Here is a 41329-nt window from a genome sequence, read left to right as displayed (position 1 = left end):
ATTTGAAGACAGAATTTCACAAGTTGATTTATTGAGTTAGGGGGCTAGCCCCCTAACTCAATAAATCAAATGACACAGTTTAATGAACACTCCCATCAAACAATCAAAATTCATTCTTAAAATCTTTGTGCTTTTTTATTAAACGTTACTGTGTCTAACTGCATTGCTACTATTAGCTCCTGCGCTTAAGGTACGAGCAACTGCATTGCTACTATTAACTCCTGCACTGACGGGATAAGCAACTGCATTGATACTATTGCCTCCTGCACTGATGGGATAAGCAACTGCATTTATAATATTAGCTCCTGCACTGATGGGATAAGCAACTGCATTTATAATATTAGCTCCTGCACTGACGGGATAAGCAACTGCATTTATACTATTGCCTCCTGCACTGACGGGATGAGCAACTGCATTGATACTATTAGCTCCTGCACTGGCGGGATAAGCAACTGCATTGATACTATTAGCTCCTGCACTGACGGGATAAGCCATCGCACGGACGGGATAAGCCATCGCACGGACGGAATAAGCTATCGCACGGACGGAATAGGCCATCGCACGGACGGGACAAGCCATCGCACGGACGGAATAAGCAATCGCAAGAACGGGATAAGCTATCGCATTGTTGAGATAGCTTATCGCATTGGTAATTTTGTGCTTTGTTTAGAAACTATATTTAAGGCGGAGGGAGATATTTCTGCCTAAATCGTCTGTAAAGTATCTAAATCTGTTAAGATATTCTCGGTAGGCTACATTAAAGATGTTGCTAACGCTGAGTCCGACGTTTACTTTTTTAATGCTGATACCTGCATCTGCTTTCCAAAGACTATATGCGGGCGGAGGTGCTAGGAAATCGCTATTTGCCTCTACACGAGTTTGTTTTGCCACTAATGAATTGCTGATACTGATAAATGCACCATGCTTTTTGAAGTCGTATTTTAAAGTACTTTCTAGTCGGTCGCTAGGAATGTTCACCATGTATTGATTATTCAGCACATCTTTCGCCCTAACCATCGAGTATTTCTCAGTAATCGCTATTTTTTCGGTAATTTGATAGCTTGCAGAGAGGTCAAGCCCAGCAAATCGGGCATTAACCTGAGTATAATCAAAAGCAGGGAATGCTCCACGTACAGTAAGCACGGTTTGCAAAACACCATTCTCTGAACGAGGTTTCAGATAGATAAAATCATCAATAAAATTCAGATAAGGACTTACTTCAAGATTGAATTTATCGCTAGTATAGTTTGCCGTAAAGTTTAGATTATGGGCTACTTCTGGTTGTAGGTTGATATTTCCTTTCTCATAAGCTGCCGCTCCGTGGTGAATCCCATCTGAAAACAATTCATTCATATTGGGCGCACGCCAAGCCAAAGCTGCATTGAATTTAAAGTCGAAATGTTCGTTTAAAGTATAAGTCGTTCCCGCAGTAGCCGAGAAATTATTGAAGTCAAACGAATTGTTATAAGCTTGATTATTAAAAGTAAGTCCGTAAGCCTGTGCATTTCTGAAATCATAGCGTAATCCCGTTTCAAATTCCCAACGGTTTTTCAAATAACGCTCAATGATAAACAAACCACCCGTACTTACTTGGTAATTAGGAATCAGTACGGTGTTGACTAAAGGCTTTTTGAGTTCGTAAGAGGAGGAAAGGTTTTCTTGATACATCCCACTGATACCAATAGAGCCTGCAATTTTGTTGAAAAGCGGTTTATGTTCCAACATTAACTCGCCTGTATAAGTAGTTAACTTAAAATTAAGGGTATTAAGGTTACGATTTCCTCTAGGAACGTCATACTCTAAACGCCAATCATATTGACGAGCCAGCGTAAGTGTAAATTTCCCCAAGTTATCCACAATTGCAAAACTTTTAAGCTTTAATAAATGGTGGGCAAGGTCTTGATTAGGGCGATTAATAGTATAACTAAGTTCGGCAGGCGTATAAGCTTCGTTAGGTTGGGGGTTATTGATAGCGTTTTGTAAGTCTGTTGTGTTACCAATATGCGAACCAGCGAAAATACCCAGTTGTGTATCGAAATAACTAAAGAACATTTCTGTACCATAATGTATTTTATTGTAACCAAGCGCTACCGAAAAGTTTCTTTCTTGTACGCCAGTGTTCGCCATGTAATAATTAGCGGTCTTTAAGTCTCCACCACGCTTATAAGTACCTTGTACTCGCCAAGAAAAACCTTTGATGGCAGACAAACCACCTTCTGCAATACCAGAAACCACGCCCATTCTTCCATTAAGGAATCCAGCAGTATTGATTTCTCCATGAATATTCACAGAATCGGGGAGAGGAGCGGGCTCAACCATGATTACTCCTGCAATAGCATCAGAACCATAACGTACACCTGCTGCACCTTTGATAACAGTCAGCTTTTTAGCCACAAATGGGTCAATCTCAGGAGCGTGTTCGCTTCCCCATTGTTGTCCTTCCTGACGAATACCATTATTAAGAATCAAAACACGGTTAGAGTGCATTCCATGAATGATAGGTTTTGAAATAGAACTTCCCGTTTGCAAAGTTGTTACGCCCGTAATGCCTTTTAAGGATTCGCCAAGATTTTGTCCACGAGTTTGGTCGAGTGCTTCACCTTCTAAAGTCCCTTTTGCTTGGGTAACATTCTCCATTTTCTTGCCACTAACCACTACTTCTTGCAAATGTTCGTCTTTGTCTTCCAAAGAAAAATCTTCTTCATGTTCATTACTCAGGTTCACAGGGATTTCAACCTTTTGGAAACCAACAGCTTGACAAATCAATATGTATTTTCCTTGACAAAGGTTTTTGAAAGCGTATTTCCCTTTGGCATCTGCAAAGGTTGAAATGTTTGTGCCTTTAATATAAATAACTGCACCTGGCACTACTTGATGAATATCCTTTTCGTGAACAACACCTTTAAGAGAACAATTGCAATTTGAAGATTGTGCATTGGCTGAAAACCAAGTAAATACCAATAACGTAAATATGTGATAAATGCTTTTCATGAATGATGATGAAGATTGAGGACGCAATTTACTGATAATTTGTAAATGGATTTCAATAATTGCAACATTATTGCATTAAAAATGAAGAGTGTTTTTAATAATAGGAAAATGAATGTTAAATAACATCTTGTTAAACATTCAACAAAAGGCTTATTTTGTTTATATTATTTTATAATAAGTTAAACAAAATATTTGAGTTGCTAAAAACCTCTTTAAATAGCCTATAAAGCAATTTTTAATATTATTTAAACCTTTTTGTTAATGTTTTTATCAATAAATATTGAAAATAAATAAATTTAATTGATAAAACATTTGCTTTTTTGTTTAACTATATAATATATTTGTTAAACAAAATCAACAAATAGAAACTATGACAGCCCTCGAATTCACATATCATATCGGAAAAGTATCTAAATCGTTAAAGCCATTTGCCATGAAGCTCACTAGAGACTATGAAGAAGCGAATGATTTACTCCAAGATACTTTGTTGAAAGCATTTACAAACAGAGATAAATATACAGAAGGTACTAACCTGAAAGCATGGTTATATACTATCATGAAAAATACTTTCATCACCAATTATCAGAGAATGGTGAGAAAAAATACTTTCATTGATACTTCAGATAACTTGCATTATATCAATTCAATGGAAAGTAGCACGGATAATTTAGCCATCAGTGCATTTGCCATGAATGATATTAACCGTGCAGTTTCGGCTTTAGAAGATGCTTACAAAACACCTTTTATGATGTACTTCAGAGGGTTTAAATATCATGAAATTGCAGATAAACTAGATATTCCAATTGGTACTGTGAAGAATAGAATTCACATTGCTCGTAAAGAGTTGAAAGACAAATTACACATGTATGCGAATTAGTTTTTAGTTGATTGCTTGAGTTACGCTTCATCATTGCAAAAAAGAACTCTAATCAACTAAATCAATATTGTGTTTTCGATAGATTATGAAGACGCAATTGATTAGTTTTTTGGTTAACAGAAGAATGTCACAAAAGGTCGAGCAATTGTTCGACTTTTTTGTTAGGCTCATTTCCTTTTAAAAAAAGCACAAATCAAAACCAATCAAACAAATCAGGATTATCTTTGTTAGAGTTAGAAGTTAAGATAGTATTTGAGTTTTTATAATACTTAATAATATTGTGGCGTAAGCATTTAATGAAATTCCACTGTTTGAGCGGAGCGAGTTTGGAATTTCTTGATTTTCTTTTGCGGTCCGCCGCTGCGGTTACTTTTCTTTCATCAAGGAAAGAAAAGTAAGGTCTAAGACAAGGAGAAGTAGCCTTTCTGTATAATTGTTTTAACATGTTCTAAATAAGGAAACGTATAAATATCCTTCGGGGAAATTTTTCAATGAAAGTAATAGTAATAGGTTCAGGCTTTTCGGGATTATCAGTAGCAACAAGCTTAGCAGACAAAGGATACGAAGTAACTATTTTAGAGAAAAATAGTGTAGCAGGAGGTAGAGCAAGGGTTTTTCAAGCAGAGGGATTTACTTTTGATATGGGACCAAGTTGGTACTGGATGCCAGATGTTTTTGATAATTACTTTGCCAAGTTTAATAAAAAGACTTCCGATTATTATGATTTAGTGCGCCTTGATCCTTCATATTCAGTCATCCTTGAAGGCAACGAAACCATTAATTTACCAGCAAGTATTGATAAATTAGGAGATTTATTTGAAAGTATGGAAGCTGGAAGTAAGGCAAAGTTTCAGGAATTCTTGCGTCAGGCTGAATACAAATATGATGTTGGAATTAATCAATTTGTTTGGAAGCCATCAACGAGTATTACAGAATTTTTAAGTTTGAAATTGCTTTATGATGTGGTTCGTTTAGATGTTTTTCAATCCTTTGCTTCACATATCAGGAAGTTTTTCAAAGATGAAAAAATCCTAAAAATGATGGAGTTCCCGATTTTGTTTTTAGGAGCTACGCCAGAGAATACTCCAGCCATGTATAGTTTAATGAATTATGCAGAAATGAAGTTAGGTACTTGGTATCCGATGGGTGGCATGTTTAAAATTGTGGAAGGCATGGTGAAATTGGCGGAGGAAAAAGGCGTAAAAATACTCTTGAATCAAAATGTACAAAAGATAGAAGTAATAGATGGTTCAGCAAAAAAAGTAATTACGAATCAAGGTGAATTTATGGCTGATGTAATTGTAGCAAGTGCAGATTATCATCATGTTGAAGATAAATTATTGGGAGAAGAGTACCGCAATTATGATGAAGAGTATTGGAAGAAAAGAGTAATGGCGCCTTCTTCCTTGTTATTCTATTTAGGAATCAATAAACGAATTCCTAAATTATTACATCATAATTTGTTCTTTGATGAAGATTTCAAAGTACATGCGCATGAAATTTATACAGCCCCACAATGGCCTTCAAAACCATTGTTTTATGCTTCAGCACCCACAAAAACGGATGAAAGCATTGCGCCAGAAGGTTGTGAGAATGTGTTTTTACTAATTCCAGTCGCTCCAGATTTGGAGGATTCGGAAGAAACTCGTGAGAAATATTATCATATCATCATGGAACGTTTAGAAAAATACTGTGGCGTTTCTATTCGTGATGCAGTAGTTTTTAAAAGAAGTTATGCTCACAGTGATTTCAAAGCTGACTATAATGCTTTCAGAGGAAATGCTTATGGTTTAGCCAATACCTTGATGCAAACCGCTCTTTTGAAACCAAGTTTGAAAAGTAAAAAAGTGAAAAACCTATTTTATACAGGTCAATTAACAGTTCCTGGTCCTGGCGTACCGCCATCATTAATTTCAGGATTGGTCGTTGCCGAAGAAGTAAACAAAGCCTTTAGTATTTAAACCGCAATTATAATTGATAGTAATGAACCACATGGATTTATTTACAAAGACAACACTAGAATGCAGTAAGCTGATTACTGAAAATTATAGTACGTCTTTTACTTTAGGGATTAAAACGCTAGATAAACGTTTTCATCTGCCGATTTATGCCATTTATGGTTTTGTTCGTTACGCTGATGAAATTGTAGATACCTTTCATGGCTTTGATAAAAAGACCTTATTAAGTCGTTTTAAGGCAGAAACTTATTTAGCCATTGAAGAAGGAATTAGTTTAAATCCAGTTTTGCATGCCTTTCAATTAATGGTGAATCAATATAAAATTGATCATGAATTGATTGAAGCCTTCTTGCATTCGATGGAAATGGATTTATATTTTGCAGATTATAATCAAGACGGTTACGAACAATACATTTACGGTTCGGCAGAAGTAGTAGGATTAATGTGCCTAAGAATTTTCTGCGAAGGCGATGCTGAAATGTACGATAGATTGAAAGACGATGCACGACGTTTAGGTTCTGCCTTTCAGAAAGTAAATTTCTTGAGAGATATTAAATCTGATTTTCAAGAAAGAGGTCGTACTTATTTCCCCAATGTTGATTTTCAAAACTTTACTTTAGAAGATAAAAAGAGTATTGAAGATGACATTCAGGCAGATTTTGATGCTGCCCTTCGTGGAATCATCGCCTTGCCGCAAGGTGCTAAAGCAGGAGTATATTTGGCTTATAGATATTATTTGAGACTTTTCGATAAAATAAAAATTTGTCCAGCTTCCAAAATTCAGAACGAAAGAATCAGGGTACCCGATTTCCAGAAGATATTATTATTAGCCAGTACTTATTTCCAAGTAAGGCTCAACACGCTTTAACTAGTAGATATTACTAATAACTACGCCACTTGTTCGTTAAGGATGAGTGGCTTTTTTGTAACATTAATTTTTGTTTGTTAATCTTATAATATTTGTAAATTTGAAATCATTAATAGTAAAAGCTATTCTGTAGTTTATCTATTAGCACTCTTATGAAAAAAATAAAAGGTTTTTGTTTAGTCTTCTTATTGACAAATCTAATTTTCCTTGAAGCGTTTGCACAACGCCAAGTAATTTTTGATATGCCCAATAAAGCCTTGGCGATTGGAAGAGAAATAGAAATCTTTGAGGATAAAACTGCTTCATTAACGTTTGATGAAGTAAGTAAACGTCCTGATATTGGTGCATATTTTAGAAGAAGTTTACAGATAAACCCTAATTTTGGTGTTACTTCTTCGGTGATTTGGGCAAGAATAACCTTGCAAAATAGAACCTCTCAGAATTTATACCTTGAAATTGCCGAGGCTACCATTGATAGTATTGCTTTTTATAAAATTGATGCAGAAAAAAAAGTATCTTATTTGAAGTCAGGAACTTATGTGCCAATTCGACAAAGAGATGTTGAAACAAATTTTTATTTATTAGACCTCAATTTAGCACCTCAAGAAGCCAGTACTTATTATATTCGTTTTCAAAGCTCATTGCCTTTGTTGTTTCCACTCAGAGTTGCTCCTTTAAAAGTATATTTTGAAGATAATCATCCTAAAGACATTATGCAGGGTATTTATATCGGTATTATGCTTGTGATGGCGATTTTTAATTTCTTTATTTTTTTTACTGTCCGCACAAAAGTGTACTTATATTATGTGATTTACGTATTGTCGTTCGCTAGTTTTTTTGCTTACAATAAAGGTTTTATCAATGAGTTTATTTGGCCAAATGCTGTTTGGTTTAATCGGTTTGGTCCTATTTCTATTTCGCTGGGTATATCTTTTGGTTTATTGTTTGCCAATAGTTTTTTGAATGTAGAAAGGTATCTACCTATTTCTGACAAAATTGCGAAGGTATTAATCATATTGGTATTCATTTTAGTGACGACATATTGGTTTGGTTTGGGTAGAACAAGTATTATTTTACTGAATGCTGTTGCTTTTGTCATTGTGGTTTATGTATTGGTCATTGCTACTTATATCTGGATGAAAGGTTCTGAAGAAGCTTTATTCTTTTTAGGTGCTTGGTCGATTATGTTAGTCAGTGCCTTGATTTTTATCATGCAACTTTCTAATATTTTACCGAGTGATTATTTCACCAGAAATGCACTACAAGTTGGTTCAGCTTTGGAAGTTGTTATGCTCTCTTTTGCTTTGGCACATAGAATTAATAAAGACAGAAAAGAAAAAGAAAAATATCAAGCAGAAGTAATTCATCAATTGCAAGCCAATGACCAAATGCGTAATCGTATTGCTCGTGATTTACATGATGATATTGGTTCAACATTAAGTAGTATTGGTATTTTGAGTCAAGTTGTTGAAACACAGATTGATAAAAAAGATTCTTCTTTGAAAAAACTTGTAGGGAGAATCAGTGAAAGTTCACAAAATGTACAACGCTCATTAAGTGATATAGTTTGGACGACCAAACAGACTGAAGAAAGCTTGGATAGTGTAATTGTCAAAATGAAAGAGTTCACTGCCGAAATGCTAGAACCTAAAAATATTGATTATACTTTCAGTGTTTCAGACATAAGTTGTATCCAATTTTCACCTTTGAAACAGTATAATATCTATCTCATTTTCAAAGAAGCAGTGAATAATAGTGTTAAATATGCGCAAGCAAGTAATGTTGAAATTGCTATTTTTTTCACCGAAGAATACTTTACAATTATCGTGAAAGATAATGGAATTGGGTTTGATGAGGGCAATGTTAAGCAAGGAAATGGCTTAAATAATATGCAAGAAAGAGCATTGGCTATGAATGGGAAGATCCAAATTCTGACAAAACCACAGAAAGGGACTTTGATTGAACTAAAAGTGCCGCTCAATTCAAAATAGGATTTAATGAGCGTTTCTTTTTTGATAAATTGTATTATTGCTATTTTTTCTTTTTAATATCATATTAATTGCTTCGTTTTTATCTTTCTAAATATACTTCTATTCATTGATTTACAATCATTTATCTTTTTTATGGCTAATCTAGCCCTTCAATTTATTTCTTTGTTATTTTTTCATGTGAATAGCATTTTTCTAAGATAATATCCTTACCTTTGCACCCTAAAATGTAAATTTGAAAATCAGATAGTTTGAAGATTATAATTCTTACAATTTCGTTTTCAAATTAATTCATCGCACGGGCGAGCCCGTTTCAAATTTTCAAATTGAAATCATGCAAAGTATTCGTAACATTGCCATCATTGCTCACGTTGACCACGGTAAAACTACCCTCGTTGATAAAATTATCCATGCTTCAAAGTTATTTCGTGATAACCAAGAGTTCGGAGAATTAATTCTTGACAACAACGACTTGGAGCGTGAACGTGGTATCACTATCGTTTCTAAAAACGTATCTGTTCGCTATAAAGGCGTAAAAATTAATATCATTGATACTCCTGGTCACTCTGACTTTGGAGGTGAAGTAGAAAGAGTATTGAAATTGGCTGATGGTGTTTGCCTTTTGGTGGATGCTTTTGAAGGTCCAATGCCTCAAACTCGTTTCGTATTGTCAAAAGCGATTCAATTAGGATTGAAACCAATCGTAATTATTAATAAAGTTGATAAAGAAAACTGTCGTCCTGACGAAGTACACGAACAAGTTTTCGATTTAATGTTCAACTTAGAAGCTACTGAAGACCAATTAGACTTCCCTACATTATACGGTTCGTCTAAACAAGGTTGGATGAGTACTGACTGGAAACGTAAAACTGAAGATATTACAGAATTACTAGATGTAATCATCAATACTATTCCTCCAGCACCAGAAAACGAAGGTATTCCTCAAATGCAGATTACATCTTTAGATTATTCTTCATTCGTTGGTCGTATCGCTATCGGTCGTGTTCACCGTGGAACTTTCAAAGAAGGTATGCAAGTAGCTTTAATGAAAGCAGATGGTTCTGTAAAAAGAATGAAAATCAAAGAACTTCAAGTATTTGAAGGACTTGGAAGAGTAAAAGTATCGGAAGTAAGTGCTGGTGAAATTTGTGCAATGATGGGTATCGAAGATTTTGAAATTGGTGATACTGTTACTGACTACGAAACACCAGAAGCATTACCAAGAATCTCGATTGATGAACCAACAATGAACATGTTGTTTACCATCAATAACTCACCATTCTTTGGTAAAGAAGGTAAATTTGTAACGTCTCGTCACTTACGTGATCGTCTTTTCAAAGAAACTGAGAAAAACTTAGCCTTGAAAGTTGTTACTACTGATTCTGAAGATAAATTCTTAGTATTTGGTCGTGGTATTCTTCACTTATCTGTATTAATCGAAACGATGCGTCGTGAAGGTTATGAATTACAAGTAGGTCAGCCACAAGTAATTTTCAAAGAAGGTGAAAACGGCGAACGTTTAGAACCAGTTGAAACTTTAGTAGTTGACGTTCCAGACGAATCAGCAGGTAAAGTAATTGAATTAGCAACGCAAGGTAAAGGTGAGTTGTTGATTATGGAACCTAAAGGTGACTTACAACACTTAGAATTCAACATTCCTTCACGTGGATTGATTGGTATGCGTTCTAAAGTATTGACAGCTACTTATGGTGAAGCTATCATGGCACACCGTTTCAAAGCTTATGAGCCTTATAAAGGAACTATCCCTGGTCGTATCAACGGTTCATTGATTTCTATGAACTCAGGTGTTGTTACTCCTTATGCAGTAGATAAATTACAAGACAGAGGTGTTTTCTTTATCGACCCAACTGAAGAAGTTTATGCAGGTATGGTAGTTGGAGAGCACAACCGTCAAAATGATATTGAAGTGAACCTTCAAAATGCGAAACAATTGACTAACATGCGTGCTTCTGGTACAGACACAAACGTTAAAATTGCTCCGAAAATCCAATTCTCTTTAGAAGAATCTATGGAATACATCCAAAAAGATGAATACCTAGAGGTTACTCCAAAGTCGATTCGTATGCGTAAAATTTACTTGGATCCAAGTATGCGTAAACGTATGGAACAAAAAGCTGACTAGTACAAAAAACAAAACCCCTCTGATTCAAGTCGGAGGGGTTGTTTATGTTACCACTAATTGCTTTATTATTTGTACTTATATAGACATGGTACTTTTAATAAAGGTTGTTTGGTAAATGAAAAAAACTTTTATTTTTCTTAAAATAGCATCTGCAACACTACTGAGTCTTCATTTCTTTATTTCATTTTGTTATATATTCTCCCATTCACTTCTTGTTATTAAGCTTTTCTGGTATTGATTTCAATTGTGGAATAGAATTAGCTATTCTAATAAGATACTATTCTTTTATCACTAGACAGTGAAGAAAGAGCTATTCCTTTATTTTGAAATAAATAAACAAGTGTAGTAGTTAATATTAATAATAGGTCAATAAAAAACGGCAGCTGAATTTAATTCAGACTGCCGTTTTTGTTTTATCGAACCCAACCGATATTATTTTTTCTTCGGTTTGTCAGGAAGAATACGGATATCATCAGGGTTTTTAGGATCAATATAGAATCTATATTTAGCTACTGGTCCTACAGGCTTACAATCTCCAGGATTCAAGCGTTGAACTTCGTATTCATAGATTGATGGATTCTTCGGTAATGGAAGATCATCTGGCCATTTCACTTTAGGATTCTCTGTTACGTTTTCGTAGTTAACATAGTTGCTTGCAGGCTTAGTAGATTTCTTACGAGGTACCAATTTCTTAGGTACAGTAGCTACAGCAGGTTTTACTACTTTACGACGAGGTTTTGCTTTCATTGTGTTTGGTGCAGTTGTTCCACCAAATACTTTAAACATATACTGGTCAGTAGTAGGTTTACTAGAAGCTATCATTGCCACTGGTTTAGCTTTGTAACCAAAACTAGCTGCATCAGCTTCTGAGAAAACTTTATTTTGAACTACCGACTGTACTGAATAGTAATAGAAATTACACTCATCTCCGTTTACTAATGCAACATTATCAGGTAATGTTAAGCTAGTATTTTTAGTAGTTTGCTGATAGATTGGAGTATCAGAGCCATCAGCTTTGTAAAGTTTGAATAAGTATTCTTCTTGGTCTGGATTCGGAGAATTACTTTTCCATTTGAATACAGGTTTTTCTGAAGATTTATAGTCGTACATTTTACCATTTTCACCCAATAAGGTTGGTGCATAAGCAACAATTGGAGCTGGAGGAGGAGGTAATAAAGTATAAACAGTTTTGCCATTGTCTTCTCCGAAAGTATGAGATAAAGCAAGCCCAAAGTTATAACCACCATGAGTACTTACATCTTCCTTCGTTAAAGTTTTGGTAGATCCTTGAGAAACGTCTTCACCTACAGTAGTAAATGGTGTTTCTGTAATGAAGCCTTGTGCATTAAGACCTAACGCCCAAGTTTTGGCAATTTTGTAGGTTACATCAAGAGCAATACTTGCTCCAAGCTTATTTTTTGAAGCAGAAGAGTTCATTCTGAAAATTAATGATTGTGCACCAAAATTTCCATCTTGTAAATAAGCGCCAAAACGTGGAGCCGAAGTATTGAATAAACCACCACGAGCATCAACGTTGACATTGAATTTTTTACCGATAGGAATATCTAAAGATGGACCAATCAATAAATAAAAGTCTTCAAGGCTTGATACTTTGTCATATAATACCGCAGATGCTGGCAAGTTGTCAGGAAGTTTACCTGATAATTTTAATGCTTCAATATTTTTGTAAATTCTTCCATCAGGTCCACTATAGTCATCACCTACCTGAAAGAATTGATAACCTCCAGTGATACCGATACCAATTATACCCCATTGACGAGTAACAGAAAGCGAGTTAAACGCACCCGGTTTCAAGAACATCGTTATATCTTTTCCATTTACAGTATTCCCTACAGGAATCGTAATACCTACTCTATCTGTAATTTTCCAATAGCGCTTACCTTGTACTGCTTTTAAAACATTGCTGTTTTTGTAAAAAGCAGAATCAAGATAATATCCATCTGCAACCGTTTTTACAACTTGACCATTTGAATAAGTCGTTGTTGTAATTCCATTGTCTGTGATTGTACTTACAATCGTTGGTTTAGTACTTGAGGTTTTAGAGTCTTGAGCAAATGATGGACTGCTCAATGCTAGACAAGTAAGTAAACCCAAACCGATTTGAGTTGACTTGTTTTGCAAAAGACTTCTCTTTGAAAAAATCTGTTTCATAACTTGTTTGATTTAAGTATAAATGATGGGGTACTGAAATAGATTTATTAGAAATAATCAATATAAAATTTATAAGTAAAAGTACCTCTTTTTAAGCAAATAATTAGTGATATTCTCTGAAAAAAGCACTTATTTTGAAAAAAAGCATACCGAATTTTATTTTAACTGTTTTAGATACTAATAAATCTTAAATTTGTACATTATTTAAATTTACTCGGGTTATACGTCATCACTATTTTCTCTCTAAAGCTAAAAAATCACATTATTTTTTTTGTAATTAAATGAGTTTTAAAAGTGTGGAAATGGTGTTTGTTTATATCCTTTTGTAACTAAAAAAAAAGCTTAAAAAACCATGCCAGTAAATAACGAAATCAAAAGAATTACTACACATATCTTACAAGAAATGAAAAATAGGGGTGAAAAAATCTCTTGCTTAACTGCTTACGACTATTCGATGGCTCGTATTGTAGATGCTGCAGGGGTTGATTTAATCCTCGTGGGTGATTCGGCTTCTAATGTAATGGCTGGTCATGAAACTACTTTGCCTATTACACTCGACCAAATGATTTATCATGCTAATTCGGTAGTGAAAGCAGTGAAAAGAGCCCTCGTTGTAGTTGATATTCCTTTTGGTTCTTATCAAGGGAATTCTACAGAAGCACTTCGATCTGCCATCAGAATTATGAAAGAATCGGGTGGTCATGCTGTGAAAATGGAAGGTGGTTCTGAAATTAAAGAGTCAATAATCAGAGTGTTAAGTGCAGGAATTCCAGTGATGGGTCATTTAGGCTTAACTCCCCAATCAATATATAAATTTGGCACTTATAGTGTAAGAGCAAAAGAAGATGTTGAAGCAAATAAATTAATTGAAGATGCACAAATGTTGGATGAAATTGGTGCTTTTGGTGTTGTACTTGAAAAAATACCTTCTAGTCTGACTAAAAAAGTATCTGAAAGTATTTCGATTCCAACGGTTGGGATTGGTGCCGGGCCTGATGCTGATGGACAAATTTTGGTTATTCATGATATGCTAGGTATTAATAAGGAGTTTAAACCGAGATTTTTGAGAAGATATGCTGATTTAGACGGTATTATGAATGAGGCAATTTCTCAATATATTCAAGATGTGAAATCACTTGATTTCCCGAATGAAAAAGAAAGTTATTAATTAATAAAAATCGAGTTGTAACAGTATTGGCTCGTAAAATAAACATAAAAATGAAAGACTTTCACGTAGTTTATGAAGACAATCATATTATAATTGTCAATAAAAGGGCTGGAATTTTAGTGCAGGGGGATTCTACTGGTGATAGAACATTAACAGATGCGGTTAAAGAATATATCAAAAAAGAATACAACAAACCGGGAGATGTATTTTTACATCCAGTTCATCGTCTTGACAGACCTGTAAGTGGTTTAGTAATTTTTGCTAGAACCTCTAAAGGCTTGGAGAGAATGATGGAATTGTTCAGAAAAAGGGATATTCAAAAAACCTATTGGGCAATTGTAAGACGCAAACCTAAAGATGCTAAAGGAAAATTAGTGCATTGGATTGTGAAAGATGAGGCTAAAAACGTAGTAACAGCTCATGAAGTAGAAGTAAAGGGCTCGCAAAAGGCGGAACTTAACTATAAAGTTTTAGGGGAAATCAATAAACATTTTTTGATTGAAGTTGAACCCATTACTGGCAGACCTCACCAGATTCGAGTTCAACTTGCTTCAATGGGTTGTCCAATTCGTGGAGACTTAAAATATGGTTTTGACCGCCCTAATGCTGATGCAAGTATTAATTTACATGCAAGAAGAGTCTATTTTATTCATCCAATTAAGAAAGAGCCTATTATTTGTAAGGCTGCAGTTCCAGCAAATGCTTTCTGGGAAGAGTTCTTAGAACTTGATCCAGATGATTTCAAACAAAAGAATCTGGATTTTCTTCATGAATAAGTGGATGATGAGAAACATCATTTGAAATTTGTTCGAAGAGGTCGCTCATTGAATGCTTAACACCTTGAAGTATCCCCGATACAATGCTAAGAGGAAGAATTAATGGCAAAAATATAAGCCATTGTAAAATCATGAATTGATTAAATTTTTTCATTGTATTATTTATATTATTGATAGTGGTTGGTTATTGCTAATTGTGTTGTAAAAATATTAATTATTCTTAATATATCAACATTTTTTACTTTGAAAATATTACAATAAAATAATATTTTTTCTGTCAATATATCAAAAAGGCTCATGATTATTCAAAATCATGAGCCTTTTGTCTTTAAACTTTTGAAAAGTAAGTTGTTAACTTTATCAATAAAAATAGCCCTAGCTAAAACTAGGGCTATTTTTATTTCACTAAATCCATCAATGTGTTGGCTTCTAAAACGGCTAGATTGGCATCTCTCCATTTTTCCATAACATTTCTTAATGAACAACTTTCCTCATCTCCACAGTCATCACATTTTCCGTAGAAATGCAATGAAACACATAAAGTTGGTGAAATTGGACCATCGATGATACGAATGATTTTAGCAAAACTTACTTGGTCTGGTGGAATTCTCAAATAATAGCCTCCGCCTTTTCCTTTTTGGCTTTGTAAAAGCCCATGATTGCGTAATTCAAGGAGGATTGCTTCTAAAAATTTCTTAGGAATATTTTCTGATTCAGCAATATTTGAAATAAGTAATGGCCCTTTTTCATACTCACGAGCTAGTACTTTTAAGGCTTTCAAAGCATATTTAGCTTTTTTAGAAATCATAATGATGAAGTTTTAATTTTTTGCTTCGTCCATAAAATACTTGTAATGAAACATTTTATGCCTGCACTTTTTAGTGAAAAGCTAATATTATATCTACTAAGTTCAGGAATTCCATTCGATTGATAGACAAAAGTACATAAATTATCATAATTTATAATACGATTGATAATTCATAGAAACCAAATAATTTTGAGGGGCTCTCGAAAAATATAAATAATATCATAAAATAGTTATATGCTTTTATTTGTTTTTCGGAAAATGAGGCTGATTGCTTTTATTTTCAAGCATTCATGAAAATTTTTCACAATACTTTTTCTGAGAAAATCCACAGTTTTTATTCGATAGTGTGAATTTTGAGTCAAATTGGGGATTTTTTTGTACAGATTTCTGCAATAGATGTGTAGCAGCTTTTTGAAATTTATATAGATAGAACAAAACCCACAAACTAGAAGTCTGTGGGTTTGTGTATCACACTACCTTTATTTTACTAAGTTTTTATTGAAATGTTGGAAATGGATCTGTGAATTTCCCTCTCTTTTCCATCAACATGATTTCATCTTCTGTACAAATACACGTTTCTAATTCTTCAATGATGGTTTCTTTATCTAAATCCTGACCGATAATTACCAATTCGTTTACTCTATCGCCAAATCGCTCATCCCAACGTTGCATGATGATTTCTTGATTTTCTTTCCAAGCAGGATACCATATTCTTTCCCAAGATGGTACTCCTGCCCACCAAGTACCTGCTGAATCTGCTCGTACAGAACCACCAGCTTGTCCCCAATTGAGTGCATCTTTTGGTCGTGAAGCAATCCAGAATAAACCTTTTGAACGGATAATTCCTCCATGCCAATAATTATTAATATAATTCCAGAATCTTTCTGGATGAAAAGGACGGGCATCTCTGAAAACAAACGAGCTAATGCCATACTCTTCGCTTTCGGGTGTATGCTTTGCTTTATTTAATTCTTCTATCCATCCGCTTGAAGTAGAAGCTTCTTCAAAGTCAAACATGCCAGTATTCAGAATTTCAATTGGGTTTATTTTTCCAAATGACGATTGGAGTACTTTCGCATTTGGGTTCAATTTTTGAATAATTGCTTTTAATTCCCCAAGTTTCTGCTGGTCAAGTAAATCGGTTTTGTTCAGCACGATTACGTTGGCAAATTCAATTTGGTCTGTCAGAAGATTCACGATTGCTCTAGCATCACTTGGGTCTTCATCATTCATTCCACGTGTCCAAACGGTATCAATTGAACCAAAGTCTTTCGCAAAATTGAAACAATCAACTACGGTTACCATTGTGTCAAGTCTTGAGAATTTAGATAAATCAATACCATTTGCTTCATCTACATAACTAAATGTTTGCGCAATTGGCAGAGGTTCGGAAATACCTGTCGATTCAATCAAAAGATAATCAAAGCGATTTTCTTTGGCTAAACGTTCTACCTCTTGCATCAAATCTTCACGAAGTGTGCAGCAAATGCAGCCGTTAGACATTTCGACCAACTTTTCTTCGGTTCTTGATAAAGTATTTTCTTGTTTTACCAATTGGGCATCTACATTGATTTCACTCATATCATTTACAATGACGGCAACCTTCAGGTTTTCTTTATTGTGTAAGATATGGTTGAGTAAAGATGTTTTTCCTGCGCCTAAAAAACCGCTTAGGACTGTAACTGGGAGTTTTTTATGTGACATTTCTTGCAATTTCTAAGGTTGACTAAATGAGTGATAATTAAAGCAATTGACGAAAAATAGCCTACTAGATTCAAGTACTTGAAATCTTCTTCGAACAAAATGGAGCAGGCAAAAAGTACGAAGAAGCTCCAAAAGGCAATAGTTATTTTGGAAGAAGTAGCTTCTTTAGTCGTGAAATAAACAGCGATGAAACAAATTGTTAGGAATAAGTAATCCCAATAATGGATTCCTTCATGAGATGAAATATCCATTTTGGTTTCATAAAATGTTTTAACGAACATCACAATCGGTGTGGCTAAACAATGCACAAGGCAGATTCCTGAACCTGCTATGCCTAAGTAATCGTAAAGATATTTTGAGATTGAATTTTTCATATTTGCAACAATGTTGCAAATATAGAAGGAAGATTTTTATTTTCGCAACAATAGTGCAAAAATATTCAGAACAAATATTATCTTTGCAACAGTATTGCAATTATATGAAAATCAACAGATATGAAATTGACAAAAAGATTACTCTTGACGCCAATGATAGCAATGGTTTTGCTTTCGGCTTGCAAAAAAGATGAACCTATCCCACAAGAAGACAATGAAAACTTAACAACGGTAAGTTTGAAATTTACAGAGAATGGCGTTACGAAAACATTTTCGTTCAAAGACCTTGATGGAACTGGAGGAAATGCGCCAACGATTGATAAGATTTCTTTAGAAGCAAATAAGACTTACACTTTAGCAGTAGCGATTTTAGATGAAACAAAATCGCCAGTTGAAAATATTACAGAAGAAATTGACGAACAAAAAGATGAACATTTGTTTGAGTACATTTCTAATCCTACTTCATTATTGACATTTTCTGGGAAAGATAAAGATTCAAGAGGTTATGATGTGGGTTTGACTGCAACAGTTAAAACGTCAGCCGCTGGCACAGGGAAGTTACAAGTTGTACTTCATCACCAACCACCAGTAAATGGTACTCCAGTTAAAAATGGTTCATTTACAGTTGGTAGCACAGATTTTGATGGAACGTTTGACGTGGAGGTTAAGTAGATTTTAAAAGCAAGAAGCAAGAAGCAAGAGACAAGATAAAAGAGAGCTATTATACTTTAGTCTTATTTCTTGTCTCTTGCTTCTTGTCTCTGACTTGACAAAACCTCCTTAAAATTTCAACAAATCTCCTTTTTCAATTCCTTTCCTTTTGCAGTATCCTGCATTTACTTCTAATACATATTTTGCATTTTCGTAGGATGGAATCGCTTCTTCTGAAAATGGAATTCTGTTGGCTTGTATCGTTACGATTTTCTTTTGTTCATCTAAAAACATGATGTCTAGCGGAATAAAAGTATTTTTCATCCAAAAACTTTGTGGTTCATTGTTGGGCATGACGAATAACATGCCACAAGAATCAGGCATCGAACGACGAAACATTAATCCTTGCTCAGTTTCTTTGTCATTATCTGCAATTTCTATTGTTAACTTTTCTTTAATTCTCACAAATTCCAATTCTCCTTCTTTAGTAAAAACTGGTTCAGCAATATCTGTATTTGGACTGGTAATTGCTGTTTCAGTTTCGGTAGAAGGCGTATTGAAATAGCTAATTAAGCTTGAAGAGAAGAAACCACCCAAAAGTAGTACAAGTACTAAAAAGATAATAATTGCTTTTTTCATCGTATATAATTCTGGAAAGTATGTTGTTGAGTAATATTAGATTAATTAATGATTTTAGGATTAGAAAATTTGATTGAAATTTAAGTAATTTTACTTGTTATATATCCAATTTCAACGAAAACGCTTGCCCAATCATTTTATTTTAAAGGCATAAAAATTCTATTTTAACAATACAATTAAACAGATTGGCAGACTAATTTTAACATTAAAACTGTTTATACTTTAACTAACGTTGAAAAAAGCCTCTTTATAGACAAAAGTATTTTTATACTTCAGCCCAAAAGGCATTTCATCTACTTTAAAATGGACATATCCGAAATCATTAAATACTTATCTGATTCTAAAGAAATCATTGGTGCGGGTCTTTTTGCGATTACCTTTGTAGTATATGCCGAAAACGGATTGTTTTTTGCTTTTTTCCTTCCGGGGGATTATCTGCTTTTTTTAACGGGTGTTTTTGTAGGAACAGGCTTCTTGAAATATGCTATCGGAACAGTTTTATTGTACCTTTTTGTGGCGGCTGTTTTGGGCTCATTGACTGGCTTTCTGTTTGGGCGGTTTTTTGGGAGTAATCTCGAAAATAAACCAGATACTTGGTATTTCAAGCAAAAGCATTTGGATTCTACTCGTGATTTTTTTGAAAAGTACGGTAGCCAAGCCTTAATAATTTGTCGATTTTTACCATACATTCGTACTTTTGCGCCAATTTTGGCAGGAATTAGTCGAATGAATTATCCCAAATACCTTTTTTATAATGTCGTTGGCGGAGCCGTTTGGGTGGGTTCTTTAGTAGGTGGCGGTTATTATTTTGGCGTAGAATTCCCTTGGATTATCAATTACGTTCATTACGTCATATTTTTCTTTTTAGCAATTACTACTTTTACAGTGGTAAAAGGGTATCTGAATTTTCGGAATAAATAAAATCTCAGAACGAGATTCTCAATGACAATGCTTACAGATTTTGGTTATATCTTACTTTTTATCATTTCAGCGATAGTTTTTGTTGCTGTAATTTTGTTTCTCGCAAAACTCATTCGTCCTAATCGTCCGAATGAAGAAAAACTCACTACTTATGAATCTGGTGAAGAACCAGACGGAAACGCCAATGTCCGTTTTAACATTCGTTTTTATGTAATCGCCTTGATTTTTATCCTTTTTGATGTAGAACTTATCTTTTTATTTCCTTGGGCAACTGTTTTCGGAAATAAGCGACTAATTGCTGAAACAGATGGTTTGTGGGGTTGGTTTTCGCTGGTCGAAATGTTTGTGTTTGTAGGCGTATTACTCATTGGTTTGGCTTATGCTTGGATAAAAGGACATTTAGATTGGGTGCGCCCTGAAGTAAAAACTACCGAATACGAATCAAAGATTCCAACATCACTTTACGATAAAATCAATCAAAAGTATAGCTAGTAAAATCATTAACATCTTGGAGAATCGTAGAAAAGCCTTCTTTTTTACCATTTATTGTCCTTTTCTAAATGTTGATGGCATGGCGATTTTTCCGTTTGTATTGGTCAAATCAAAAAATCCTCCTGAAGTATTGCTGAATCATGAGCGTATTCATCTTGCTCAACAAATGGAATTATTCATTTTGCCTTTTTATTGTTGGTATTTTTTGGCGTATTGTTGGAACAGATTTAAAGGACAAAATCATCATCAAGCTTACCAAAATATTATTTTTGAAAAGGAAGCTTATGAAAATGACGAAAATCTACAATATTTAACCAGTCGTAAAAAATGGAGTTTTGTAAAGTATAGATAAGATTACCATAAATTTTGCGGACAAAGTACTCGTCGGCGATTGTTCAACATTACGCCAATTACAACTTCATGTGAGCCTCTCGAACGTTCTTTCAAGCCCGATAAAGTAAAGTCGTAAGAGTAACCTAAATTAATTAAGGAGCTGATATTTACGCCTAACAACCCTACAAAAGCATCTTTATGTCTGTAAGAAGTTCCGAACCAAAATCTATCTCGGAAAACAGCTTTCACATTTACATCAAAACTTAAAGGAGCTTGTGCGACTCTTTTGATGAGCGTAGAAGGGATAATCGTCCAATCGTTACTAATTTCTTGTCTGAAACCTGCTGTTAAAAAGTAATGCGGAACGGCGTTTCCAATCCAACTTTGAGTATTGTTGTCTTTATTTTTATAATTAAAGCTGTTGAAAATAAATTGATTCGCCGAAATTCCAACAAAAAAAGTTTTGGAGTATAACCAAGTGCCTACATTCAGATTGGGCTGAATGGCTGTCAGTTTAGAGCCTGCAACAATTACTTGATCTGGGTTGTCTTTTACTTGTACTTTACTAAAATCAACACCATACTGTGAGATTCCACCCGAAAACCCAACAGATAATTTAATTTTATTGGTTACTGGAACATGTAAAGCGTAACTCAGATTCAAACTATTCTGAGTATTTGCTCCTGTTTTATCAGCAACCAAGATAAAGCCAATGCCATGATGAGCTGGTACTTTGGCAGAACCGTTGAAATTATTTGAAAGTGCCATTGGGCGTCGAATAGATTTACTAAAGTTGGGTCTTGCTCCAGTACTTGTAATATCTGTTTTGCCAATTGCTAAATGTGCCGAAACATAATAAGTAAGTGGAGCGCCTTCAAAGTCTGTCCATTGATTTCTGTAACCTGTTTTAATATCTGTATAGTCTTCAATCCCCGAAACGGCTGGGTTGATTAAATAACTGTTCATCATGTATTGACTATACTGTGGTTTGGTTTGTGCAACTGCCCAAAAATGAGCAGTAATCATCAAAAAGACAAGTATAATTTTTTGCATAAGAGCGATGAAGTTCACATTTTAAAATAAAGATAAGAATTAAAGAAGTTTTTTTGGTAATATTCTAATAACAGTCCAACCTTTTTAAAGGATTTGATGTCTCTTAGAGTACTTGTAGATAATTTATGGGGTAAATTGGCTTAAGCAGAAGGCTGATTGGAAATAGAATAGGGGAAAGAGCTTAGTTTATTGTCGTTGAGTTAAATAATTAATAATCAAAGATATAAGTAAAATAATTTGATTGTTTTGAAACCTTATTCCTTTTTATCACGTAAATGAAAATGAACGACGATTAGATTTTTCATGAAGTATATTCTAAATACATTTCATGAAAATTAAAGATAATTAAATAGCTTATGGAGAATATCGAAAGCCTTTAGGAAATTTCTAAAGGCTTTTTTGTTGAATTTTTTATAGGAAAAGAACAAAGTCTAAAAGTTCTACGTTAAACTTGTAATTCAAACAAGACTGTCTGGATTTTACATATCAAACGCATAAGGCAATAATGCAAATACATCAACTACCTTTAGAGACCGTAAATCAATTTTCGTCTCTTTTCTTAGACTTCATCAATCAAAACACAAAAACGAAAGATTTTTACGAGAATTATCCATCCATTCAAGGTTTTGAAAAACAAATTGCACTCAAACAGTTTGATGTTACTAAACGCAAAGTTTTAGTAGAAACGTTAAAACAGCAGTATTCAGGTATAGGTAATTACCCAGATTTTGATATTCTTTTATCAGAAAATACTTTCACGGTTACAACTGGACACCAACTTAATATTTTTACTGGACCACTTTATGTGATTTATAAATTGGTTACGGTGATTAACTTGGCAAAATCGCTAAAAAAAGCCTTTCCTGAGTACAATTTTGTGCCAGTTTATTGGATGGCAACCGAAGACCATGATTTTGCAGAAATCAATCATTTTTCTTTATTCGGAAAAAAACTAGCTTGGGAAACGGCTCAAAAAGGGGCAGTTGGAAGAATGAATCCTAAGGAATTGGAAAGTTTGATAACAGAAATGGCTGAATGTCCTGCTGTTTTCAAAGATGCTTATCTGAATAGCGAAACACTTGCAAATGCTGCCCGATGTTACGCTAACGAATTGTTCGGAAACCAAGGTTTAGTTTGTATTGATGCTGATGATAGAAACCTGAAAAAACTTTTTGCACCCATTATTAAAAACGATTTACTGCATCACACCGCTTTTGATGTTGTCTCAAAAACTTCTGAAAATCTCGAATCTTTGGGTTATAAAACCCAAATTTCCCCACGTGAAATCAACTTCTTTTATTTGGATAATGGTCTGCGTGAACGCATCGTAAAAGAAGAAAATACTTATAAAGTTCTCAATACTGATTTATCTTTTTCTGAAACAGAAATAATGACGATACTTGAGAATGAACCAGAAAAGTTTAGTCCGAATGTGGTATTAAGACCTGTTTACGAAGAAGTAATTCTTCCGAATTTGGCTTATATAGGCGGACCGTCTGAAGTGCCTTACTGGTTGCAATTGAAGAGTATTTTTGATTTTCATCAAGTTGAATTTCCAATTTTAATGCCACGGAATTTTTGTTTGGTTGTTAACAAAGCAACAGCCAAGAAAATGGAAAAATTGGATTTAACGAGCGAAGATTTATTCTTAGATGAAATTAGTTTGAAAAAGAATTTCATTGAAAAACATACTGAAAACAGTTTAAGCTTATCAAACGAGAGTAATGCTTTTGTGCAGGTTTTTGATGAAATTTTGGCGAAAGCTGTTAAAATTGATAAAACACTGGAAGGTGCAGTAAAAGGCGAACAACAAAAAGTATTGAATGCCCTTGAAAACTTAGAAAAGCGTTTGAAAAAGGCTGAGGAAAGAAATCATGAAACAGAAGTAAATCAGCTTTTGGGCGTAAAACAAAAGCTTTTCCCGAATGGAACGCCACAGGAACGAAGCGAAAACTTCTTGAATTTCTATTTGAATAATCCTGAATTTTTAAATCAAGTTTCGGAAGTTTTCGACCCGCTGAATTTTAAATTTTATGTAATTATAGAAGAATAAAAACATTTGTTCATAAAAAAAGAGGAAAGTATCCTTGTGATACTTTCCTCTTTTTTTATGCCTTTTTGGATGATATTCAAGGAATTGGCAATACTTTACTTTCTTTGAAAGTTGATAAAATGACCATCGTTTGTGTACCTGCAACTTCTTCAATTTCATTGATTTTTTCAAGCATCAATTTTTGGTATGAAGCAATATCTTTAGCAATTATCTTCAATAAGAAATCTCCAGAACCAGTAACGTGGTGACATTCAATGACTTCTGGAATTTGGTTGATTTGCGCAACGAACGATTCTGTTACTTGTTTTTTATGTCCAATTAAAGTAACAGTAACGAATGTGGTAACTCCTAAGCCTACTTTTTCACGATTTAATTGTGCGTGATAACTTTCAATAATCCCCGCAGTTTCTAATTTTTTAACACGTTCAAGTGTTGGTGCAGGTGATAGTCCTATTTCTTTTGATAATTGTGCATTAGTAATTTTAGCATTTTGTTGTAAAATTTCTAATACTTTATGGTCTATTTGATCTAGTTTAATACTCATTTCTTCGGAGTTTAGAATTGATGAAAGCCAAAAACACCATTGATAATTTCAATGGTTTTCAGAATTACATGATTGTTAGTAATGGGTTATTTTTAGTGCGATAGGAAATCTATTGCAAATCTAATAGCTTTTTTGTGATTTTTATAAGAAATTCTACAAAAAAGCAGTTTTTTAGAATAATATTTTTATTATTCGGTAATTATATACCTATCTATTAATAAAATTCTGTGAAAACAGAATTTATAAATGAAAATAGGAAAATTCAAAACAGAATCTTATTTTGTATAAATGCCTACTTTCGCTTAGAAATTTTGTTGAAAGAAATTTTTCTTTGCAAAGTACATTTAAAACGAAAGTCTTCAGCAAGACTTTTAGCTTGATGTTTCGTTGCTCTGCCTTGTACACGTTCACGCCACATTCGCCACGACGAGGCTTTCATTTCTCTTCGCATCAATTCTATTACTTCTTGTTCTTTCAGTCCGAATTGTACCAGAATGGCGTCGAATGGAGTGCGGTCTTCCCATGCCATTTCAATTATTCTATCAATATCTTGTTCGTTAAGTAATAAATCTTTCAATGTTATGTTTATAAATTAGTGAGTTGTGATTGCGGAAATCGTTTCAACAATGGTCATTCTGATAGTTGATATTTTTAAACTATGTATAAGTTATGAGTTGGAAACTCGTTCCACTGACATTCTAAAGCCCATTGCTTATAACCTTCGTAGCTAAAAAATGTTTTTTAAATCTGATTTGCTAGAAAACGCTGATTCATTCCCTAAAAAATCCGTAATTTCGTAAGATAGTCTTGTCACGATTTTGTTAATTAGCAAAACAAATGCTAATATGCGATAACCAACAAATTGATAACGATTCAGCTTATGGCAGAAGAAGAAAAAAAATCACTTAATTTCCTTGAACAAATTGTAGAAGAAGATTTACAATCGGGTAAACACGGTGGACGTGTTTTGACTCGTTTTCCACCTGAACCTAATGGATATTTACACATTGGGCATGCTAAATCAATTTGCTTGAACTTTGGCTTGGCTGCAAAATATGGCGGACAAACGAATCTTCGTTTTGATGATACTAATCCAGAAAAAGAAGAGACAGAATATGTAGATTCTATCAAAGCCGATGTACGTTGGCTTGGATTTGAATGGGCTGGCGAAGAATTGTATGCTTCTAATTATTTTGAAAGCCTTTATCAGTTTGCTGTAACACTTATCAAAAAAGGTTTGGCTTATGTAGATGACCAAACGTCTGAGCAAATCGCTTCTCAAAAAGGTAATCCTAATTTCCCTGGTGAAGATAGCCCTTACCGTTATCGTACTGTGGATGAAAATTTAGATTTGTTCAGTAGAATGCGAGCTGGTGAGTTTGGAGATGGAGCCAAAGTATTGAGAGCTAAAATTGATATGGCGCATCCGAACATGCACATGCGTGACCCTTTGATGTATCGTATTAAACACGCTCCGCATCATCGTACTGGTGATACTTGGTGTATTTATCCGATGTATGATTTTGCCCATGGTCAGTCGGATTCTATCGAAGAAATCACTCATTCAGTTTGTACTTTGGAGTTTGATGTTCATCGTCCATTATACGAATGGTTTATCGAAAAATTAGGCATTTATCCTTCGCATCAATACGAATTTGCCCGTTTGAATCTTACTCATACAGTAATGAGCAAACGCAAATTACTTCAATTAGTGAACGAAGGAGTGGTAGATGGTTGGGACGACCCACGTATGCCAACGATTTCGGCATTGCGTCGTCGTGGTTTTACGCCAGCGTCAATTCGTAATTTTTGCGAGAAAATCGGTGTTGCCAAAAGAGATAATTTAATCGACGTAGGAGTATTAGATTACTGCGTTAGAGAGGATTTGAATAAATTGGCTACGAGAGTAATGGCGGTTTTAGACCCATTAAAAGTAGTTATTACCAATTACCCTAAAGGCGAAGTAGAAGAATTACAAGTAGAGAACAACCCAGAAGACGTAAATTCAGGAAGTCGTGCTGTACCATTTAGTCGTGAGATTTATATTGAACGAGACGACTTTATGGAAGTACCAATGAAGAAATTTTTCCGTTTAGGCCCTGGTTTAATGGTTCGTTTAAAAGGTGCTTATATCATCAAATGTGATGATTTCATCAAAGACGAATTTGGCAATATTACCGAACTTCACTGTAGTTATATTCCAGAAAGCCGTTCGGGTTCTGATACTTCTGGTATCAATGTAAAAGGCACGATTCACTGGGTGTCAATTCAACATGCCGTAAAAGCAGAAGTAAGAATCTATGATAGATTATTGATTTTGGAAGATGCTTCGCAAGTAGGAGATGACTTCAAGAAATTTATCAATCCAGATTCTTTGACAGTTCTTCCTGAAGTATTTGTAGAACCTAGTTTGAAAGAAGCGAAAGTAGGAACCAATTACCAATTTATGCGTAAAGGCTATTTCTGTTTAGATTTAGATGCTACAGAAGAACACTTGGTCTTCAATAGAACCGTAGGCTTGAAAGATACTTGGGTAAAAGAGAAAAGTAAGTAATAAGGATTCTTTGCTATAAAAAAGGTTGCTAATATTTGTTCTTGTACAAATATTAGCAACCTTTCTCTTTTAGTAAGAAGCTTGATAATCAATCGTAAAAACAGTAATTGATATTTTGTCTTTACTTACTTTAATGGGGAAAATATTACCATTGCCATCGAATGAGTTTGCGTATAATCCTTTATCGCCTTCACGAACAAATAAAGAATATCGTCCTTCTTCTAGGCTTACACAAAATTTACCATCTTCATCAGACTTTACACTTTTAATAAATTTGGTAGCAATGGTTTGATAAAAACCGTTTTCACGGGTTGTTTCTGCGGTATTGGTAAGGTCGTAAACAACTAATTCTCTTTGTGCTGGTTTGGCTTTCGGTGTTGGTTTATCAGGTGAAGGCATCATATTTCCAGCCTTCCAGAAAATAGTTCCACAAATTCCCTGCTGTACCAAAGCCGAACTACTGGAGTCTGCTTTAGCACCAGTGGATGTTTCGTTGTTTGAAATTATCTTTTGTACAGAAGAAGGCAGTGTAATTTTCCTTTTTAATTTTTTCTTGGTCTTCTGTCCAAAAGTACCAATCATCGAAAGGCACCCTAGAATGAGTATGAAGATTTTTACTTTGATCATATCAAAGATTATTTTCTCTTGAACAATGAATCAACAAATTCTTTTTTATTGAAAACCTGTAAATCTTCTATTTTTTCACCCACACCAATGTATTTCACAGGAATTTTAAATTGGTCTGAAATTCCGATTACTACACCACCTTTGGCAGTCCCATCTAATTTAGTGATAGCCAAAGCAGTAACGTCGGTAGTTTTTGTAAACTCTTGTGCTTGGATAAAAGCATTTTGTCCTGTAGAACCATCCAACACTAATAAAATCTCATGAGGAGCATCAGGTAAAAACTTCTGCATCACACGCTTGATTTTAGAAAGCTCATTCATCAAGTTTACTTTATTGTGCAAACGCCCAGCCGTATCAATAATTACAACGTCAGCTTCTTGTTCAACTGCTTGTTTTACGGTATCATAAGCCACAGAAGCAGGATCGCTGTTCATTCCGTGGTCGATTACCGTTACGCCTACTCTTTGTCCCCAAAGTTTCAATTGGTCAACAGCAGCGGCTCTAAAAGTATCGCCTGCACCTAATATTACTTTGTTTCCTGCTTTATGAAATTGCGAAGCCAGTTTTCCAATGGTAGTTGTTTTACCAACGCCGTTGACGCCCACAACCATAATCACATAAGGCTTCACATTTGCTTTGAAGGCATTTGAAACATCGTCAGATTTATTTTGTGCCAATAATTCAGCAATTTCTTCTCTGAGTAATCCGTCTAATTCGGCTGTTGTTACAAATTTATCTCTGGCTACACGTTCTTCAATTCTACGGATAATTTTAAGGGTTGTATCAACGCCAACATCCGAAGAGATTAAAATTTCTTCTAATTCATCTAATACCTCTTCATCGACTTTAGATTTGCCGACCACCGCTCTACTCAATTTAGAAAAAAGCCCTTCTTTGGTTTTTTCTAATCCTTTATCAAGCGTTTCTTTTTCTTCGGTATTTAAGGTTTCTTTTTTCTTAAAAAAATCAAATAAGCCCATGTTTTGGTTATCAGTTTTCAGTTATCGTTTTGGTTTGTAGCAGTCAACTATTGGAGATTCAATATCATTAGCTGAAATTACCCAATTTTTTCTCTTTAAACTAATATTAAATAAGCTACAAATTTTCCAAATATAAAACAAAAAAAGTCCCCTAACTTTATTTAGATAGGGGACTTTCTTTAAAGTCGAAAAGACTAACCTTTCAACGCTGCTGCTACTTCGTCTTGAAGAACGATTTCTTCTTTGAATGTGTAAGCACCAGTAGCAGGATTTTTCACTGCTTTAACGATTTTTGCGTATTTTACGCCACCTTCTTTCTTAAGGGTTGCAACTACTTTCTTTGCCATTTCTTTGTATAAGTTATTGTTATCCGTTTTGAGTTATCGACTGATTACAACCTAATTGATGAGCAAACTCAGCAATTACGATAACACAGACTTGATAACTTGTAATTGACAACTAAATGAATTACTTAATTTCTTTATGAACAGTCACTTTCTTCATGAAAGGATTGTATTTCTTCAACTCTAAACGAGCTGTAGTGTTTTTACGGTTTTTCTTAGTGATGTAACGAGACATCCCTGGAACGCCTGAAGTTTTTTGCTCAGTACATTCCAAAATCACTTGGATTCTATTGCCTTTCTTAGCCATTGCTTTGTTTGCTTAATTGGTTATAAAAAATCGTTTTCTATTGATTATCAGTAAATTACAACCCAATCAAACTGAAAAACGAAGATGTGTCTTTGAAACAGGACTGCAAAGGTAGTAAATGTTTGAGTTTTAGACAAATATGTTTTCAAAAGTTTTTAATAAATATTTGTATAAAGTGAAAAATAGTCAATTTTAGCCCTTTTTAACCCAATTTATCTTTGAATCTTTCATTTTTCGAGAATATTTGTTCGCCTCTTCAACGCTTCTTCGCTTCTTAAAATCTGTATTATTTCAAGATTTTGATAATCAAACTTGTAAAATACCTGTTTTAAATTCTTTTGTAATTGGTGAATGATTCGCCGCTGCAATACTTGTTGAAATGATACTTCTCGTAGCTAATGGCTCTATAATTTCATCTACCCATAATCTTGCAGCAGCATAATAAGGTGTAGTTTGTGTGTAGTATTTGTCTTTGATTTCCTTCAAAATATTATCTTCGTCTTCTTTGCTGATTACTTTTCCTTTCGCTTTCATCGACGCTACTTGGGTTTGTAATAAAGTTTGCGCAGCTTGTTCACCGCCCATTACGGCAATTTTTGCACTTGGCCAAGCATAAATAAAACGTGGGTCGAAGGCTTTGCCACACATGGCATAATTGCCCGCTCCGTAAGAATTTCCAATGATAATCGTGATTTTTGGAACAATAGAATTAGACACTGCATTCACCATTTTAGCACCATCTTTAATAATTCCTGAATGTTCTGAACGGCTACCGACCATAAAGCCTGTAACATCTTGCAAGAAAATCAAAGGGATTTTCTTTTGATTGCAATTCATGATAAAACGAGCGGCTTTGTCGGCTGAATCATTATAAATTACTCCACCAATTTGTACTTCACCTTTAGTGTTTTTGATAACTAATCGCTGATTCGCCACAATACCAACTGCCCAGCCATCAATGCGAGCATAGCCACAAATAATTGTTTTTCCATACTCTTTTTTAAATTCATCAAATTCAGAATCATCTACCAAACGTTCAATAATCTCACGCATATTGTATGGTTTGGTTCTGAGTTCTGGAAGTATATCCAATATTTCTTCCAAATTTTTCGTCGGACTCTTTGGAGTACTTCTATTAAAGCCAGCTTTTTCAAATTGTCCTAATTTACCGATTGTTCTTTTGATTTGGTCGAGACATTCTTGTTCGGTATCAAACTGATAATCGGCATTGCCCGAAATAGCATTATGCGTATTGGCTCCGCCTAAAGTTTCTGCATCAATTTCTTCACCAATGGCAGCTTTTACTAAATAAGGTCCCGCCAAAAAGATAGAACTTTGTCCTTTTACCATTAGCGTTTCGTCCGACATGATTGGCAAGTAAGCACCACCTGCCACACAACTTCCCAACACAGCAGAGATTTGGGTGATTCCCATCGCACTCATGATAGAATTATTGTAGAATACTTTACCGAAATGTTCTTTGTCTGGAAAAATTTCGTCTTGCATCGGTAAAAAAACGCCTGCGCTATCTACCAAGTAAATGATTGGTAATTGATTTTGCATGGCAATTTCCTGAAAACGAAGGTTCTTTTTTCCCGTAATCGGAAAATATGCACCTGCCTTTACAGTTTGGTCGTTGGCAACGATAACACACAATTGTCCCGAAACATAACCTAAACCGCCAACTGTTCCGCCCGCTGGACAACCGCCATATTCTTCGTACATTTCATATCCTACAAAAGCGCCAATTTCTTGAAATTCGCTTCCTTCATCTATTAAATAATCAATGCGTTCACGAGCGATTAATTTGCCACGTTCGTGTTGCTTTTGAATATTTTTAAGACCACCACCTTCTTTTATTTTTACTAAACGTTGCTTCATTTCCGAAAGCAATTGTTCATGAAATACTTTATTTGATATAGACATAATTTAGGACGATTTGAGATTATTGATGAATTGTAAATGGTATTATTGGTGGATAATTTACAATTATTTTTTGATAGTGTAATTTGTTTATAAAAACAGATTTTCAGTAGAATATTTGGATATAAGTTGGATAAAGTATTTTATGATGTTGGAGGATTTGTATTTTGATGTACTAAGAATTTGTTTTCGCTTTATAATCAAAATATTATTTGGTTGAATAAAAACTAAAAAACTTTTTCTAAATATTAAGACATAAAAAAAGCCAGAAGAATTGATTCCTCTGGCTTCGATAAAAATATGGTTTATTATTCGATTAAATCAGCTTCTTCTAAAATATAATTCATCTCATAAATATCATCAGCATTCAATTTTAACTTGCCTTTGAATGTGTGCATTTCATCCGTTTTGTACTTATGAGTTGCTCCCTTTTTAGGTTTTAACGACATTACAGATTCTGGCCCTGCACCACCACAGAAAAAACATTGACTGTATGGAAATGCCGAAAGTACATACATATTGGTGGCGGCATCAACAGGAATTACATAGCCTTTGATGATTACTTCTTTATTTTCTAACTTCTTTACGGCTGGACCAAAAGTTGGATAAAGCATGAAGATAGATTCTTGTGGATACCATTTTTTCTTGAAAACTACGTCTTTTAAAACATCCCAAGTAAGTTTTTCTGCGGGTAAAGCAAAAGGCTTTTTCATAGGTGTTGCGGCCGATAAAGCCAAGAATAAAACACCGAATACGAGTAATGATTTTATTTTCATTTTTAGTTTTTTGTTGATTTGTTGTTAGCCTTGAGCAATGAGCCATAAGCTGTGAGCTATGAACTAAAATTTTGATTACTCAAAGCTTAGGGTTTATTTAGTTTTACTGATTTTTTTGTGAGCTTTGAGCTAAAAAAATGAAGACTTAAAGCTCATAGCTCAAGGCTCATAGCTCACAGCTAAAAAGCTATTCATCCGCTAAAGTTCTTGAAATATCAATTTTGTAAATACCTAAAGATGGAATGGCTGCTGCTAAAAGCCCAATAAATAAGGCTCCGAGGAGTAACCAGAACTCTTCTGTTAACAAAGATAAAACGTTGAAGTCGTAATGAAAATTTTGTTCTACATTTTTCGACATCAACCAAAGCCCAAGCCTACTTAATGCTACTCCAAACCCAAATCCAATGATGCTGATAATCAATCCTTCCAAGAGTAAAAGAAAGAATAATTTGGTTCTACTTGCCCCCATCGAAAGCATCAGCGCCATCTCATATTTTCGCTCTTTGAGGGAATTGTACAGTGAAACAAATACGCTCAAACCCGAAACAATGATGATGACCAAAGCAATAATTTTTAAAGTATCAATTCCAAAACCCATCAAAGCAAACAAACGATTGATTTCGATAGCAGGCGAAGCCGTTTGCATAGTAGTATTTTGATTGATACTCCTTGCCATCATCATACCCATCGCTGGATTTCTGAATTTTATCAACATTGAAGTAATTTCTTTAGCTTCTTCTTCATGATGATGTTCTTCGTCCATACTTGTTTCTTCTTCTAAAAGCTTCAAAGCATTCGCTCCTTTGCCAGCTTCTTCTTCGTGGTGGGAATCATGTACTGCCCAAACACTTTCAAGTGGCGTTACCATCAATTGGTCGAGTACCGAATTGGTATTTTTCAAGATACCAACTACTTTAAATTTCTTCTCTTCGTGAACGTCTCCTTCTTGATCGTAGCCATGTTGTGAAGCAAAACTATCGCCTACTTTTAATTCCAAATTCTTGGCTACTTTTGAACCTACAACCATTTCCATTGCTCCCGAAAATACTTTTCCAGCTTCATATTCAGCTTCAAAATGTTGTAGGTACTTTTCGTTTGTCCCTACAATTCTATAACCTTGATAGCTATCGCCCATAGATAATGGAATGGCAGATTTTACTAAAGGATTACGAGTAAGACGGTTGGCTTCGTCCAAAGAAATATTCCCTGTCGGAGCGTCAATTTGGTAAATACTGGCTAAAATTAATTGTAGCGGACTCCCTTTTGCCCCAACAACCATGTCAATTCCTGCTACATTTCTGGTAAATTTTTCCTCTAATTGTTTACCAGCCAAGAGCAACAACGAAATAATGGCAATACCCAAAGCCATTAATAAAATACTTAAAAAACTGGTAAGTGGCTTGTCTTTAAGGTTACTCCAAGATATTTTTAGTAAGTTCATCTGCTATAAATTTATACGTTTTTCCACCACATCTTTTAGGCGTTGGTCGTGTGTAACTACAACCAAACTTGCTCCAATTTCTTCAATTTGCTTTTTCAATAAATCCACTACTTTCAAGCAATTGTCATCGTCCAAACTTGAAGTAGGTTCGTCTGCCAAAATCACTGAAGGTTTATTCATCAAAGCTCTGGCGATACTTACTCTTTGCTGTTCACCTTGTGATAATTGTGTGGTTTTTTTATGCAAATGTTCGGCAAAGCCCAAGCTTTCCGCCAAATGTTTGGCGAGGTCTTTTGCTTGTGATTTTCCTGCTAAATAATTCGCCAAGAGTAAATTCTCTAATACCGAAAGTGAATGAACAAAATGTGGTTTTTGATAAATAATTCCTACATTTTTTGCTCTGAAATCTGCTGCTGAACTGACTGAAAAATCACTAATTTCTTGGTTATTAATCTGAATTTTACCGCCCGAAGGTTTCAATAAAAGAGCCATTAAATGTAAAAAAGTAGTTTTACCTCTTCCTGATTTACCCAAAATAAGCATTGTTTCACGGTCTGAACAGGAAAAATCTGGAAAAGTAAAGCTCTTTTCAGAGGAATAAGAGAAGGTTAAGTTTTGGGTGGCTATCATGCTGTTGATGTTTTTACAAAGATAACCAATGCAATGATATTGCAAGAAGTTTGAAGAATAGTTTAATATTTAGGCTATGGGAATTTAATGGATAGGTCGGTAAAGCGGTTTAAATACAATTGTTTTTACGAATTTTATCGTCTAGTTTTGGTAAAATACTTTTATACACAATTTAATAATCGCACTTTTATCAAAATCTCTCCATGAAAAGAATCTTATTAACTGTACTGATTACTGTTCTATCACTTTACTCCATTAAAGCTCAAAAAGAGTTTATGGCGGGTTATGTTGTTAATAATACTAACGATACCATCAAAGGACAAATCGACAACAAAAAATGGGCTACTTCTCCTTTGAGAATCACATTTAAAAAAGACGACCAAGAAGTAAGTTACAGGTTAAGTGATGTTCAAAGCTTTGTGATTAGTAATGAAGTAACTTATGTACGCAAGAAAATCTCCTTGGATATTACACCGAATACTTCAACAGAGTTGTTGCAGAAATTTGATAGAGTTTTAGTGGATACAACTTTGTTACTTAAACAGTTGGTAAAAGGAAGATTAAGTTTATATTATTTGAAGGATGGAAAAGACAAAATACACTATTTTATTGAGAAGCTCAACAATCCAATTCAAGAACTTATAGATCATCGTTTTTTAAGAACGATAAATTTTAAAACCTATGAAGTACATCTTGATACTTATAATCAGCAATTATATGATTTATGTGAAGATTGTTCAAACTATTCGGGAACAATGTTCAAGTATTTATATCAAGAAACAGATTTAATTCCTTTGGTAATGAGATACAATATCTTTTTTGGGGATAATAAACCTATTCAGGTATCACGTAAAGAGAAATTTAAATCTACTTTTTTCCTTAGTGCAGCACTAGGAACTTATAATTACAACATTGAAGGAGCAGTTTTTTATTATACAAATGACTACAAAAAAGCAGATTTAAAATCAGCTTCGTTTGGGATTGGCGGTTTGTTTGATTTACCTTCAAAGAGACATAAATTAGGAGTGAAAATAGATTTGTCTTACAATTATTTTGAAGAAGATATACAATTTTATAAAAGTACTTTAACACCAAGTGATGTATCTTTTTTAGGAGTAAGTATCGGTCCTCAATATTCATTCTATAAAAATGAACCTAAAAAAACTGATATTTATCTTAGTTCAGGGTTTTCGTTTGAAAAAAGACTAAATGCTAATAAAGCAGATTTTTTTTATGAAGGTTTAGGAGATAAGTTAGGTTATAAATTGGGATTAGGTGCAAAATTTAATAGAATAAATGTAGAATTATCTTATAACAGAACAGGACCTGGACTTAATATTAATTATTATGTTGCTGGTAATATCCAAAAGGTTTCGCTTGCGCTTAGTTATGCTCTTTGGAAAAATAAATGAGAGGCTATTACAATTTTTTTTCGTAAAATTGCTTTACAATGAACAATTTTAAAGGCTTTGATAAGGTAAATGCTGTGTTTTTTGATTTAATAAAGACAGTATAAAACTTACCTTGATATAATATATGACTTCAAGAGAAAAAATAAATCAAGTATTTGAAGAAATGGGTAAGGTAGTGGTTGGTCATGAAAAATTGACGAATCGATTACTCATTGGCTTGTTTACTGGCGGACACGTTTTATTGGAAGGTGTGCCGGGTTTGGCTAAAACATTATCTGTAAACACTTTATCAAAAATTCTTAAACTAGATTTTCATAGAATTCAGTTTACGCCTGATTTACTTCCTGCCGATTTGATTGGAACGATGATTTACAGCCGTAAGTCAGATGATTTCGAAGTGAAAAAAGGTCCTGTTTTTGCCAATATTATTTTGGCTGATGAAGTAAACCGTGCGCCTGCCAAAGTTCAATCTGCGCTGTTGGAAGCGATGCAGGAAAAACAAGTAACCATTGGTGATTTTACTTATCCGCTTGATAAACCTTTTTTGGTATTAGCTACCCAAAACCCTGTTGAGCAAGAAGGTACTTTCCCTTTGCCAGAAGCACAAGTGGATAGATTTATGCTAAAGGTTTTTGTGGATTATTTGAATAAAGAGCAAGAGTTAGAAGTAATGAGGAAGATGTCGAACATGGATTTTAATTATCAGCCTCAGGCAATTCTTGATAAAGAAGACATTTTTAAAATACGAAAAGAGATTAACGATATTACGATTTCTGAAACGCTTGAAAAATATATTATCGAACTGATTTTTGCCACTCGTAAACCGGGTGATTATGGACTCAGAGAGGAAGCTCGTTATGTACAATTTGGGGCATCGCCTCGTGCAAGTATCAATTTGAATTTGGCTGCAAAAGTATTGGCATATTTGGATGGGAGAGATTATGTATTGCCAGAAGATATTAAAGAAATTGCACCAGATGTACTGAACCATCGGATTATGCTCAATTATGAAGCCGAAGCAGATGGTATTACAACAATGCAAGTAATTGATACCATTCTGAGAAGAGTAGCTATCGGTAGATAAAAATAAGGGGAATGATTTCAAAATCATTCCCCTTATTTTTGCCAAGTAAATATTCATCACTAAATGATTTATTCTACAAATTCCTTGTTGTGAATTTCGCTTTTGATAATGAATAATGGTCTGTTTTTAGACTGGAAAAATACCCGAAGAATATATTCGCCAAGTACTCCTAATGCAAATAATTGTACACCACTAAACAGTATAATCATGAAGAGCAAAGCAGGAAAACCTTCGATAACTTCTTGGAAATAATACTTCTTAATCAATACGCTGATAAAGTAAATCAATGAAACAATAATTGAAAATACTCCTAAGCGTGACACAAATTTGATTGGGAATTCACTAAAATTAAAAATGCCACTGTAGGCTAAATTGAAAAGTTGTTTGAAAGAATACTTTGATTCTCCTGCATGGCGTTCCTCTCGTGCATATTCAACACCAATTTGTTTAAAGCCAACCCAAGTACGCATTCCTCTTAAGTAGCGACTTTCCTCTGGCATTTTATTCATGATATTGACTACTCTGCGACTCATTAAAGCAAAATCACCACTATCTAATGGAATATCCACATAAGCGATACTTTTCAGTAAGCGATAGAAAAGATAATAAGCGCTTCTTTTTACAAAATTCTCTTTTCGTTGTTTGCGTACTGCATATACAACATCATAACCTTGTTTTAAATAAGGATAAAATTCGGTTAATAATTCTGGTGGATCTTGTAAATCGCCATCAATTACCATGACGGCTTCGCTACCTTTTGATACTGCCAAACCAGCAGTAAGGGCTAATTGGTGTCCGTGATTTCTGGCTAAAAATAAGCAATGATATCTTTCGTCTGCCAAAGCCAAAGCCTGCATCAGCTCTGCTGTGTTGTCACGACTTCCATCATCTATCAAAACAATTTCAATGCTTTCTTGAACCGAATCCATTAAGTTATTTAACCTTTCTATTAAAAATGGAAAAGTCTCACTTTCGTTATAGAGCGGGGCGATAATTGAAATTTGAGGGGTTTTCAAGGAATTAAAATGTTTGTGGGTGAAGGCAAGTCAGCGTTAAGAATTATGTGTGATGAATTGTGAATTTCATCCAAATTAGTCGTTTATTTTACAAATGCTACTTGTCAATATAAATTGTTATTTGAAAAGTCCGTATTTAAGAATACAATAAATCGCTCTGAAACCATCTTTCCAGTTTATTTTTTTACCTTCTGCATAAGTTCTTCCATAGTACGAAATCCCTACTTCATAAATACGAATATTCTTAATTCGTGCAATTTTAGCAGTTACTTCTGGTTCAAAACCAAAACGATTTTCTTCTAAACGAATCCCTTTGATAATATCGGCACGAAACAGTTTGTAGCAAGTTTCCATGTCGGTAAGGTTCAAGTTATTAAGCATATTGCTTAAAAAAGTAAGGAATTTGTTCCCAATTGTATGCCAGAAAAATAGAATTCTGTGGGCACGTCCACTGGCAAATCTTGAGCCATAAACAACATCAGCATGTCCATTGACAATTGGCATCAACAAGATATTATATTCGTTAGGGTCATATTCTAAATCGGCATCTTGGATGATGATTAAATCGCCAGTTGCTTTTTGAATACCAGTTCTAATGGCTGCTCCTTTACCTTGATTAACAGCATGGCTATGATAACTAATCGGGAAATTATGTTGATTGATGTACTTTTCTATTTCAGTATTTGTATCATCTGTAGAACAGTCATTAACCACAATTACTTCTTTTTCGATGTCATTTACCAATTGTAATGCCCTGACTTTATCAAGAATTAAATGGATGGTTTTGGCTTCATTATAAGAAGGAATGACAATAGAAAGTTTCATTGAGTAAGAAAATTTAGGATTGGTTTATCGGTATAAACAAGTAAAGAATGTGTTGTTGAATAGATTCTGTTATAGAGAAATGAATCAAATCGTTCTGTACACGATAAACCTTAATTATAATTAGCCTCAAATATAGCGTAAAAAGTTTAGATTAAGCCTTTTGGTATTCCAAAACCTGATTTGATTTTCCTTGCCAGCGGACTCAGTTTTTAGAGAATTTACTCTTTTTGAGCAATGGATAAACTAAAACAGAAGCCAAAATGATGAATGTACCTGCATAAAAACCGGTAGTCATTTGTTCTTTTTCTCCGAAAATTAAATAGGCTAAAATGATACCATAAACGGGTTCAAGGTTTAAAGTAAGATTGAAAGTAAAGGCTGAAAACTTCCGAATCAATTCTACTCCTTCTGCAAAAGCATATACTGTGCAAACCAATGCTAAAATCAATATCCAAAGCCAATCTAAACCTTGTGGAATGATTTTGAAATCTACACTTCCTTCAAAAAACAAATATACAACTGGCAGAAAAGTAAAAATGGTAGCACCCAACATTTCATAAAAAGTAATGATTTGTGGACTATGATGTTTGGCAAATCTGGAATTGATTACAGAAAAAAGAGCACTCAGAAATGCTGAGAAAACACCTACAAAAAGCCCCAGAATATGATTTACTTCAAACAAAAATATCAAGTACAAACCTACAATTACCATCAAGCCCAAACCAACTTCTATAACCCTGATTTTTCTTTTATCCCAAATCGGTTCTAGCAAACTTGTCCACAATGAGCCTGTTGAAAAACCTGCTAAACAAATAGCTACGGTTGATATTTTGGCAGCATAAAAAAACGTAAACCAATGCAAAGCAATGATACCGCCCGTTGCTAATAATTGCCAAGTAGCTTTGGTTGAAACTTTGATGGAAACGTTTTTCAAGTATAAATAAATAAACAAACCTCCCGATGCCAGCAGTGTTCTGAAAAAGACAACACTTAAAGAATGTGCAGAAATTAATGCACCCAAAATTGCCGTAAATCCTGCGATAAGTACGACTAAATGGAGTTGGAAATAATCTTTTATACTGTTTGTTTTCATGAAGTGTTTAATAGCAAATCAAGTTAAAAAATGTATTGATGTTCCTTTTTCAATAGGGGCGGACTTAATTCCGACCCTATTGAAAAAAAATCTTTTAAAATTCAGCACTACCTTGGCACGGTATAATATAGAATGACGCCAATACCTGTAAAAACTAAATTCGGCAACCAGACGGCTAGGAGCGGAGGCATTCCGCCAGATTGTGCAATTCCTTTACTCATCATAAAGAATAAAATATACAAAAAGGCTAACATAAAGCCCAAAGCAATTTGAAAACCTACTCCGCCTCTTGATTTACGAGCAGAAACAATTACACCAATAACACTCAGAATAATTACGGCAAATGGATTGGCAAAACGTAAGTATTTCTCAATCAAGAAAATCTCAATGCCATCTGCTCCACGACTTCTGATTTGACTAATGGTTCTTTCTAGTTCAGAATTAGTTAAGGTTTCATGAATTTGATAAGTACTTTCAAAATCTTTAGGAAGTAAATTGAGAGTTGTGTCAATTTTTGTTCCGTAGGTTAATTTTTGTTTGCCATCAGGTAAGAAAGTTCTTACTCGGTAATCAAAAATCGACCATTTTCTTCTGGTAGAATCCCAAGTGATATGGTCGGCAAGTAATTTGGTCTTTAATTCATGTCCTTCAATTTTATCTAAAGAAAATTTATAACCCGTTTGCGAACCTGTATCGTAGCTTTCCATATAGGCGTAATCGTGTGGACCAATTTTGATATGCACATCTCTGCCACTATAATAATATGAACCTACTACGTACTTTCTTTCAAAGGCAATTCTGGTTTTATTGGCATTAGGAATTACCCAACCAACCATAAAAAAAGTAAGAATCCCAACGATGGAAGAAGCAATAATATAAGGACGGATAAAACGAGTAAAACTTACTCCAGTACTCAGAATCGCAATAATTTCGGTGCGAGCAGCCAAATTGGCGGTAAAGAAAACCGTAGCAATAAACACCATTAACGGACTAATATAATTAGCCCAATAAGGAATAAAATTGAGATAATAATCAACTAGAACAGCGTGAAGAGAAGCTTTATTATCGATGAAATTGTCGATTTTTTCAGTATAATCAATCACCATAATAATAGAGACGATGATTAACACGGCAAAAAAATACGTTGTAAGGAATTTTTTAATGATGTATAAATCAAGAATTTTCATTTTTCTGTAAGTCACAATAGCGCCAACCGCAGCTATTCAAATCATAATATTTTACAAAGCTACGAATAAAAAAAAACTCTCAGGTTTGAAGTCATCATTTGCAGGATTAAAAATTGTTAATAAGCACTCGATGAAGGAATTAAGACTGTATCTAAGAAACTTTAGGTGATTTGTATTTCTGCGGTTTTATTCAGTTTTATACGGAAAATTGCGTGAAAAAGATGGAAAGTCCTATTTCCGAGATAGGTTGTCCTATCTTTTTCACGCAAAAAACCGCAAAAAAGATGCGTCAACCTATCATTTAGATAGCTTCACCTATCAAAATGATGGAACAAGCTATGAAAAAGACCCAACGACCTATCTAAAAGATAGCTTGTTCATTCTTTTAGATAGGCTCAAGCTTGTTTTTGATTAAAAAAGATGGTTTTAAGAGGGAGTGTTCATTAAACTGTGTCAATCTGATTTAGAACTTAAAAAGGTTTACTTTTACTTAGACACAATTTTATGGACAGTCCTGACACATTTGATTTTGAGACTTTTAAGCAAGAAGCGATAAAAGGTCTTTATTCTGGCAAACCTCTTACTGGGGAGAATGGTATTTTTGCTCCTATGTTGAA

39 protein-coding genes are annotated in these 41329 nt (G+C 34.3%); 16 read left to right on the top strand and 23 right to left on the bottom strand.

The genetic code is table 11. The annotated features are described in order from the left end of the window. Positions 1-138: 138 nt before the first annotated feature. Positions 139-579, bottom strand: a complete 441-nt coding sequence (locus ABID42_RS23670; RefSeq protein ID WP_367285762.1) for a hypothetical protein — start codon at positions 577-579, stop codon at positions 139-141. An 87-nt stretch (positions 580-666) separates the two neighbouring features. After that, entirely contained in the window at positions 667-2991 is a 2325-nt protein-coding gene (locus ABID42_RS23665; protein WP_367285761.1) for a TonB-dependent receptor, read from the bottom strand. A 370-nt stretch (positions 2992-3361) separates the two neighbouring features. Here ABID42_RS23665 and ABID42_RS23660 point away from each other — a divergent pair, with 370 nt between their 5' ends. Further along, positions 3362-3868 carry an RNA polymerase sigma factor gene (locus ABID42_RS23660; protein ID WP_367285760.1) on the top strand — a complete coding sequence of 169 codons (507 nt, stop codon included), beginning with the start codon at positions 3362-3364 and terminating at the stop codon, positions 3866-3868. A 193-nt stretch (positions 3869-4061) separates the two neighbouring features. Here ABID42_RS23660 and ABID42_RS23655 read toward each other — a convergent pair whose 3' ends face one another. Continuing rightward, complete coding sequence (locus tag ABID42_RS23655) at positions 4062-4313, bottom strand: hypothetical protein (protein ID WP_367285759.1); 252 nt, start codon at positions 4311-4313, stop codon at positions 4062-4064. A gap of 46 nt (positions 4314-4359) precedes the next feature. Between ABID42_RS23655 and crtID the strand changes: the two genes are divergently transcribed. The 4 genes from crtID to typA all read left to right on the top strand — a co-directional run bounded on the left by crtID (position 4360) and on the right by typA (position 10825). After that, positions 4360-5829 (top strand): bifunctional phytoene desaturase/3,4-desaturase, encoded by a 1470-nt coding sequence (crtID, locus tag ABID42_RS23650; protein WP_367285758.1) that lies wholly within the window; start codon positions 4360-4362, stop codon positions 5827-5829. A gap of 22 nt (positions 5830-5851) precedes the next feature. Beyond that, positions 5852-6694, top strand: coding sequence for a phytoene/squalene synthase family protein (locus ABID42_RS23645; protein ID WP_367285765.1), 843 nt, complete (start codon positions 5852-5854; stop codon positions 6692-6694). Positions 6695-6846: 152 nt separating this feature from the next. Continuing rightward, complete coding sequence (locus ABID42_RS23640; RefSeq protein WP_367285757.1) at positions 6847-8685, top strand: sensor histidine kinase; 1839 nt, start codon at positions 6847-6849, stop codon at positions 8683-8685. A 331-nt stretch (positions 8686-9016) separates the two neighbouring features. Beyond that, complete coding sequence (gene typA, locus ABID42_RS23635) at positions 9017-10825, top strand: translational GTPase TypA (protein ID WP_367285756.1); 1809 nt, start codon at positions 9017-9019, stop codon at positions 10823-10825. 432 nt (positions 10826-11257) lie between these two features. On the opposite strand, the gene ABID42_RS23630 is transcribed toward typA, so the two are convergent. Next, positions 11258-12967: a hypothetical protein gene (locus ABID42_RS23630; RefSeq protein WP_367285755.1), complete on the bottom strand. Its 1710-nt coding sequence runs from the start codon at positions 12965-12967 to the stop codon at positions 11258-11260. Positions 12968-13349: 382 nt separating this feature from the next. On the opposite strand from ABID42_RS23630, the gene panB reads away from it, so the two are divergent. After that, on the top strand, positions 13350-14165 hold the full coding sequence (gene panB, locus ABID42_RS23625) for a 3-methyl-2-oxobutanoate hydroxymethyltransferase (RefSeq protein ID WP_323258716.1): 816 nt from the start codon (positions 13350-13352) through the stop codon (positions 14163-14165). Between the two features lie 50 nt (positions 14166-14215). Further along, complete coding sequence (locus tag ABID42_RS23620; protein ID WP_407654152.1) at positions 14216-14941, top strand: RluA family pseudouridine synthase; 726 nt, start codon at positions 14216-14218, stop codon at positions 14939-14941. Between the two features lie 397 nt (positions 14942-15338). Here the strand turns inward: ABID42_RS23620 and ABID42_RS23615 are convergent, their stop codons facing one another. The 3 genes from ABID42_RS23615 to ABID42_RS23605 form a co-directional block, all read right to left on the bottom strand. Then, positions 15339-15749 (bottom strand): RrF2 family transcriptional regulator, encoded by a 411-nt coding sequence (locus ABID42_RS23615; protein ID WP_323258715.1) that lies wholly within the window; start codon positions 15747-15749, stop codon positions 15339-15341. A gap of 495 nt (positions 15750-16244) precedes the next feature. Beyond that, a complete protein-coding gene (locus tag ABID42_RS23610; RefSeq protein WP_367285754.1) occupies positions 16245-17453 on the bottom strand; it encodes a GTP-binding protein in 1209 nt (402 codons plus the stop codon). Continuing rightward, a complete protein-coding gene (locus ABID42_RS23605) occupies positions 17420-17827 on the bottom strand; it encodes a MerC domain-containing protein (protein WP_367285753.1) in 408 nt (135 codons plus the stop codon). Before ABID42_RS23605 ends, ABID42_RS23610 begins: the two co-directional genes overlap by 34 nt. A gap of 120 nt (positions 17828-17947) precedes the next feature. Here ABID42_RS23605 and ABID42_RS23600 point away from each other — a divergent pair, with 120 nt between their 5' ends. Further along, positions 17948-18499: a hypothetical protein gene (locus ABID42_RS23600; RefSeq protein ID WP_367285752.1), complete on the top strand. Its 552-nt coding sequence runs from the start codon at positions 17948-17950 to the stop codon at positions 18497-18499. 108 nt (positions 18500-18607) lie between these two features. On the opposite strand, the gene ABID42_RS23595 is transcribed toward ABID42_RS23600, so the two are convergent. After that, entirely contained in the window at positions 18608-19117 is a 510-nt protein-coding gene (locus ABID42_RS23595) for a DUF192 domain-containing protein (RefSeq protein WP_367285751.1), read from the bottom strand. Positions 19118-19420: 303 nt separating this feature from the next. Here ABID42_RS23595 and ABID42_RS23590 point away from each other — a divergent pair, with 303 nt between their 5' ends. The 3 genes from ABID42_RS23590 to ABID42_RS23580 are packed head-to-tail and all read left to right on the top strand — an operon-like array spanning position 19421 to position 20882. Continuing rightward, positions 19421-20038: a DedA family protein gene (locus ABID42_RS23590; protein ID WP_323258711.1), complete on the top strand. Its 618-nt coding sequence runs from the start codon at positions 19421-19423 to the stop codon at positions 20036-20038. Positions 20039-20065: 27 nt separating this feature from the next. After that, positions 20066-20530, top strand: coding sequence for an NADH-quinone oxidoreductase subunit A (locus tag ABID42_RS23585; protein WP_367285764.1), 465 nt, complete (start codon positions 20066-20068; stop codon positions 20528-20530). 16 nt (positions 20531-20546) lie between these two features. Beyond that, positions 20547-20882, top strand: coding sequence for a hypothetical protein (locus tag ABID42_RS23580; protein ID WP_367285750.1), 336 nt, complete (start codon positions 20547-20549; stop codon positions 20880-20882). A 2-nt stretch (positions 20883-20884) separates the two neighbouring features. On the opposite strand, the gene ABID42_RS23575 is transcribed toward ABID42_RS23580, so the two are convergent. Continuing rightward, positions 20885-21916 carry a PorP/SprF family type IX secretion system membrane protein gene (locus ABID42_RS23575; RefSeq protein ID WP_367285749.1) on the bottom strand — a complete coding sequence of 344 codons (1032 nt, stop codon included), beginning with the start codon at positions 21914-21916 and terminating at the stop codon, positions 20885-20887. A 505-nt stretch (positions 21917-22421) separates the two neighbouring features. On the opposite strand from ABID42_RS23575, the gene bshC reads away from it, so the two are divergent. After that, positions 22422-23969, top strand: coding sequence for a bacillithiol biosynthesis cysteine-adding enzyme BshC (gene bshC / locus ABID42_RS23570; protein WP_367285748.1), 1548 nt, complete (start codon positions 22422-22424; stop codon positions 23967-23969). Between the two features lie 76 nt (positions 23970-24045). Here the strand turns inward: bshC and ABID42_RS23565 are convergent, their stop codons facing one another. Both ABID42_RS23565 and ABID42_RS23560 read right to left on the bottom strand, forming a co-directional pair. After that, positions 24046-24513 (bottom strand): Lrp/AsnC family transcriptional regulator, encoded by a 468-nt coding sequence (locus tag ABID42_RS23565; protein WP_323258707.1) that lies wholly within the window; start codon positions 24511-24513, stop codon positions 24046-24048. A gap of 292 nt (positions 24514-24805) precedes the next feature. Continuing rightward, positions 24806-25090: a TIGR03643 family protein gene (locus ABID42_RS23560; RefSeq protein WP_323258706.1), complete on the bottom strand. Its 285-nt coding sequence runs from the start codon at positions 25088-25090 to the stop codon at positions 24806-24808. A 303-nt stretch (positions 25091-25393) separates the two neighbouring features. On the opposite strand from ABID42_RS23560, the gene ABID42_RS23555 reads away from it, so the two are divergent. After that, on the top strand, positions 25394-27067 hold the full coding sequence (locus tag ABID42_RS23555; RefSeq protein ID WP_367285747.1) for a glutamine--tRNA ligase/YqeY domain fusion protein: 1674 nt from the start codon (positions 25394-25396) through the stop codon (positions 27065-27067). Positions 27068-27136: 69 nt separating this feature from the next. On the opposite strand, the gene ABID42_RS23550 is transcribed toward ABID42_RS23555, so the two are convergent. From ABID42_RS23550 to ABID42_RS23515, 8 genes are all read right to left on the bottom strand, one after another. Next, positions 27137-27694, bottom strand: coding sequence for a hypothetical protein (locus ABID42_RS23550; RefSeq protein WP_367285746.1), 558 nt, complete (start codon positions 27692-27694; stop codon positions 27137-27139). 8 nt (positions 27695-27702) lie between these two features. Continuing rightward, the gene (gene ftsY, locus ABID42_RS23545; RefSeq protein WP_323258703.1) at positions 27703-28674 is read right to left on the bottom strand and encodes a signal recognition particle-docking protein FtsY; all 972 of its coding nucleotides are present in this window, start codon (positions 28672-28674) and stop codon (positions 27703-27705) included. Between the two features lie 194 nt (positions 28675-28868). Next, positions 28869-29021 carry a DUF4295 domain-containing protein gene (locus ABID42_RS23540; RefSeq protein WP_309924211.1) on the bottom strand — a complete coding sequence of 51 codons (153 nt, stop codon included), beginning with the start codon at positions 29019-29021 and terminating at the stop codon, positions 28869-28871. 121 nt (positions 29022-29142) lie between these two features. Beyond that, complete coding sequence (gene rpmG, locus ABID42_RS23535) at positions 29143-29325, bottom strand: 50S ribosomal protein L33 (protein ID WP_184135005.1); 183 nt, start codon at positions 29323-29325, stop codon at positions 29143-29145. Between the two features lie 306 nt (positions 29326-29631). After that, complete coding sequence (locus tag ABID42_RS23530; RefSeq protein WP_367285745.1) at positions 29632-31251, bottom strand: acyl-CoA carboxylase subunit beta; 1620 nt, start codon at positions 31249-31251, stop codon at positions 29632-29634. Positions 31252-31556: 305 nt separating this feature from the next. Beyond that, positions 31557-32024 (bottom strand): DUF3299 domain-containing protein, encoded by a 468-nt coding sequence (locus tag ABID42_RS23525; protein WP_435521494.1) that lies wholly within the window; start codon positions 32022-32024, stop codon positions 31557-31559. Positions 32025-32211: 187 nt separating this feature from the next. Next, complete coding sequence (locus tag ABID42_RS23520) at positions 32212-33465, bottom strand: ABC transporter permease (RefSeq protein WP_367285744.1); 1254 nt, start codon at positions 33463-33465, stop codon at positions 32212-32214. A 3-nt stretch (positions 33466-33468) separates the two neighbouring features. Next, positions 33469-34095, bottom strand: a complete 627-nt coding sequence (locus tag ABID42_RS23515; RefSeq protein WP_367285743.1) for an ABC transporter ATP-binding protein — start codon at positions 34093-34095, stop codon at positions 33469-33471. A 203-nt stretch (positions 34096-34298) separates the two neighbouring features. Between ABID42_RS23515 and ABID42_RS23510 the strand changes: the two genes are divergently transcribed. Then, a complete protein-coding gene (locus ABID42_RS23510) occupies positions 34299-35507 on the top strand; it encodes a hypothetical protein (protein ID WP_367285742.1) in 1209 nt (402 codons plus the stop codon). Between the two features lie 124 nt (positions 35508-35631). Continuing rightward, entirely contained in the window at positions 35632-36591 is a 960-nt protein-coding gene (locus tag ABID42_RS23505; RefSeq protein WP_323258697.1) for an AAA family ATPase, read from the top strand. Between the two features lie 68 nt (positions 36592-36659). On the opposite strand, the gene ABID42_RS23500 is transcribed toward ABID42_RS23505, so the two are convergent. The 4 genes from ABID42_RS23500 to ABID42_RS23485 form a co-directional block, all read right to left on the bottom strand. Then, complete coding sequence (locus ABID42_RS23500) at positions 36660-37607, bottom strand: glycosyltransferase family 2 protein (protein WP_367285741.1); 948 nt, start codon at positions 37605-37607, stop codon at positions 36660-36662. A gap of 117 nt (positions 37608-37724) precedes the next feature. Continuing rightward, entirely contained in the window at positions 37725-38432 is a 708-nt protein-coding gene (locus ABID42_RS23495; RefSeq protein ID WP_367285740.1) for a glycosyltransferase family 2 protein, read from the bottom strand. A gap of 202 nt (positions 38433-38634) precedes the next feature. After that, the gene (locus ABID42_RS23490) at positions 38635-39525 is read right to left on the bottom strand and encodes a DMT family transporter (protein WP_367285739.1); all 891 of its coding nucleotides are present in this window, start codon (positions 39523-39525) and stop codon (positions 38635-38637) included. A 107-nt stretch (positions 39526-39632) separates the two neighbouring features. Continuing rightward, positions 39633-40712, bottom strand: a complete 1080-nt coding sequence (locus tag ABID42_RS23485) for an LptF/LptG family permease (protein ID WP_323258693.1) — start codon at positions 40710-40712, stop codon at positions 39633-39635. Between the two features lie 208 nt (positions 40713-40920). Here ABID42_RS23485 and ABID42_RS23480 point away from each other — a divergent pair, with 208 nt between their 5' ends. Further along, positions 40921-41127, top strand: coding sequence for a hypothetical protein (locus ABID42_RS23480; RefSeq protein WP_367285738.1), 207 nt, complete (start codon positions 40921-40923; stop codon positions 41125-41127). Positions 41128-41329 lie beyond the last annotated feature (202 nt).

The sequence above is a fragment of the Arcicella rosea genome, from assembly GCF_040543805.1.
In the GTDB taxonomy this organism is placed as follows: Bacteria; Bacteroidota; Bacteroidia; order Cytophagales; family Spirosomataceae; genus Arcicella; species Arcicella rosea.
Note: the sequence above shows the minus strand (reverse complement) of the source record. Positions and strands in the feature narration are given on the sequence as shown.

Excerpts from the sequence above, each read along its gene's own strand:
- ABID42_RS23590 (WP_323258711.1), top strand. The coding sequence starts at position 19,421 with ATGGACATATCCGAAATCATTAAATACTTATCTGATTCTAAAGAAATC.
- ABID42_RS23595 (WP_367285751.1), bottom strand. The coding sequence starts at position 19,117 with ATGAAAAAAGCAATTATTATCTTTTTAGTACTTGTACTACTTTTGGGT.
- ABID42_RS23485 (WP_323258693.1), bottom strand. The coding sequence starts at position 40,712 with ATGAAAATTCTTGATTTATACATCATTAAAAAATTCCTTACAACGTAT.
- typA (WP_367285756.1), top strand. The coding sequence starts at position 9,017 with ATGCAAAGTATTCGTAACATTGCCATCATTGCTCACGTTGACCACGGT.
- ABID42_RS23515 (WP_367285743.1), bottom strand. The coding sequence starts at position 34,095 with ATGATAGCCACCCAAAACTTAACCTTCTCTTATTCCTCTGAAAAGAGC.
- ABID42_RS23525 (WP_435521494.1), bottom strand. The coding sequence starts at position 32,024 with ATGAAAATAAAATCATTACTCGTATTCGGTGTTTTATTCTTGGCTTTA.
- ABID42_RS23555 (WP_367285747.1), top strand. The coding sequence starts at position 25,394 with ATGGCAGAAGAAGAAAAAAAATCACTTAATTTCCTTGAACAAATTGTA.
- ABID42_RS23605 (WP_367285753.1), bottom strand. The coding sequence starts at position 17,827 with ATGAAAAATTCAATCTCAAAATATCTTTACGATTACTTAGGCATAGCA.
- ABID42_RS23610 (WP_367285754.1), bottom strand. The coding sequence starts at position 17,453 with ATGTCACATAAAAAACTCCCAGTTACAGTCCTAAGCGGTTTTTTAGGC.
- ABID42_RS23540 (WP_309924211.1), bottom strand. The coding sequence starts at position 29,021 with ATGGCAAAGAAAGTAGTTGCAACCCTTAAGAAAGAAGGTGGCGTAAAA.
- crtID (WP_367285758.1), top strand. The coding sequence starts at position 4,360 with ATGAAAGTAATAGTAATAGGTTCAGGCTTTTCGGGATTATCAGTAGCA.
- ABID42_RS23620 (WP_407654152.1), top strand. The coding sequence starts at position 14,216 with ATGAAAGACTTTCACGTAGTTTATGAAGACAATCATATTATAATTGTC.
- ABID42_RS23640 (WP_367285757.1), top strand. The coding sequence starts at position 6,847 with ATGAAAAAAATAAAAGGTTTTTGTTTAGTCTTCTTATTGACAAATCTA.
- ABID42_RS23645 (WP_367285765.1), top strand. The coding sequence starts at position 5,852 with ATGAACCACATGGATTTATTTACAAAGACAACACTAGAATGCAGTAAG.
- ABID42_RS23565 (WP_323258707.1), bottom strand. The coding sequence starts at position 24,513 with ATGAGTATTAAACTAGATCAAATAGACCATAAAGTATTAGAAATTTTA.
- bshC (WP_367285748.1), top strand. The coding sequence starts at position 22,422 with ATGCAAATACATCAACTACCTTTAGAGACCGTAAATCAATTTTCGTCT.
- ABID42_RS23585 (WP_367285764.1), top strand. The coding sequence starts at position 20,066 with ATGCTTACAGATTTTGGTTATATCTTACTTTTTATCATTTCAGCGATA.
- ABID42_RS23665 (WP_367285761.1), bottom strand. The coding sequence starts at position 2,991 with ATGAAAAGCATTTATCACATATTTACGTTATTGGTATTTACTTGGTTT.
- ABID42_RS23505 (WP_323258697.1), top strand. The coding sequence starts at position 35,632 with ATGACTTCAAGAGAAAAAATAAATCAAGTATTTGAAGAAATGGGTAAG.
- ABID42_RS23660 (WP_367285760.1), top strand. The coding sequence starts at position 3,362 with ATGACAGCCCTCGAATTCACATATCATATCGGAAAAGTATCTAAATCG.
- ABID42_RS23530 (WP_367285745.1), bottom strand. The coding sequence starts at position 31,251 with ATGTCTATATCAAATAAAGTATTTCATGAACAATTGCTTTCGGAAATG.
- ABID42_RS23655 (WP_367285759.1), bottom strand. The coding sequence starts at position 4,313 with ATGTTAAAACAATTATACAGAAAGGCTACTTCTCCTTGTCTTAGACCT.
- ABID42_RS23615 (WP_323258715.1), bottom strand. The coding sequence starts at position 15,749 with ATGATTTCTAAAAAAGCTAAATATGCTTTGAAAGCCTTAAAAGTACTA.
- rpmG (WP_184135005.1), bottom strand. The coding sequence starts at position 29,325 with ATGGCTAAGAAAGGCAATAGAATCCAAGTGATTTTGGAATGTACTGAG.
- ABID42_RS23490 (WP_367285739.1), bottom strand. The coding sequence starts at position 39,525 with ATGAAAACAAACAGTATAAAAGATTATTTCCAACTCCATTTAGTCGTA.
- ABID42_RS23550 (WP_367285746.1), bottom strand. The coding sequence starts at position 27,694 with ATGATCAAAGTAAAAATCTTCATACTCATTCTAGGGTGCCTTTCGATG.
- ABID42_RS23510 (WP_367285742.1), top strand. The coding sequence starts at position 34,299 with ATGAAAAGAATCTTATTAACTGTACTGATTACTGTTCTATCACTTTAC.
- ftsY (WP_323258703.1), bottom strand. The coding sequence starts at position 28,674 with ATGGGCTTATTTGATTTTTTTAAGAAAAAAGAAACCTTAAATACCGAA.
- ABID42_RS23600 (WP_367285752.1), top strand. The coding sequence starts at position 17,948 with ATGAAATTGACAAAAAGATTACTCTTGACGCCAATGATAGCAATGGTT.
- ABID42_RS23575 (WP_367285749.1), bottom strand. The coding sequence starts at position 21,916 with ATGCAAAAAATTATACTTGTCTTTTTGATGATTACTGCTCATTTTTGG.
- ABID42_RS23520 (WP_367285744.1), bottom strand. The coding sequence starts at position 33,465 with ATGAACTTACTAAAAATATCTTGGAGTAACCTTAAAGACAAGCCACTT.
- panB (WP_323258716.1), top strand. The coding sequence starts at position 13,350 with ATGCCAGTAAATAACGAAATCAAAAGAATTACTACACATATCTTACAA.
- ABID42_RS23670 (WP_367285762.1), bottom strand. The coding sequence starts at position 579 with ATGGCTTGTCCCGTCCGTGCGATGGCCTATTCCGTCCGTGCGATAGCT.
- ABID42_RS23495 (WP_367285740.1), bottom strand. The coding sequence starts at position 38,432 with ATGAAACTTTCTATTGTCATTCCTTCTTATAATGAAGCCAAAACCATC.